General features: G+C 31.9%; 56 protein-coding genes, 5 tRNA genes, 1 pseudogene and 1 riboswitch (1 of these 63 only partly in view). Of the genes and pseudogenes, 30 read left to right on the plus strand and 32 right to left on the minus strand.

Going from position 1 to position 57,246, the window contains the following annotated elements:
- Positions 1–77 precede the first annotated feature (77 nt).
- The 5 genes and pseudogenes from QHG34_RS15845 to QHG34_RS05155 all read left to right on the plus strand — a co-directional run.
- Positions 78–185 (plus strand): annotated as a pseudogene (locus QHG34_RS15845) (hypothetical protein); the annotation flags it as partial.
- 57 nt (positions 186–242) lie between these two features.
- Positions 243–413 (plus strand): toxin-antitoxin system YwqK family antitoxin, encoded by a 171-nt coding sequence (locus QHG34_RS05140; RefSeq protein ID WP_282629131.1) that lies wholly within the window; start codon positions 243–245, stop codon positions 411–413.
- The gene (locus QHG34_RS05145; RefSeq protein ID WP_282629132.1) at positions 410–727 is read left to right on the plus strand and encodes a hypothetical protein; all 318 of its coding nucleotides are present in this window, start codon (positions 410–412) and stop codon (positions 725–727) included. Before QHG34_RS05140 ends, QHG34_RS05145 begins: the two co-directional genes overlap by 4 nt.
- A gap of 303 nt (positions 728–1,030) precedes the next feature.
- Positions 1,031–1,735 (plus strand): DUF6261 family protein, encoded by a 705-nt coding sequence (locus QHG34_RS05150; RefSeq protein ID WP_282629133.1) that lies wholly within the window; start codon positions 1,031–1,033, stop codon positions 1,733–1,735.
- 18 nt (positions 1,736–1,753) lie between these two features.
- A complete protein-coding gene (locus tag QHG34_RS05155) occupies positions 1,754–2,239 on the plus strand; it encodes a hypothetical protein (RefSeq protein WP_282629134.1) in 486 nt (161 codons plus the stop codon).
- Positions 2,240–2,338: 99 nt separating this feature from the next.
- On the opposite strand, the gene QHG34_RS05160 is transcribed toward QHG34_RS05155, so the two are convergent.
- From QHG34_RS05160 to QHG34_RS05175, 4 genes are read right to left on the minus strand one after another with little or no spacing between them, the layout of a single operon-like run.
- Positions 2,339–3,910 carry a DHA2 family efflux MFS transporter permease subunit gene (locus QHG34_RS05160; RefSeq protein ID WP_282629135.1) on the minus strand — a complete coding sequence of 524 codons (1,572 nt, stop codon included), beginning with the start codon at positions 3,908–3,910 and terminating at the stop codon, positions 2,339–2,341.
- A gap of 21 nt (positions 3,911–3,931) precedes the next feature.
- Positions 3,932–5,125, minus strand: a complete 1,194-nt coding sequence (locus QHG34_RS05165) for an HlyD family secretion protein (protein WP_282629136.1) — start codon at positions 5,123–5,125, stop codon at positions 3,932–3,934.
- 12 nt (positions 5,126–5,137) lie between these two features.
- Positions 5,138–6,436 carry a TolC family protein gene (locus tag QHG34_RS05170; RefSeq protein ID WP_282629137.1) on the minus strand — a complete coding sequence of 433 codons (1,299 nt, stop codon included), beginning with the start codon at positions 6,434–6,436 and terminating at the stop codon, positions 5,138–5,140.
- Positions 6,426–7,055, minus strand: coding sequence for a TetR/AcrR family transcriptional regulator (locus QHG34_RS05175; RefSeq protein WP_282629138.1), 630 nt, complete (start codon positions 7,053–7,055; stop codon positions 6,426–6,428). Before QHG34_RS05175 ends, QHG34_RS05170 begins: the two co-directional genes overlap by 11 nt.
- Positions 7,056–7,159: 104 nt before the next feature.
- On the opposite strand from QHG34_RS05175, the gene QHG34_RS05180 reads away from it, so the two are divergent.
- From QHG34_RS05180 to QHG34_RS05190, 3 genes are all read left to right on the plus strand, one after another.
- On the plus strand, positions 7,160–8,431 hold the full coding sequence (locus QHG34_RS05180) for a DUF2851 family protein (protein ID WP_282629139.1): 1,272 nt from the start codon (positions 7,160–7,162) through the stop codon (positions 8,429–8,431).
- On the plus strand, positions 8,432–8,653 hold the full coding sequence (locus tag QHG34_RS05185) for a PspC family transcriptional regulator (RefSeq protein ID WP_282629140.1): 222 nt from the start codon (positions 8,432–8,434) through the stop codon (positions 8,651–8,653).
- A 140-nt stretch (positions 8,654–8,793) separates the two neighbouring features.
- Positions 8,794–9,972, plus strand: coding sequence for a helix-hairpin-helix domain-containing protein (locus QHG34_RS05190; RefSeq protein ID WP_282629141.1), 1,179 nt, complete (start codon positions 8,794–8,796; stop codon positions 9,970–9,972).
- Between the two features lie 81 nt (positions 9,973–10,053).
- Here the strand turns inward: QHG34_RS05190 and QHG34_RS05195 are convergent, their stop codons facing one another.
- The 4 genes from QHG34_RS05195 to QHG34_RS05210 all read right to left on the minus strand — a co-directional run bounded on the left by QHG34_RS05195 (position 10,054) and on the right by QHG34_RS05210 (position 15,264).
- Positions 10,054–12,966 carry a M16 family metallopeptidase gene (locus tag QHG34_RS05195; protein ID WP_282629142.1) on the minus strand — a complete coding sequence of 971 codons (2,913 nt, stop codon included), beginning with the start codon at positions 12,964–12,966 and terminating at the stop codon, positions 10,054–10,056.
- Positions 12,967–13,041: 75 nt separating this feature from the next.
- Positions 13,042–13,419, minus strand: coding sequence for a fluoride efflux transporter CrcB (gene crcB, locus QHG34_RS05200; RefSeq protein WP_282629143.1), 378 nt, complete (start codon positions 13,417–13,419; stop codon positions 13,042–13,044).
- A complete protein-coding gene (locus QHG34_RS05205; protein WP_282629145.1) occupies positions 13,419–13,625 on the minus strand; it encodes a hypothetical protein in 207 nt (68 codons plus the stop codon). Before QHG34_RS05205 ends, crcB begins: the two co-directional genes overlap by 1 nt.
- 70 nt (positions 13,626–13,695) lie before the next feature.
- Positions 13,696–15,264 carry an NAD(P)/FAD-dependent oxidoreductase gene (locus QHG34_RS05210; protein WP_282629146.1) on the minus strand — a complete coding sequence of 523 codons (1,569 nt, stop codon included), beginning with the start codon at positions 15,262–15,264 and terminating at the stop codon, positions 13,696–13,698.
- A gap of 100 nt (positions 15,265–15,364) precedes the next feature.
- On the opposite strand from QHG34_RS05210, the gene QHG34_RS05215 reads away from it, so the two are divergent.
- On the plus strand, positions 15,365–15,760 hold the full coding sequence (locus QHG34_RS05215; protein WP_282629147.1) for a protease inhibitor I42 family protein: 396 nt from the start codon (positions 15,365–15,367) through the stop codon (positions 15,758–15,760).
- 50 nt (positions 15,761–15,810) lie between these two features.
- Here the strand turns inward: QHG34_RS05215 and QHG34_RS05220 are convergent, their stop codons facing one another.
- Positions 15,811–17,004: a C1 family peptidase gene (locus tag QHG34_RS05220; protein ID WP_282629148.1), complete on the minus strand. Its 1,194-nt coding sequence runs from the start codon at positions 17,002–17,004 to the stop codon at positions 15,811–15,813.
- A 475-nt stretch (positions 17,005–17,479) separates the two neighbouring features.
- Here QHG34_RS05220 and QHG34_RS05225 point away from each other — a divergent pair, with 475 nt between their 5' ends.
- Positions 17,480–18,172, plus strand: a complete 693-nt coding sequence (locus tag QHG34_RS05225; protein WP_282629149.1) for a hypothetical protein — start codon at positions 17,480–17,482, stop codon at positions 18,170–18,172.
- Here QHG34_RS05225 and QHG34_RS05230 read toward each other — a convergent pair.
- Positions 18,138–19,766: a BamA/TamA family outer membrane protein gene (locus QHG34_RS05230; protein WP_282629150.1), complete on the minus strand. Its 1,629-nt coding sequence runs from the start codon at positions 19,764–19,766 to the stop codon at positions 18,138–18,140. The two genes, QHG34_RS05225 and QHG34_RS05230, sit on opposite strands and share 35 nt — an antisense overlap.
- A gap of 109 nt (positions 19,767–19,875) precedes the next feature.
- On the opposite strand from QHG34_RS05230, the gene QHG34_RS05235 reads away from it, so the two are divergent.
- Both QHG34_RS05235 and QHG34_RS05240 read left to right on the plus strand, forming a co-directional pair.
- Positions 19,876–20,190 (plus strand): DUF3817 domain-containing protein, encoded by a 315-nt coding sequence (locus QHG34_RS05235; protein ID WP_282629151.1) that lies wholly within the window; start codon positions 19,876–19,878, stop codon positions 20,188–20,190.
- A 43-nt stretch (positions 20,191–20,233) separates the two neighbouring features.
- A complete protein-coding gene (locus QHG34_RS05240) occupies positions 20,234–20,848 on the plus strand; it encodes a hypothetical protein (protein WP_282629152.1) in 615 nt (204 codons plus the stop codon).
- Between the two features lie 89 nt (positions 20,849–20,937).
- On the opposite strand, the gene QHG34_RS05245 is transcribed toward QHG34_RS05240, so the two are convergent.
- A tRNA-Gly gene (locus QHG34_RS05245) sits at positions 20,938–21,010 on the minus strand.
- A gap of 294 nt (positions 21,011–21,304) precedes the next feature.
- Between QHG34_RS05245 and QHG34_RS05250 the strand changes: the two genes are divergently transcribed.
- Positions 21,305–22,021 (plus strand): DUF2071 domain-containing protein, encoded by a 717-nt coding sequence (locus QHG34_RS05250; RefSeq protein WP_282629153.1) that lies wholly within the window; start codon positions 21,305–21,307, stop codon positions 22,019–22,021.
- Position 22,022: 1 nt separating this feature from the next.
- Here QHG34_RS05250 and cobC read toward each other — a convergent pair whose 3' ends face one another.
- From cobC to tamL, 11 genes are all read right to left on the minus strand, one after another.
- Positions 22,023–22,583 (minus strand): alpha-ribazole phosphatase, encoded by a 561-nt coding sequence (cobC, locus tag QHG34_RS05255; protein ID WP_282629155.1) that lies wholly within the window; start codon positions 22,581–22,583, stop codon positions 22,023–22,025.
- A complete protein-coding gene (locus tag QHG34_RS05260) occupies positions 22,568–23,344 on the minus strand; it encodes an adenosylcobinamide-GDP ribazoletransferase (RefSeq protein WP_282629156.1) in 777 nt (258 codons plus the stop codon). The genes cobC and QHG34_RS05260 overlap by 16 nt, the downstream gene beginning before the upstream one ends.
- Positions 23,338–24,357, minus strand: coding sequence for a nicotinate-nucleotide--dimethylbenzimidazole phosphoribosyltransferase (gene cobT, locus QHG34_RS05265; RefSeq protein ID WP_282629157.1), 1,020 nt, complete (start codon positions 24,355–24,357; stop codon positions 23,338–23,340). Before cobT ends, QHG34_RS05260 begins: the two co-directional genes overlap by 7 nt.
- A gap of 98 nt (positions 24,358–24,455) precedes the next feature.
- Positions 24,456–24,575: riboswitch (cobalamin riboswitch) on the minus strand.
- A gap of 10 nt (positions 24,576–24,585) precedes the next feature.
- Positions 24,586–25,227, minus strand: coding sequence for a hypothetical protein (locus tag QHG34_RS05270; RefSeq protein WP_282629158.1), 642 nt, complete (start codon positions 25,225–25,227; stop codon positions 24,586–24,588).
- Between the two features lie 99 nt (positions 25,228–25,326).
- A tRNA-Leu gene (locus QHG34_RS05275) sits at positions 25,327–25,410 on the minus strand.
- 20 nt (positions 25,411–25,430) lie between these two features.
- Positions 25,431–25,503: transfer RNA gene (locus QHG34_RS05280), tRNA-Gly, on the minus strand.
- Between the two features lie 28 nt (positions 25,504–25,531).
- Positions 25,532–25,615 (minus strand) — tRNA-Leu (locus QHG34_RS05285).
- Between the two features lie 32 nt (positions 25,616–25,647).
- A tRNA-Gly gene (locus tag QHG34_RS05290) sits at positions 25,648–25,720 on the minus strand.
- An 88-nt stretch (positions 25,721–25,808) separates the two neighbouring features.
- Complete coding sequence (gene accD / locus QHG34_RS05295; protein WP_282629159.1) at positions 25,809–26,657, minus strand: acetyl-CoA carboxylase, carboxyltransferase subunit beta; 849 nt, start codon at positions 26,655–26,657, stop codon at positions 25,809–25,811.
- Positions 26,658–26,692: 35 nt separating this feature from the next.
- A complete protein-coding gene (fbaA, locus tag QHG34_RS05300) occupies positions 26,693–27,760 on the minus strand; it encodes a class II fructose-bisphosphate aldolase (protein WP_282629160.1) in 1,068 nt (355 codons plus the stop codon).
- Between the two features lie 37 nt (positions 27,761–27,797).
- The gene (gene tamL, locus QHG34_RS05305; RefSeq protein ID WP_282629161.1) at positions 27,798–30,407 is read right to left on the minus strand and encodes a translocation and assembly module lipoprotein TamL; all 2,610 of its coding nucleotides are present in this window, start codon (positions 30,405–30,407) and stop codon (positions 27,798–27,800) included.
- 4 nt (positions 30,408–30,411) lie between these two features.
- On the opposite strand from tamL, the gene QHG34_RS05310 reads away from it, so the two are divergent.
- The 3 genes from QHG34_RS05310 (at position 30,412) to QHG34_RS05320 (ending at position 33,040) form a co-directional block, all read left to right on the plus strand.
- Positions 30,412–31,155: a TrmH family RNA methyltransferase gene (locus QHG34_RS05310; RefSeq protein ID WP_282629162.1), complete on the plus strand. Its 744-nt coding sequence runs from the start codon at positions 30,412–30,414 to the stop codon at positions 31,153–31,155.
- 87 nt (positions 31,156–31,242) lie between these two features.
- Positions 31,243–32,511, plus strand: coding sequence for a serine hydrolase domain-containing protein (locus QHG34_RS05315; protein ID WP_282629163.1), 1,269 nt, complete (start codon positions 31,243–31,245; stop codon positions 32,509–32,511).
- A 145-nt stretch (positions 32,512–32,656) separates the two neighbouring features.
- Positions 32,657–33,040: an HU family DNA-binding protein gene (locus tag QHG34_RS05320; protein ID WP_282629164.1), complete on the plus strand. Its 384-nt coding sequence runs from the start codon at positions 32,657–32,659 to the stop codon at positions 33,038–33,040.
- Between the two features lie 207 nt (positions 33,041–33,247).
- Here the strand turns inward: QHG34_RS05320 and QHG34_RS05325 are convergent, their stop codons facing one another.
- Both QHG34_RS05325 and QHG34_RS05330 read right to left on the minus strand, forming a co-directional pair.
- The gene (locus tag QHG34_RS05325; protein WP_282629165.1) at positions 33,248–34,360 is read right to left on the minus strand and encodes an ABC transporter permease; all 1,113 of its coding nucleotides are present in this window, start codon (positions 34,358–34,360) and stop codon (positions 33,248–33,250) included.
- On the minus strand, positions 34,360–36,432 hold the full coding sequence (locus QHG34_RS05330; RefSeq protein WP_282629167.1) for a carboxy terminal-processing peptidase: 2,073 nt from the start codon (positions 36,430–36,432) through the stop codon (positions 34,360–34,362). Before QHG34_RS05330 ends, QHG34_RS05325 begins: the two co-directional genes overlap by 1 nt.
- Before the next feature lie 194 nt (positions 36,433–36,626).
- On the opposite strand from QHG34_RS05330, the gene surE reads away from it, so the two are divergent.
- Complete coding sequence (gene surE, locus QHG34_RS05335; protein ID WP_282629168.1) at positions 36,627–37,391, plus strand: 5'/3'-nucleotidase SurE; 765 nt, start codon at positions 36,627–36,629, stop codon at positions 37,389–37,391.
- A gap of 166 nt (positions 37,392–37,557) precedes the next feature.
- Here the strand turns inward: surE and QHG34_RS05340 are convergent, their stop codons facing one another.
- Positions 37,558–38,754, minus strand: a complete 1,197-nt coding sequence (locus QHG34_RS05340) for a tetratricopeptide repeat protein (protein ID WP_282629169.1) — start codon at positions 38,752–38,754, stop codon at positions 37,558–37,560.
- A 4-nt stretch (positions 38,755–38,758) separates the two neighbouring features.
- Positions 38,759–41,332, minus strand: a complete 2,574-nt coding sequence (gene gyrA, locus QHG34_RS05345; protein WP_282629170.1) for a DNA gyrase subunit A — start codon at positions 41,330–41,332, stop codon at positions 38,759–38,761.
- Positions 41,333–41,694: 362 nt separating this feature from the next.
- Here gyrA and rpmH point away from each other — a divergent pair, with 362 nt between their 5' ends.
- The 4 genes from rpmH to QHG34_RS05365 all read left to right on the plus strand — a co-directional run bounded on the left by rpmH (position 41,695) and on the right by QHG34_RS05365 (position 44,659).
- Complete coding sequence (gene rpmH / locus QHG34_RS05350) at positions 41,695–41,853, plus strand: 50S ribosomal protein L34 (RefSeq protein WP_282629171.1); 159 nt, start codon at positions 41,695–41,697, stop codon at positions 41,851–41,853.
- An 83-nt stretch (positions 41,854–41,936) separates the two neighbouring features.
- The gene (locus QHG34_RS05355) at positions 41,937–42,629 is read left to right on the plus strand and encodes a cell division ATP-binding protein FtsE (RefSeq protein ID WP_282629172.1); all 693 of its coding nucleotides are present in this window, start codon (positions 41,937–41,939) and stop codon (positions 42,627–42,629) included.
- A gap of 110 nt (positions 42,630–42,739) precedes the next feature.
- Positions 42,740–43,822, plus strand: coding sequence for a hypothetical protein (locus tag QHG34_RS05360; protein ID WP_282629173.1), 1,083 nt, complete (start codon positions 42,740–42,742; stop codon positions 43,820–43,822).
- A gap of 9 nt (positions 43,823–43,831) precedes the next feature.
- Positions 43,832–44,659, plus strand: coding sequence for a 2OG-Fe(II) oxygenase (locus tag QHG34_RS05365; RefSeq protein ID WP_282629174.1), 828 nt, complete (start codon positions 43,832–43,834; stop codon positions 44,657–44,659).
- A 3-nt stretch (positions 44,660–44,662) separates the two neighbouring features.
- Here QHG34_RS05365 and QHG34_RS05370 read toward each other — a convergent pair whose 3' ends face one another.
- Entirely contained in the window at positions 44,663–45,787 is a 1,125-nt protein-coding gene (locus tag QHG34_RS05370; protein ID WP_282629175.1) for a glycosyltransferase, read from the minus strand.
- 15 nt (positions 45,788–45,802) lie between these two features.
- Complete coding sequence (locus QHG34_RS05375) at positions 45,803–46,036, minus strand: uroporphyrinogen decarboxylase (protein WP_282629176.1); 234 nt, start codon at positions 46,034–46,036, stop codon at positions 45,803–45,805.
- A 76-nt stretch (positions 46,037–46,112) separates the two neighbouring features.
- Between QHG34_RS05375 and kdsA the strand changes: the two genes are divergently transcribed.
- The 4 genes from kdsA to QHG34_RS05395 all read left to right on the plus strand — a co-directional run bounded on the left by kdsA (position 46,113) and on the right by QHG34_RS05395 (position 49,538).
- Entirely contained in the window at positions 46,113–46,922 is an 810-nt protein-coding gene (gene kdsA, locus QHG34_RS05380) for a 3-deoxy-8-phosphooctulonate synthase (protein ID WP_282629178.1), read from the plus strand.
- A 71-nt stretch (positions 46,923–46,993) separates the two neighbouring features.
- On the plus strand, positions 46,994–48,355 hold the full coding sequence (gene hemN, locus QHG34_RS05385) for an oxygen-independent coproporphyrinogen III oxidase (protein WP_282629179.1): 1,362 nt from the start codon (positions 46,994–46,996) through the stop codon (positions 48,353–48,355).
- A 60-nt stretch (positions 48,356–48,415) separates the two neighbouring features.
- Complete coding sequence (hpt, locus tag QHG34_RS05390) at positions 48,416–48,952, plus strand: hypoxanthine phosphoribosyltransferase (protein WP_282629180.1); 537 nt, start codon at positions 48,416–48,418, stop codon at positions 48,950–48,952.
- Positions 48,953–48,959: 7 nt separating this feature from the next.
- Positions 48,960–49,538, plus strand: a complete 579-nt coding sequence (locus tag QHG34_RS05395) for an adenylate kinase (protein ID WP_282629181.1) — start codon at positions 48,960–48,962, stop codon at positions 49,536–49,538.
- A gap of 134 nt (positions 49,539–49,672) precedes the next feature.
- Here the strand turns inward: QHG34_RS05395 and QHG34_RS05400 are convergent, their stop codons facing one another.
- The gene (locus QHG34_RS05400) at positions 49,673–50,707 is read right to left on the minus strand and encodes a quinone-dependent dihydroorotate dehydrogenase (protein WP_282629182.1); all 1,035 of its coding nucleotides are present in this window, start codon (positions 50,705–50,707) and stop codon (positions 49,673–49,675) included.
- Positions 50,708–50,844: 137 nt separating this feature from the next.
- On the opposite strand from QHG34_RS05400, the gene obgE reads away from it, so the two are divergent.
- From obgE to QHG34_RS05415, 3 genes are all read left to right on the plus strand, one after another.
- Positions 50,845–51,831 carry a GTPase ObgE gene (gene obgE, locus QHG34_RS05405; protein ID WP_282629183.1) on the plus strand — a complete coding sequence of 329 codons (987 nt, stop codon included), beginning with the start codon at positions 50,845–50,847 and terminating at the stop codon, positions 51,829–51,831.
- Positions 51,832–51,854: 23 nt separating this feature from the next.
- A complete protein-coding gene (locus QHG34_RS05410; RefSeq protein ID WP_282629184.1) occupies positions 51,855–52,175 on the plus strand; it encodes a YbaB/EbfC family nucleoid-associated protein in 321 nt (106 codons plus the stop codon).
- 77 nt (positions 52,176–52,252) lie between these two features.
- On the plus strand, positions 52,253–52,684 hold the full coding sequence (locus QHG34_RS05415) for a hypothetical protein (protein WP_282629185.1): 432 nt from the start codon (positions 52,253–52,255) through the stop codon (positions 52,682–52,684).
- Here the strand turns inward: QHG34_RS05415 and QHG34_RS05420 are convergent.
- From QHG34_RS05420 to QHG34_RS05430, 3 genes are all read right to left on the minus strand, one after another.
- Complete coding sequence (locus tag QHG34_RS05420; RefSeq protein WP_282629186.1) at positions 52,645–53,418, minus strand: rhomboid family intramembrane serine protease; 774 nt, start codon at positions 53,416–53,418, stop codon at positions 52,645–52,647. The genes QHG34_RS05415 and QHG34_RS05420 overlap by 40 nt on opposite strands.
- A gap of 67 nt (positions 53,419–53,485) precedes the next feature.
- Entirely contained in the window at positions 53,486–54,472 is a 987-nt protein-coding gene (locus tag QHG34_RS05425; protein ID WP_282629187.1) for an ATP-grasp domain-containing protein, read from the minus strand.
- A complete protein-coding gene (locus tag QHG34_RS05430) occupies positions 54,469–54,966 on the minus strand; it encodes a hypothetical protein (protein ID WP_282629189.1) in 498 nt (165 codons plus the stop codon). Before QHG34_RS05430 ends, QHG34_RS05425 begins: the two co-directional genes overlap by 4 nt.
- Before the next feature lie 50 nt (positions 54,967–55,016).
- On the opposite strand from QHG34_RS05430, the gene QHG34_RS05435 reads away from it, so the two are divergent.
- A complete protein-coding gene (locus QHG34_RS05435; protein ID WP_282629190.1) occupies positions 55,017–55,667 on the plus strand; it encodes an NRDE family protein in 651 nt (216 codons plus the stop codon).
- A 116-nt stretch (positions 55,668–55,783) separates the two neighbouring features.
- Positions 55,784–57,246, plus strand: the 5' portion of a protein-coding gene (locus QHG34_RS05440; protein WP_282629191.1) for an ATP-dependent Clp protease ATP-binding subunit. It continues 1,060 nt past the right edge of the window; 1,463 of the gene's 2,523 nt are visible here — the first part of the coding sequence; its start codon is at positions 55,784–55,786; its stop codon lies beyond the right edge, outside the window.

Below are 57,246 nucleotides of genomic sequence, written 5' to 3' on the forward strand. Positions count from 1 at the left end.
TAAAATTGCTCTGTTTCATAATTATCCCTAAGTTAATAAACTATATTTTTAAACGGTCCGGTTTTTAGGGAAGATTAAAATTTTATGAAAATGGTAATGTAAAAGAACAAGGTCAATTTGATAATAATGGATTACGGGATGGAATATGGGAAGCCTATTATGAAAATGGTATACTATGGGGTGTCGGGAAATTTCATAAGGGAAAACAAACTGGTAAATGGAAATATTATCATAAAAATGCTATGTTACGAAGTATAGGAAAATATGATAATGATAAAGAAATCGGAATATGGAAATTTTATCACAAAAATGGTATATTAAAAGAAATTGGGAGAACAAAAAATGGCGAACAAATAAGTAAATGGAAATATTATGATGAGAAAGGTAATTTAATAAATATAATGGAATATTGATAAAAGAAAATAGGATAATAGGTTTTTCTTCAAGTATTGTTATTAGCATAACAGCTTTACCAAATGGTAAAACAGATATTTCTCTTACAAATAAAATAAATAATAATGATTGTTTAAATAACATTAATTATTATTTTGATGGTCATAAAATTTTGTCTGCATTTAAGAAATTAAGTTCGAATAATAGAAATGAAATAATTACATTAATAGGAACATTATCCTCAAATAAAAAAAGCATTTTATTTTATTTAAAGAATAAAACAGAATCTATTGCCTTAAAAAATCTTAACGAAAAAGAACTAGATTGTTTTTAGTATTTCTCTTAGATATTAGATTATTTTTTAAACTAATCTGTTTTATCTTAATCAGAAACTCGGTTAATTACAAACATAGTTGTTTTACTTTACCTGAGTACTCAGTTTATTATAAGCAAGTCCGTTTTACTTTTCTCGAGCCTTCAGTTTATTACAAACAAGTCTGTTTATAATGTTTGCCAAGAAGATTTAATTGTAAACAAGTGTGTTTGTAATGTTTTCTCAATATTAATTTTAAGATTTATTGATTATATTTATAAAACATTAAAATTAAATGAATTACAAATACTTAATCTACCTATTATGAAAGTAAATTTATCAAAATTATCTACAAAAAATCTGGCGACATTGGCGCAGCGAATTATTAACTCTTCTCAAACCGGAAATTATACCATTGTAGAGAACCATCCTTTATTGTTATCGCTTATTGCGAGTTATCAAAACTACGACACGGTATACACAAAGTTGACCTACAGTGGAAAAGGGAAAGAGGTGGCGACAGCTGATAAAGAGCGAGATGTTGCATTTAGTAACATGAAGGCTTTCCTGAATGGTTACCGTAAATTAACTTCTGTTGCAAACTATCAAGATGCGGAAGCTTTGTACAAAGTTTTCCAAACGTTTGGATTAGATTTGGACAGATTGAGTTATTCTGCCGAAACAGCGCAATTGAAGAAACTTATCGAAGAATTAGAAAAGGCTGAGAATACACAACGCATTACAAATTTAGCGCTTGCAACAGCTTTTGATGAATTGAAAACAAAGCATACAGATTTCGAGATTTTATTTGCGCAACAGGCAGAGGCGAACGGAGAGCTTCGCCAGATTGCAAGTGCAAGCTCTACAAGAAAAGAATTGGAACAAGTGTTGCGTGCTTACCTCAATCTAATTACTGCAATGAAAGATGTACCTGATTGGACAAAATTGTACCATGATTTGAACGAAATTGTGAAAGCTGCAAAGAATAGTTCTCTGTCTACGAATGGAACAAGCGAACCGACATTATAAAATTATTAAATAGTTTCTGTGCTTAAAAAAACATTCATAATTCTTTGTTCTATTATAATTCTAATCGGTTTATTTTGGATAATTTCAAAAAGGTTTGATGCTTACAATTTTGAAAAAGCAAGTACATCTTGTGATACAATAACAGTCATTAATGAAGAAATAATCTTATATTTTAAAGATTTTAAACATGATGATATCGAAAAAATAAATTTAAGAATTCGTAGAGATGGAAAGTTTGTAAAAGATACAACCTTGCTAAATAATGTTTCATGCAATTCTGTAGAAAGTTCATATTGCTCTTTCTATTTAAATCAAACAAAAATATACAGAAAAGACACCATTTATCTCACAACAGCTAATCAAAAAACGTATACAATTAATGGTTTTGATTATTTTGTGAGTGAACATTATGGAATGTTTGGTTCACTTGGTGATTATTATTGTAATTTTTTTGATGAATTTATAATAAATGGAAAAAGAACGAATCAAATTATCAATAAATAAAGACACTTTATTTATTGATTCAACAAAAAATCCATCTCAGTTCTTGAGATGGATTTTACATTTATAAAAAACCTGAAATACTAAAAGTAATTATTCTGATTAATGTCCTGCACTGATTACTTTACCTGCTCCTTTTTTGATAAAGAACAAAATAAACGGAATACAGATAAGGAAAACAACTCCCAAATACAAAAAGATATCCATATAGGTAAGTACTGTAGCTTGTTTGGTAACTTGTAAATCCAACAAATTATAGGCTTTGTTCAATGCTTCGTTTGGTGCAAAACCTTTACTTATAAAACTCATTTGTAAGTTTTGTAAATGTTTCTGCACATCAAAATCGGATGTATCCAAATGAGACACTAAATCTCCTCGATGTCCCATCGTTAAACGAGAAATAAACGTTGTAATAATTGCAATACCAAACGAACCTCCTAATTGTCGCATCATTCCTGTAAAGGCAGCTCCTTCACCAATTTGTTGCCCTTTCAGACTCGAAAGTGAAAGTGTTGTAACAGGTACAAATAATAGGCCCAATCCTACTCCACGTACAATTAATGGCCAAAAGAAATGTTCTGATCCTGTGTCTGGTGTTAAGATTTTGTATGACCAAAAACTATAACAGAAAAAGATAAAGAATCCTCCTGCAACCATATATTTGGGTGGAACACCTTTTTGTAACATTGTTGCGATGATTGGCATCATAAATGCGGTCATCAATGATGAAGGAATTAATAATAAACCTGCATCAGTCGCTGTCCATCCTAAAATTGATTGCGTATAGATTGGTATAATAAACGTTGATCCATATAATCCAAATCCTAAAATAAAAGATAAAATAGTACCAACTGCTAAGTTGCTATCTTTTAGTACACGTAAGTTTACAATTGGATGATCGAATACTAATTCTCTCCAAACAAATAAAATGAATCCGAAGAAACTCGCTAAACTTAAAGTTACAATCGTTGTGTTTTCAAACCAATCATCTTGTTGTCCGTGTTCTAATACATATTGTAACGATCCAACCGCAATAGCTAACAAAATAATTCCTAAGAAATCGACTTGACTTAGTTTAGATTTCTCAGCATATTTTGGACTGCGAACAAATGACAACGTTAACAATACAGCAATAATCCCAATTGGAATATTGATGTAAAATATATAGGGCCAAGACCAATTATCAATAATATAACCTCCTAAAGGTGGACCAAGTGTAGGACCAACGATAACTCCCATTCCGTAAATAGCTTGTGCTAAACCACGCTTTTCGGGTGGATAACTTTCGGTAATAATGGTTTGCGAAGTTACCAACAGCGCTCCACCACCAAGTCCTTGAATAAATCGGAACAAGATAATTTCCCACAATGTTGTTGCATTTCCACAAAGAAATGAGGCAACTGTAAATATGATAATCGAAGCCGCAAAATAATTGCGTCGTCCAAATTGTTGCGACAACCAGCTGGTCATCGGTACTACAATTACGTTGGCAATTGCGTAAGCGGTAACCACCCACGCAATATCAGTTAAAGAGACACCCAAACTACCTTTCATGTCATTCATTGCAACGTTAACAATTGTGGTATCAACAATCTCTAACAAAGCACACATGATGGCAGTAATGGTGATGATTACACGTCTTGCACCATATTCAACTAAATTATTTTCTTCCATAATTTTTCTGAATATCGATGATTATTTTGCAGAAGTTGATGATTTTAAAAGAATATCAGCTTCCACGTTCATACCTGGACGAATCAATTTCAACATTTCGTCTTTTTGATCAATAAATTCGATTTTAATCGGAACACGTTGAACAGTTTTCACGAAGTTACCAGATGCATTATCTGGAGGTAATAACGCAAATTTAGCACCAGTAGCTGGCGATAAAGATGTTACTTTCGCTTTAAATTCGTGATTTGGATAAGCATCAACTTTGATGATCGCTTCTTGTCCTTCTCTAATTTTTTCTAACTGCGTTTCTTTGTAATTTGCAACAACCCAAAGATTATTTGATTTTACAATATTAAACAAAGATTGACCTGCTTGTACCAATTGTCCTGGTTGTAAATTAATCTTCGAAACTTGTCCATCTTCCGCAGCAATTACATACGTATAAGACAAATATAGTTTTGCGTTTTCGATGTTCGTTCTGCTTTGACCAATTGCTGCTTCTGCTACTTTTATTTGTGCTTTTGATGCATCAGCTTGTGCTCTCGAAGTATTGACTTGTTTTGCTGTCGCTTGTGCTTGCTTCGCTGTAGAAGCCATTTGCGCACGAGATACACCTAATTGTTCTTGTACAACACGCAATTGTTTTTCTGCCGTTTCTTTTGCAGCCAAAGCTTGCTCGTATTGTTGTTTTGTGATTGATTGATTTTGATATAATTTATTGTATCGATCAAAATCATTTTTCGTTCTCCAAACTTGTACTTTTGCTGCTTCTACATTTGCTTGAGCTGTATTAACACTTGCTTGAGCCGTTTCGATTGTAGTATTCGCCGCAACAGCACCAGCTTCTGTTACTCCGATTGCTGCACCAGCTTGAGAAACGCCTGCGTGCGCAACACCTAATTGACCCTCTGCTTGTAATAAAGCATCATTCGATTGTTGTAATTTCAAAGCAAACTCAGATCCGTCTAAAACAACCAAAGTATCACCTTTGTGAACCATTTGATTATCTTCTACTAAAATCTTTTGAATGTAACCTGAAACTTTTGGAATTACTGGCGTAATACGTGCTTCTACTTGCGCATCATCTGTAATTTCGTGCGCTTGTCCGTGCATATATTTATAAACTCCGTATCCACCTCCTAAAAGGATTAAAGCTCCTAAAACGATGATAAATTTTGAGTTTATTTTTTTCTTTTCTTGATTATTTTCTTCCATAATAGTGTAATTCTATTGTATGTTTTCAGTTAAAATTCCGGTTGTGTAATAATATTCGTAGATCGCTAATTGTTCGTCAGCATCTCCTACTACTTGATTAATTTTTGCTTGTAATTGTTGTACATCAGCTTCTAACAAATCATCTGTATCAGCCAATCCATTATCATTTTTATCTTTTACAATTCTGTAGTTTTCGTTCGCTTGTTCTACTGCTTCTTTATAAACAAGATTTTTCTTTTTCGCTAATTCAAATTTCTGTAAAGCTTCACTTATTTCAACTTTCGCTTTATCAATTGTCGTCTCTTTTTGTAGCTCATTTTCAAGTTTCTGAGCTTTTGCAATTTCAACTTCCGTTTTGTTTTTATACAAAGACGATAAATCATATTTTAATCCGACACCAACATTTGTTGCATTAGTAATAGAAGCAACTTTGTTAATATCCATTGCAACATATCCAGCAGAAACTGCAATCTGTGGATAATAAGCTGCTTTTGCTATTTTGATTTGATTTTCTGCCATTTGTTCTTTCAACTCATAGCTTTTTACATCTGTACGATGAGAAAAGTCTTGTGAAGCCTCCAATGTTGATAAACCTTCTACATCTTGTACATGTATAACTGTATTCTCCGTTTGTCCAGTTAAAATATTCAGTCTATAATTGATGTTTTTGTATTGCGTTTCGGCTTCATCAATTGCAACTTGTACATTAGATGCTTGTAATTTTGCTCTTAATAAATCATTTCTTGCAATGATTCCGTTATCCAAAAAGTTCTGAAAATCTTTGACACGTTGGTTTGCTCTCACCAAGTTTTCATTCAAAACATCGATAGAACGTTGTGTTTTGTACAATCCGAAGTATAAATTGATTGCTTGCCAAACTGTATTTTCTTTTGTTGCTTCGATTTGTAAGTTTGATAAATCAACCATCAATTCACTTTGCTTGATTCCATTCTTAATCTTGAAACCTGCAAAAATTGGAAGCGAAGCATTTGCTTGTCCTAATAATAATTGATTAGGCTCTACTCCCATTCCTCCTCCATTTCCGGCAGCTGCCATCGGAAGTTTAATATCTACGTTTGTTGTCGTAAACAAATGCATGTATTGCCCGCTAAGCGTAACATCTGGTAAACGATTGTTTTTTGCGCTTTGCACTTTATACTCACTCGTATTTTTAGCAGCTTCGGCAACTTTTACAGCTTTACTGTTCTGTAAACTTTGTTGAATAATCTCCTGTAACGACACATTATTTTCTTGTGCCTGAGCTAAAGTTGCAATCACTAAACAAATTGGTAAGAAAAATTTATTTTTCATCGTATAGTATAATTGCTTTTAAAGAATCTATTAAGTAAGGATAATATTCTGCATGAATACGTTCTGAAAACTCTTCATGAGAAGACAATCCCCATTGTTTTAAATATGTTTTTTCGTTCAAAATTAAATACGAAGTCCCTCCGATAACGACCATTACAACAGCTTCTGCGGGCGCTTTACGTTTAAAAACACCTTTATTAAAACCTTCTTCGATAATGGTAGAGATATACGTTAAATTCTTAATCTTTAAGTCATTTACTTTTTGATCAACTTCCAATATAGAATCTCTCTTAGAATATTCTCTCGCCATAATGCGATGAAATTCAGGATTATCCAAAATTCGATTCAAATAAGATCTTAGAACTTCTTTCAATTTTTCAAATGATGTAAGCGAATCATCCATTGCAATTTTTTCTAATGAAGCATTAAAAGTTTCAATTCTCCATCCAAATAACTGTTCAACCAATTTATCCTTAGAACCAAAATAATAACTGATCATCGCAATATTAATATTCGCTTCTTTTGCTATTTCGCGCACACTTGCCGCATCAATTCCACGACGACCAAATACGCTTTCAGCAGCTTTTAAAATCTCAATTTGTTTTTCGCTTAAACTCATTTATAAAATTTGAACGCGCAAAGTTAAACAAACGTTTAATTAATTTTAAAAATTTAAGTATTTATTTTAATAATTTTTACTAATACATTGATTAACTTTTATCTATGAAAGAAATTTTTCTACATTACATATGGAAATTGAAGTTATTTACAACTCAAAACATGCAAACTTTTCATGGAGATTTTGTAGAAATAATCAATGTAGGAAAGTTAAACTATGATGCAGGACCAGATTTTTTGGAAGCAGAAATCGTAATTGGAGACAAATTATGGGCTGGATCAGTTGAAATGCATGTTAATTCGTCGGACTGGAATTTACATCAACATACAAATGATTTAGCTTATCAAAATGTAATTTTACATGTCGTCTGGAATCATGATTGTGAGATTAACGAATTGCGCCAACGTAATGTACAAACCTTGATTTTACAAGATTTTGTAAAACCTGAAATTGTTTACAATTATCAAAATATCGTCAATTCTACATTAGATAAAATTTATTGCAAAGATTTTATTAATCAACTTGATTTATCTGAATTTAATTTTTGGTTTGAAGGTTTATTAATTGAGCGTTTTGAAGAAAAAACACTTTCTATCATTGAAGAATTTGAAAAAAATAACCAGAATTGGGAAGAAACGTTATTCAAAAGTTTAGCGATCAACTTTGGATTAAAAGTGAATGTAAATGCTTTTGAAATTTGGGCAAATTCATTTCCGTTTAATGTTTTACAAAAAATACAATTTGAGCCAAAAAAAGTAGAAGCTTTGTTTTTTGGACAAGCCGGCTTTTTGAATGATTATAATGAGAATGAATATTATAATCAATTAAAAACCGAATATCATTTTCTAAAAAATAAATATCAATTACACCCAGTAGAAAATAGTTTGTTCAAATTCTCAAAAATGCGTCCAATCGGTTTTCCTACGATTCGATTAGCGCAATTAGCCTCAATATATGTGGTTTACAAAAGCTTGTTTTCAGAGATTATTCAACCAAAAAACTTAAAAGAGTTTTATAAAATATTTGACAAAATAAAAATCAATCAATTTTGGGAAACACATTATACATTCAAAAACGAATCAAAGTTTCAACTGAAAAACCTTTCAAAAGATAAGTTAAACAATTTATTGATTAATACAATTATTCCGATTCGATACGCGCACGAACGACAAAAAGATGAGGTAGAAATTGATTTTTACTTAGATTTATTAAATGAAATTGATGCAGAGAACAATTCTGTTTTAGATGAATACGAACAAATTGGATTCAGAAATAAAACTGCAAAAGATTCGCAAATTTTAATTCATCTCAAAAAAAGATATTGCTCCGAGAAAAAATGTTTAAATTGCGCTATCGGACATCATATTTTACGATAAATGAAAGAGCAAATTAGAAATTTTACTGAAAATGAATGGTTTAATGTTATCTCGCGTTTTGCGGATAAATTAGGAATTCGCGTTTCTAAATTGCGTCTTATTTTCATCTATTTATCGTTTGCTACGTTTGGTTTAGCCTTTATTGGTTACTTTATGATGTTATTTTTCTTTTGGGTAAAAGATTGTTTTATCATCAAAAGAAGATCTGTTTTTGATTTGTAAGCTCACTTTATTTAATTACAAATAGTTAAAACCTATTATTTATTTTCTAATTTATAACTTTCTGTATTCTTGAAGGTTATATTGCTTATGCAATAAAGTGCGTGTTTTTGATTTATTTTTTCATCTAAAATCCTAAACCGATGAAATATTTAAAAAAATCTACTTTTTACTTAAACAAATCGCAACGATTTGGCTTATACTTACTTTTCATATTAATCTTGTTGTTTGAAATTTTTCAGAATTTCTCATTTCAACATGAAACCTATGTTTTAACCGACTCGGATAAAGCATTGTTAGAATCGTATAAAACACAAGTTGAAACATCAAAATCATCGTTCAAATCTACATATGTAAAAGATTCGTTGAAACCATTTAATCCAAATGATTTTTCGCAAGAAGATTGGATGAAAATTGGTTTTTCTGAGCGTCAAGCAGAAGTTATTCTCAAATACAAAGGAATTGTAGGCGGCGAATTTACATCAAAAGAACAAATCAAGAAATGTTATGTAATTGATGAAGAAAAATATAAGGAGTTAGAACCTTTTATTCTGTTACCTGAAAAATCTACATCTACTTTTGAAACCAAATATCCTGAAAAACAGATTGCGTACAGTAATTTCAATCCGAATGATTTGCCACAACAAGGTTGGGAAAGAGTTGGTTTTACACCAAAACAGGCTGAAGTAATCATGAAATACAAACAAATAGTTGGTGGAAAATTTACAAGTAAAGAGCAAATCAAAAAGTGTTTTGTTATTTCTGATGAAAAATACAATGAAATGCAACGCTACATTTTGTTGCCAGAGCGTACAAAACAAGATGATAAACTAACTAAACAACAAACGGGTAAACACATTAATTATGTAAGGTTTAATCCAAATAATTATGCTGAAAATGATTGGCAAAAAATAGGTTTTTCGAGTAAGCAAGCTGAATCTATTTTAAAATATAAACGAATTTTAGGTGGCGAGTTTAAATCAAAAGAGCAAATCAAGAAGTGTTACATGATTTCGGATGAAAAATACAACGAAATACAAGCTTTTATTGATTTACCAGAAACAGTAGAATACAAACCTGAAAAACCTAAAGTAGAAGAAAAATCTATTGAGAAGGTTAATATTCAAGGTAAATTTAATCCAAATGATTTGAGCTTAGAAGATTGGATAAAACTGGGATTTACAGAAAAACAAGCTACAACAATACTCAACTATAAGCGTTCTTTAGGTGGAAAATTTAAAGATGCCAAAACATTAAAAAAAGCATATTCTATTAGCGAAGAAAAATATAAAGAAATAGAACCTCATCTCATTTTTGAGTAGGCGGTTTTCATAGGTTGGTTTTAAAAAATAAACGCGTCAAAGAAATTTCTGAGACGCGTTTATTAATTTATTTAAAAAGGATTAATAGTTAAATAACTCTTCTAAAGTTAATTCTTTTACTTCTCCTAATTTTTGTACTGCATTCCAATCTAAATTGGTTTTATTCCCAATCAATCCAACATTGTATTTTTGTCCTTTAATGTGTTTATTAAAGAAATCATTTAACTGATCTAATGTTAATGTTGAAGTTTGCGCATAAATATCTTTGTTGATATCATAGTTTAAACCGCGATCTTGTAACGCTAACCAATAAAAGAACACATTTGCTTTTGTATAACGCTTAGTTGCAATTTGTTTTAAGGCTGCAACTTTAGAGTTTTCGAACTGATTTGACGCTTTTGGCATATTATTCATCAACTCGTTCATCGCTTCTACAGCTTGTGGCAACTTATTTGCTTGCGTTCCGATATTCGCTCTTACATAATTGTATAAATCCTTTTTACCAGCATTAGAATAACTTGATCTTGCCGAATAAGCTAAAGATTTAGATTCTCTAATTTCTTGAAAAACAATTGAAGATAATCCTCCTCCAAAATATTCATTAAAAATACCTGATGAAGTTAACAATGTAGGATCATATTTTGTATCTCTTGCAACAAAATTAATTTCCGCTTGCACCATATCATAAGGAGCAAAATAAACCTTTCCATCTGTAACTGGTTGTGGATAATCTTTTTTAGTTGGATAATCCAATCCTTTACCAAAGTTATGATATTGCTCGATTGCTTTTTTCGTCAATTTAACATCATTCCCATAGTAGAAAACTTGATGTTTGTAATTAAAGAAATCCTTAATAATTTGCGTTAATTCTTTTGGATCAATTGCTTTCAAATCTGCTTCAGAAATAATATCTCTCGAACGATTATCAGGTCCATTCTGAGCATAAACATTTAATAAAGCAGCAATAACATTTTTATTCTTTTTAGAATTTTCTCTCGATTTCAAGATTGTTTTCACATATTCTTGGTACGAATCGTTGTTTGCTACAGCGTCACTAATCAAATGTTCAAATAATTTGATCCCTTCTGTTAAATTCTTTTGTAAACCTGTTATGTAAACAAATGTTCTGTCACTACCCGAATTTACACCGTACTCTACTCCTATTTTATAGAATTCTTTCTTTAAATTTTCAGGCGTATATTTAGATGTTCCTAAATAATTTAAGTAATTAATCGCTAAACCTAATTTCTTGTTATGATCAGAACCCATATCAGAAATGTAGTAAACCGAACTCAAATCATTTGTTTTATTGTCTATCGAAGTAAATTTTGCACTCTTTACTTTCCCTTCGTTCATCTCTTTCTTGAAGTCAACAAAAACTGGCGCAATATCTTTTGATTCAATTTTCATGAAATCTTTATAAAACTGAGATTCAGCTCCACGATTTAATTGAATTGGTGTAATTCCTGGATTAGAAACACGTACTAAATCTTTGTTTTCTCCTTGACGTTTGTAAACAATTACATAATTATTTGTATAGTTTTTCTTCGCAAAATCCATCAATTCTTGCTTCGTTACACGTCCCATTTCATCGTACTGATCAACAACTTGTGCCCAAGGCATATCATTGATATATGATTTATAAAGACTTGCAGCTAAAGAACGAGAATCATTCCAGCTTTGTAAACGAGATTTTTTCAAATCATTTACAACAGCTTCAATCATCCAATCTTCAAATTTTCCTTGTTTGATGTTTTCTAATTGTGCTAACATCAAATCGCGAACTTCGTCTAAGCTTTGTCCTTGTTTAGGTGCTCCAGAAAAAGAGTGCATTCCGTAGTCACGGAAAAAAGAAGCTCCACTTCCTGCTCCTAAAGCTTTCTGTTGTTGATTAATGTTCAAATCAATTAATCCTGCAGTAGAATTACTTAAAATATAATCGATTAACGTAACATATTTGGCATCAGAACTTTTAGCTCCATTAAAACGATAAGCAAATTGCACACGCTCAGAAGACGGGCTAAAAACTTCACTTGTCACAATCTTTTTTACAGGCTCTTCTTTCGCTACATATTGTGTTGGTGCTGGTTTTGCAGCATAACTACCAAAATATTTATCAATCATTGGTACAGCTGTATCAAAATCAAAATCTCCGATTAACATCACAGCCATATTATTTGGCACATAATATTTATCAAAGTAATTATGAATTGCAACCATCGAAGGATTCTTTAAATGTTCAGAAGTACCAATCGTAGTTTGTGTTCCGTAGTGAGACTTTGGAAATAATGTTTCCATCAATTTATAATAAACTAAACGTCCATCATTATCCTGAGAACGGTTAAATTCCTCATAAACTGCTTCTAACTCTGTATGAAAAAGACGTAAAGTTAATTCACTAAAACGCTCAGACTCTACTTTCAAAAATTTTTCTAATTCGTTATTCGGAATATTATTATGATAAATTGTTTCCTCTAAAGATGTATGCGCGTTAGTTCCTGATGCTCCCAAAGAAGAAATTAATTTATCATACTCATTTGCAACAGCGTATTTTGAAGCTTCTTGCGAAACCTCATCAATTTTCTTGTAAAGTGCTATCTTTTTAGCAGGATCTTTTTCAGCTTTGTGCTGCTCGTATAAATCAGAAATCTGTTTAATTAAAGGTTTCTCAACAGCCCAATTTTGTGTTCCTATTTTTGAAGTTCCTTTAAAAACCATGTGTTCTAAGTAGTGAGCCAAACCTGTATTATCTTCTGGATCGTTGTTAGAACCTGTTTTTACCGCAATATGTGTCTGAATTCTTGGTTCATCTTTTAATTGAGCCAAATAAATTTTCAAACCATTTTTAAGCGTATAAATTCGTGTATTTGAAGGATCATTTTCTACAATTTCGTAGTTATATCCTTTGTTGTCAGTTTTTTTCACAGTCTTTAATTGTGCATAAGTTAAAACGGAAGTAAACATAATTCCGCAAAATAGAAACGATTTCCTCATGTTGTAATTTTAATTTCTTAAAAATAAGAAATTTTTATTAGTCATTCAGAGAAAATATAAAATATTGAGAATGATTTATTTTACTAATTTAAAACCGATTACTGTAAAAATCAATCCAATAATTACACTCGAAAGAATATAAATAATTGGTGTGATGTAATTTTGTTGTTGAATTAGATTAAAATTTTCATACGAAAAACTCGAAAATGTTGTGAAACCTCCACAAAATCCTGTTATCAGTAAAAAATTGAAATAACTATTTCCTAAATCATTTTTGATTGAATATCCATACAAAGCGCCAATCAAAAAACAACCGATACTATTTGTCAAAAACGTAGCAAATGGAAAAGGTTGCGCGTAATACTTTCCGATTCCGTATGATATTAAAAATCTTGCAACACTACCAAAAGCGCCGCCTAAACCAACAAATAGTATAGATTTTAAGAGATTCATTAAATTCTGTTAACAATTTTAATCAAAACTAAAAATAACAAAATGATAAATGAAATAATTCCTAAAAAGAATAAACCTAATCCAAAATAAATAATTGTAATTGTTCCAATATTCCAACCGATTAAGTTGATTGAATAACCAATCAAAATCAGTACTACTGAAATCAATAAAAATTTGAAATTATTTACTTTTTTTAGATTCATCATTTCTAAAGATGCGAAGCTGAAACAAGTTCAGCTTGACATCTGTATATTATTTTGAGTATTAAATATAAAACTATTTTTCGATAAAATTCTTCACAGCAATCGCAACTTTTGCTCCGTCCATAGCAGCAGAAATAATTCCACCAGCGTAACCTGCCCCTTCGGCGCAAGGAAATAAACCAGCAATTTGTGTATGTTCTAAAGTTTCTTCATTTCTCGGAATACGAACAGGCGAAGAAGTTCTGGATTCTGTTGCGACAATATTTGCGTTTTCGGTATAGTAACCATTCATTTTTTTACCAAATGTTTGAAAACCTAATTTCAAAGATTGATGAACTTCTTTTGGTAAAATATCACTCAATAGACCTGATGTTAAACCTGGTAAATAAGAACAATCATTCAATGAATTAGATAATTTCCCTGAAACAAAATCAGTCATTCGTTGCCCAGGCGCTTTTAATTTACCTCCACCAACTTGCCACGCTTTTTGCTCGACCATTTGTTGAAACTTCATTCCAGCTAAAGGTCCAGTAAAACCATATTTAGCAAAATCTTTTTCATCAACTGTTACAACCATTCCCGAGTTTGCAAAAAATCCGTCACGTTTGGAAGGAGACCAACCATTTACAACCAATTCTCCTTCGTCTGTAGATGCAGGAGCAATAATTCCACCAGGACACATACAAAAAGAGAAAACGCCGCGACCAGCTTCTTGAGAAACTAACGAATAAGATGCGGGAGGAAGAAACTCGTTTCGTTCTGACCCAATTGGACAATGATATTGAGCAGAATCAATCAAACTTTGGTGATGTTCTACACGAACGCCCAATGCAAAAGGTTTTGCTTCGATTAAAACATTCTTTTCATCTAACATTCTAAAAATATCACGAGCCGAATGTCCCGTTGCTAAGATCAAAGAAGAAGTTTTAATTTTTTTATCATGATTGATTTCAATTCCTTTGATTTGATTATTCTCGATGATAATATCTGTTAGTTTTGTATCAAACCAAACTTCACCACCGCATTCGATAATCGCTTCGCGCATGTTAGCAATAATCCCAGGCAATTTATTCGTTCCGATATGTGGATGCGCTTCTTGCAAAATACGTTCTGTCGCACCGAAATGTACAAACCATTGCAAGGATTTCAGGATATTTCCACGTTTTGTAGAGCGCGTATATAATTTTCCGTCCGAATAAGTTCCAGCACCACCTTCGCCATAACAATAGTTCGATTCAGGATTTACTTTTCCTTCTTTGTTCATCGCCGCTAAATCACGACGACGGTCACGAACATTTTTACCACGCTCGATGATAATTGGTTTCAGACCTTGTTCTATTAATTCTAACGCAGCAAATAATCCAGCAGGACCAGCACCAGCAATATAAACTTCGTGTTTATTTTCTACATTTTGAAGATTTGGATGAAACTCAAAAGCATCAGAAAATTCTTCGTTAATAAAAACATTGACTTGTAATTGTGCGATGATATTTCGGCTTCGCGCATCTAAAGATCGACGAATAATTTGGTAAGCATTGATGTTCTCCGGTTTTGTTTTAACAGCAGATGCTAAACGTTGTTTCAAAATTTTCTCGTTTGCAGCTTCTGTAGGAGAAATTCGTATCGTTACATTTTGAGGCATAATTATTGACTAAAAAATAAAGTACAAAATTAGTTGAAAAAGCACTTAGTTGAATAGCTTTTAGAACTGTTTTTATAAAAAATATCCAAAAAAATAAATTATGATTAAAAAAACTTTCTTAACAATTAGCGGAAGTGCATTACTATTTTCTTGTGCTACAAACGGAAGCAAAGACAAAACGATTAATTTAGATACTGTAGAAACTGAAAAAACAATTACACTAAATGCTGGTGATCAAGTTAAATTAGAACTTACCACAAATCCTACAACAGGATATGATTGGGTAACAGACGAACCAGAAGATTGTAGTGTAAAAATTATAGATAAATCTAATGTAAAAACAACTGCTGAAGGCGTGATGGGCGCTCCGAGTAAAAATGTATATGTTATAAAAGCAAACCAAAAAGGTGAATGTACAATACGTTTTGATTACAAAAGAAGTTGGGAAAAAGAAGAACCAACGAATTCTAAAGAAATTACTTTCATTGTAAAATAAAACCAAAAAAGCTCTCGAAATCGAGAGCTTTTTTATAATTATTTCAGAAATTAGATTCCTAATTTTTTCAACGTTTGTTTTTGAACACCGTTTTTGTGAACTAAAATATTTGTTGTTTTGTACTGAACAAAAGCTTTTGTTACATAAAGATATCCTTCGTAATCGTTCGTTAAACCCCAAGAGTTTTTCACGATGTAGTAATCTTTACCATTTTGATCTTTTGCAATACCAACAATGTGCATTCCGTGATCATCAGTCGTTTGGTAATCATCAAAAGCAGCTTGACGCATATCTTCTGTAATCACTTTTTCTGGTTTTGGACCTTTGAACATATCTGCTTTTTGTTGTGCATTCATATCTGCAAAATCAACTTCTGGTACATACGCTACACCATTTTTCCAGCTAAATCCTTTTTCAGAAACGTCTGTTGCCCAAGCAACTGTAAACCCATTTTTCAAAGCATAATCAATGTTATCAGTCATCTCTGTCATCGGAACATTGTAGAAAGATTCGTACGCCCAGTTATCAGGAATCGCTAATACAAACGGTTTGTAATATGTATGATCTTTGAAAGATGTAATTGCAACATAATCGTTTGGATTAATTCCTACTACTTGATCAGCAAATGTACGTGGTGTATATTTTTTTCCGTTGTATGTGAATTCTTTTGGATATTCTCCTAAATAGCTATCCAAAACAGCTGTATAGGCTTTCTCCCAGTTTGTTGTTAATTTACCATTTGGATTTGCAACAACCGCTTTCAAAACTCCTTCTTGAATTGCAGCCATTTCACCAAATTGGTTTGTTTTTGTTCCGTAATTCAAACCTGTGTAAGTTTCAGTCGGTACAGCACCGTATTTTTTGATTGTATTTAAAACATCATAAAAAGAACCTCCGTCACCTAAAGTTGTTGCACCGTGCATGCGAACATATTGTTTTCCTTTCTCAACATATGTGTTTCTTGCATTGAAAATTGGAGACAATTGAATAGGTTGTTTTCCCATTCTTATCATTTCTGATTCGAAGAAAGAATTTCCTGAATATGACCAACAAGTTCCTGATGAACCTTGGTTTTCTACTGGAGTTTTAGCTAAATTGATAACGTCAGTAAATTTGAAAGCTTCTTTACTATTTTCACTAACATTTTTGTTCAAAGAATTAACTAAATTGTCTTGTGCAGACGCCAATTGAGCTGAAGCTAAAAATAAAGCTGAAGCTAAAACTGGATAAAAAATTTTACGCATTTTTAAATTTATTTTGTGTGAGTATTTTATAAGTAGCTAATTTCACGAAAATGTTAACAATAAACCTATAAAAATTTAAAGTTTTTTTAATAAAACTTCTTAGTATTCATTTACACAATACATTTGGTAAGCTAAAACAGACTTGTTTGTGATAACCGAGTCCTCGGGAAAGGTAAAACAACCTTGTTTGTAATAAACCGAGTCTTCGGGCAAGGTAAAACATACCTGTTTGTAATTAAATTTTCTTTACGGACATTACAAACATACTTGTTTATAATAAACTTAGTGCTCGGGTAAGGTGAAACAACCTTGTTTGTAATCAAATCTTCTTTACGAATATTACAAACAGATATGATTGAGATAAATGTAACTTTATAAATAATTATATTAGTGGATAATTTAACGAAACAAAGTTATATTTTGCTTTGTGAAAAAATAATGTAACAGAAGATTTAAAAGTAAAATCGCAAAATATATGACTGAAATAAAAATTGATGATAGAATTCTAATTTTGGAAAAATTTGAAGACGAAAAGGTCTCTTATTCAGATTCATACTTTAGTAATCATGCAGAAAATATTAATATAAATTATTCAACAAAAGTGAAAATTTCACTTTATAGCCTTGATAAAGAGTTTATAAAGTCAATAAAAATTTTCGGAATATTTTTCGATTCTGAAACCTATATTTTATTGGAGAATTTTAAAATTTTTGGAAACTCAATAATTTTTTCATTTGATGGCGTTTTACTTTCATTTGATAAAAAGAACTTTATGCTTAATTGGCAAAAGACAGATTTTGCAGATATCATTTCATTTAAATTATATGAAAATGACTTAATAATCTACGACGAACTTGCAATTGTAAGAATTGATATAAATGGAAATGAAAAATGGAGATTCAGTGGAATGGATCATTTTATTTCTTATCAAGGAACTGACAATTTTATTTTTTGTGATAAGTATATTAAAATGGTTGATTCAAATGAAGTTGAGTATCAAATAAGTTATGACGGAAAGGATATTAATAATATTAACACAAATTATTTTCAAGAAATAAGACCTTCAAAAGAAAATTTTTTAAAACGAATAAAAAAAAAATCGCTAACATTACGTTACCTAAACAATATTTTTTTTAAAACTGACTTAATATCCCAAAATGGATTTTAGATTCTTTGAAGTCGAAAGAAGTTTCGTCTGTTTTACCAACTGCATAACTCAAATTGAAAATTCCCATCTTCGTTAAAAAAGAAATTCCTGTTCCTAAACTTAGCAAAGAAGTGTTCAGATTTGCGCGTTTGTTATCAATAAAACCATAATCGGCGAAAAGTCCAATATAAAAAGCTTCGCTTGGAACAAAACGATAATCCATACTTAGGAATCCGTACATATTTGCGGTAATACTTTCTTCGTTAAAACCTCTAAAACTTCCGAAACCACCTATTCTGTACAATTCGTTTTCGGAAAAATCATCATCTTTTGTGAGTAAACCTCTAAACTCTGCACCAGCTTTTAAGAAATGTTTTTTGGATAATTCGAATAAACGAAACGTTTTTAGACCAACTTCAACTTGATTGACGGTTTTATTTTCTAAATCTTCTGTCCACGAGAAATTCTTTTCTTTTTTACGAATCGAATTTACCGTAACATTCAACATCGATTTTCCTTCCATCAAACGAAAAGGATGTTTCAAGAAATAGTGATAACTCAAACCAAAACCAATTTTAGAATAATCGTCGAAACTCGATTTTAGATAAGAATCATCTTCCAACAAAAAGTTAGACGATTGTATAATTCCGCTCACACCAATATTCGAGTTGAGGTTGAGTTGATAAAATAAACGCTCCGAAAAATCTAAATTCACAAAAACAGAATCTTGCTTGAAAAGCTTGAAATTCGTTTCCGAACCAATCGCAGATTTGAACAAATAAGGCACCTTAACACCAATGTTCAACGATGTATTCTTATTGGCTGTTCCAATCCAATTTAACCTGATTTCTTCAAAATTATTGAACACATTATTCAACGAAAGTTGAACATTTCCGTTCAATCTAAAATCGCCATTATCATCAGTCCCGAAACCTAAAACACCATCAAAATAATTTGAATTCACTTTGCGAGGATACAAATATAAAATCGTCGAATCTTTACGGAAAAGCGTTTGCGGAGATTGCGCCTCTGTGATATAATTAGTTTGTTGCATTAAGGTCGAAATCGTTGCCAACTTCTGTTCATTGTAGACTTCGCCCGTTTTTATATTAAGTCCATGACGCAAATAACCTTTTGATAATTTTTCGTAATCAACCAATTTTACACCATCAATTTTGCGCTGATTTCCTTTGTCTAAAACCAATTCAATTTTCTGTTCATTTTGTTCGAATCCATTCGGGACAAGTTTTATTTGCGCAAACGGATAACCTTGATTAGTGTTGATTGTGGCGATTTTATTTAGAATAGAATCTAAATTATTTGTTGGGAAATAATTATTTTTATTTTCGAATAATTCATTGTTTTTCACCCAAATTGTTTGGTATAATTTTCCTTTATTGAGATAAACTTTTTCATTTTTTATCGAATCGACAGTCAAAGTATAATAACCTGTTTTTTGAAGCGAATCTAAAGTAGAATCAAGGTTTTTACTCTCGAAATCTTTTGTATACGATTTGTTATCATCATTATAACGATAAAAATGAAATGTTTTTTGTTGACAAAAAAGCCAAACCGATTGTGTAAAAAATAAAACTATGTAGAATAAAAATCGCATAACTGCTTGTAATAACGTATAAAAACGATGTTAAGTATTTGTTTTACTGATAAGTATTAGTTAATGTGTTAAAATTAAAATCTATTTTTGTTTTTCAAATTTAAGATGAATGTTGAAATTATTTAAAATTACTGGATATTTAGAGGCACTTTCTGCAATAGTTTTATTTTTTATTGCAATGCCTATGAAATATATTTGGGAAGATCCGACTTGGGTAACTCACGCAGGGCGCATACATGGAGGTTTATTTATCGCTTACATGGTGTTAGTCTATTTATTGAAAGAAAAATACAATTGGTCTTGGAAAATTTTTATGATCTTTTTTGTAGCTGCAATTATTCCTGGAGGAACAATTTGGGCTGAAAAAAGATTGATTGAAGGTAAAAAATACAAAGAACAATTAGCTAAAAACGAAATAAAATAGTTTCAGTAACAATAATTTTCTACATTTATTAATAATTACTATTATGATAAAAACTAGAAAATTTATATTAATCCTACTGATTATCTTTATTTCATCTTGTAAAAGTGAAACAAAAGAAAAGCCAAAAGAAGAAAAGCAAACAACTCAAAATAAAGTTGATAATTCGGATGAATTAGAAGTTTTTGATGTAGATAAAATGCTTTTTAATGGGAAGTCTAAAAGATACTTTTCTTTGCAGGAGTTTGAAACAAATTTCGGTAAAATAGATAGTACCAAATTAATGTCAGAAGAGCAACCGTGTTCTTACATTTTTGAAAACAAGGATGGAAGTAAAGACATGGAAGATAAATATCTATATAAAGATGGTTCTCGTTTTGAAAATAATAAAGATCAAGTTGCAATTGATGAGTTTAGATTCAATAACAATAACTTTCTGAAATATGATACTACGATTTTAAATTCTTCAACAACAACTGATGATTTAAAATTATTGTTTCCAAATGCTGTTCGTAAAATGGATACTTTAGATGTTCTTGGAGAAGGTAAATTGCAAGTAATACAATTAAAAGAAGATGATAACAATATTTCTGATGGGCATATCAACTTATTTCTGAAAAATGGAAAATTATATTATATGCATTGGTGGTTTCCTTGCTAAACAATTTTCTTTCAGTTATAACAAAGTATAATTAGATATATTAAACAATTAAAAAAGCCGAAGATAATTCTTCGGCTTTTCTTTTGTTGAGCGGGAAACGAGACTCGAACTCGCAACATTCAGCTTGGAAGGCTGACGCTCTACCAATTGAGCTATTCCCGCGTTGTGAGGACAAATATACGTTGATATTTTCCACTTTTGCAAGAGTTTTTTCAATAATTTTTACAACTTTTTTCTAATAAATTAATTTTGAAATATTTGACTTGTTGATTTTTTTTGAGAAATTAGGGAAAAATATAATTTGGATGACATTTGAAGAGTTATTAATACTAGTTGAAAGAAATAATTTCATGTCAAAAGTAGATTTTACAATTGCAATTAAACTTTTTGATGCAGAAAATGATTGTCTGTGGAATCAATTATTAATGGATTTGTTGAAAATAATAAAATAGAATTATGAAAATCCCCTCAATTCATGGTATTATAGAACGCAGAATGTTAATCAATTTTTGTGTAGAACCGCACTATATTGAGAAGATTTTGCCTCAACCTTTCCGTCCTAAATTGTACAAAGGAAAAGCAATTGCTGGAATTTGTTTGATCCGATTGAAAGATATAAAACCAAAAGGTTTGCCTGACTTTGTAGGAGTGAATTCTGAAAATGCAGCACATCGAATTGCGGTTGAATGGGAGGAAAATGGAGTGACAAAAGAAGGTGTTTATATTCCGAGACGAGATACTTCACTAAAATTGAATGCGCTTGTTGGCGGTCGAGTTTTTCCTGGCAAACATTATTTTGCGAAGTTTAATGTGATAGAAGAAAACGATAATTATCATTTAGATTTCACGAGTTCTGACGATACGCGAATTGAAATTGATGCTAAAAAATCTACTGAATTTAATTCGAATTCGATTTTCGAAACGTTGGAAGAAGTTTCAAAATTCTTCGAGAATGGTTCTATTGGTTATTCTCCAAATGGAAAAAATTTTGAAGGTCTAAAACTCGAAACCTATAATTGGGAAGTAGAACCTTTGGAAGTTTCACATGTAAAATCAAGTTTTTTTGAAGATGAAACAATCTTTCCAAAAGGTTCTGTTCAGTTTGATAACGCCATTCTTATGACCAATATTGAGCATGAATGGAAATCGTTAGAAAAGATAAAATGTTTGTAATCTATTCTTTCCTCAAAATAAAATCTTCTTCCTGATTGTTTCCTAAATTAAACTGAAAAATTTCACCATAATTTACAGGAATTTTGAATGCGTTTTTGATCGGAATTTGCAACAAATAACACCACATCAAACGAATAATTCCTCCATGCGTAACAATCAACACTTTTTCGTGTTGAGCATTTCGTAATTCATTCATAAAATCAAAAAGTCGTTCTGACATTTCTTGCATCGATTCGCCATTTGGCGTTTTAGTTTCGACAAAATCGACGTACCAAGGTTCTATTTCTTCCGAAGGAATTTCGTCCCACGATTTCATTTCCCAATCTCCAAAATTGAATTCTTTTAATCGATCATCAAAAATAATTTCATTTGAGAAGGTTTCTGCCAATCGTTGACAACGACTTAATGAACTTGAAAAAATTACCTCAAAATCGTTTTCAATTTTAGTATGAATTTGTACAACTTCTTGATGAAAAGTATCAGCTAATTCCACATCAGTTTGTCCGTAACAAACCGATGAAGGAACATTAACTTTTGTATGTCGAATTACAGAAACTTGCATAGAATTAAAACGCCAAGGTAAAACAAAACTTCGGTAACTTGTTGCACAGTTCCCAAGCAATCGCCTGTGTATCCGCCAATATATTTTTTGAAATACCAGCCCAAATAAACTTTTCCGATGTAACAAAGTGGTAAAATCAACAAAAATTTCCATTCGCCAAAAACAATAAAAGGTACAAGACAGAAAAGAAAACTAATGACAAGATTTTTTATCGGAAGTGCTTTGTTTGCCATCGGTTTCGATTTACTTTTGTCAATATCTGTCACATATTCGTGTGTGTAAATCATCATTCCAGAAAAAAAGCGACTAACCGAATGTGCTGAAATTAAAGTAAAAATCATCAACCAAAAATTATTTTCGGCAATATGTTGAAGTGATGTAAATTTTAATAACAACAATAAGATAACGCCAATTACGCCATAAGCTCCAATTCGGCTATCTTTCATAATTGTCAAGATTTTTTCTTTGCCATAACCGCCTCCAAAACTATCGCAAACATCGGTGAAACCATCTTCGTGAAAGGCTCCTGTTAGTAAAACACTTGTAATCATCGTGATAATAATAGCGATATCAATTGGTAAAATAAATTGACAAATTGTATAAATTAACGCGTTGAAAGCACCAACTAATAAACCAATCGCTGCGTAATATTTTTGTGATTGATTCATAATTTCGTTGCTGTATGGAATTTTGAACGGAATTGGAATTCGTGTAAAAAACATCAATGCGGTTAAAAAATAAGTGATTTCTTTTTTTAGCATTCTACTTCAGTTTCTTTGTTACTCACGCCTGCAGATTCGAAACTTGCCATATCATTGTAAAAATTCACTGCACTTTTGATAATTGGATAAGCCAATGCGCAACCTGTTCCTTCGCCAACGCGCAAATTAATGTTTAGAATTGGTTCTTCGTTGAAATAATTCAACAAATATTGGTGTCCAGATTCATCGCTTTGATGACAGAAAATAGCGTTATTTAGAATTTCTGGTTTCAATTTAGACGCAACCAAAATCGCCGCCGAAGCAATATAACCATCAATCATCAATAACATATTATGTTCGTAAGCAGATAACATTGCAGCTGTCATTTGAGCAACTTCAAAACCTCCAAAAGTGGCTAGAATTTGTTTTGGATCATTAATTTTTCCATGTGTATTCTTCGCTTCATTTAGAATATTGATTTTATTCAGTAATTGCTCATCATTCAAACCTGTTCCTCGTCCTACACATTGCTCCAAAGGTAAATCGGTCAAATAATGTACAAGCATCGACGCAGAAGAAGTGTTCCCTATTCCCATTTCGCCAAAACCAATAATATTTGTTCCGTTTTGAGCGATTTCGTCTACAGTTTTCTTCGAATAATCAAAACATTCTTCCAATTGATCCAATGTCATTGCAGGTTCGTGTAAGAAATTTTTGGTTGATTTGGCTACTTTACAATTTTTCAAAACCGAATAATCCTCGAAATCATAATTCACACCAGCATCAACAATGGTTAAATCAATCTCATTTTGATTACAAAAAACATTAATTGCGGCTCCATTATTCAAAAAATTAAAAACCATTTGAGGCGTAACTTCTGCAGGATACGCACTAACACCAGATTGTGCAATTCCATGATCGCTCGCGAAAACAATTAGATGAGGTTTTGTTAATTCTAACTGTTTATTTTGTTGAACCAAACCAATTTTAAGTGCGATTTTTTCTAATAAACCCAAAGCTCCAAGCGGTTTTGTTTTAAGATCAATAATGTGTTGAATTTCTTCTTTTTGCATTTTATACTAAACTAAATTTTAATAAAAATGCTTTCGAAATCAAGTGCAATCAATTCAACAAATAAAATAATAAATGTAGTTTTGATTGAGCTTCAATCGCGAAAGCATCATCTAAAAAGTGGTCTGGCTTATAGTTTTTACTACTTACAGTTGCGCGACAGCTCGAGATTTACACTCGATTCCCTTTTGTGTTAGCAAGGTAAGAAAATAATCATAAAAGCAAAAAAACTATTCTTTTATAGCAATTATTCCTTGTATTGTTGGTTCTATTGAAATATCTCCTTTAATCATCGGTTCCATTATAAAATCATTCGAATTTATCTTCACCTTTTTTGGCAAGCTCTTTTTTGTATAATTTTTAGTAATTTCTACATTGTTTTCATTTGAAGCTAATCTGATGTCTATTGGCAAACCTTTCTGTACATCACATTTTATCGTATACTCCTCTCCTACTTTTAAAGTTTGCTCTATCAATTCACCATTAATCAATAATCTGAAAGTAGAAAATTGATCTACTTTTGAATCAGAAGTTTTACTAACAATCAATTTAAACGCAATTTTTTCGTATTGAACAGAATCGTTTTTAGGAGCTATAGGCTCTGCACAAATCGTTTTATCTTGTGCATTTACAGAAGAAGTTATCAATCCTAAAGCAGAAAAAATCATGACATTAGAAATTGTTTTCTGAATTAAATTTTTCCCTAACTGAGATGGATGAAAAATTCCGCAATAAACTTCTTCCTTTTGCATCGATTCAACCAAATCATTTTCACTTAAATTAGAAAAATCATTGATTTTATGTTGACATTTTGCACAAAAATTATCGTCTTGTAATTTTTCTTTACACGGTGTTGGTATTGTTACTTTCATCTTAATAAAGTTTAGATTTATAAAGAAGATGCAAAAAACTAAAAAAAGGTTGGGTATAAAATAAAAAAAGCCCAAGAAAATAAATTCTTGAGCTTTTAGTACCTCAGGCGGGACTTGAACCCGCACGTCCTAATGGACACAGGATTTTAAGTCCTGCGTGTCTACCAATTCCACCACCAAGGCATCCATTACCGAAGTAATAGAGCGGGAAACGAGACTCGAACTCGCAACATTCAGCTTGGAAGGCTGACGCTCTACCAATTGAGCTATTCCCGCGTGTAAATTGCAAAAATCAAATAAAAAGTACCTCAGGCGGGACTTGAACCCGCACGTCCTAATGGACACAGGATTTTAAGTCCTGCGTGTCTACCAATTCCACCACCAAGGCAAAATTTGATTTTTGAATCTAATATTTCAAAGAGCGGGAAACGGGGCTCGAACCCGCGACCTCAACCTTGGCAAGGTTGCGCTCTACCAGCTGAGCTATTCTCGCGATTGGAGTGCAAATATATAAAATCAATTTCTAATAATCCAAATCAAATTTGAATAAAATTTTAAAAATATATTTGCACTTATTTTAATTAGTTGATAGGCATTAACATATCAGCTACTTCTTTTATTTTATCTTTCATCTTTTTACGATGAACGATCATATCTACGAAACCTTTTTCTAATAAAAACTCAGAAGTTTGGAATCCTTCAGGTAAATCTCTACCTATCGTTTCTTTGATAACACGTGGTCCTGCGAAACCAATTAAGGCTCCTGGCTCTGCCATGATAATATCTCCGATAGATCCGAAAGATGCAGTAATTCCTCCAAAAGAAGGATTCGTTAAAATTGTGATGTATGGGATATTGTTGTCTGCTAACTGAATTAATTTGGCTTCTACTTTTGCTAATTGCATTAACGAAATAGCAGCTTCCATCATACGAGCTCCACCAGACTGTGTAATGATAATGTATGGTGTTTTGTGTTTGATAGAATAATCAATTGCACGAGCAATTTTTTCTCCCATTACAGACCCTAAAGAACCTCCAATAAATTTGAAATCCATACAAGAAATTGTAATGTCGCGACCATGGATTTTTCCAGTTGCATTACGTACAGAATCTGTTAACCCTGTTTTCTTTTTGATTTCTTTTAGACGATCTTTGTATGGCTTTGTATCAGTCCAGTTTAATGGATCTTTACTTTCTACATTTTTATCTAATTCAGTAAAAGTACCTTCGTCAAATAAAATATCAAAGTATTCTTGCGAACCAATTTGTACGTGATGATCGTCTTCTGGACTTACATACGCGTTTGCTTTTAGTTCTTCAGTTTCAATGATTTTTCCTGAAGGTGTTTTGTACCACAACCCTTTTTTTACGTCTTTTTTAGACTCTGTAGGTGTAGTAATATTTTTCTTGCTTCTAATAAACCAAGGCATATATTCTTGTTTTTATATCGAGGATAATTAAGAAATTATCCTAATGTATTAATATTATTTAAATCTTGACAAGCTTGGATTAATCGTTCTTTGAAAGAAACTTCTCCTGCTCTTAACCAAACGCGTGGATCGTAGTATTTTTTGTTTGGAGATTCTGCTCCATCTGGATTACCAATTTGTCCTTGTAAATAAGCCGCATTAGCATCAAAATATTTACGAACACCTTCCATAAATGCATATTGTAAATCAGTGTCAATATTCATTTTGATAACTCCGTAGCTAATTGCTTCGCGAATTTCTTCTAATGTAGATCCTGATCCTCCGTGGAATACGAAGTTAACGTCATTGTGAACACCAAATTTTTCGTCGATGAATTTTTGAGAGTTATCTAAAATTTTAGGCGTTAATACTACATTTCCTGGTTTGTAAACTCCGTGTACATTACCAAATGCTGCAGCAATCCAAAAATTGTCAGAAACCGATTTTAAGTTCTCATAAACATAGGCAACTTCTTCTGGTTGTGTATATAATAATGAGTTGTCTACATTAGAGTTGTCTACACCATCTTCTTCACCACCTGTGATACCTAATTCCATCTCCAAAGTCATTCCAACTTTAGACATTCTTTCTAAGTATCTTTTGCAGGTTTCTACGTTTTCTTCTAATGGTTCTTCAGATAAATCTAACATATGAGAACTAAACAACGTTTTTCCAAACTTGTTGTAGTGTTCTTCGTTAGCATCCATAATACCATCAATCCAAGGTAATAATTTTTTAGCGCAATGATCTGTATGTAAGATAACTGTTGCACCATATGATTCTGCTAATGTGTGTATATGTTTTGCACCTGCAATTGCACCTTTGATAGCAGATAATTGATTTTCACCTTTTAATCCTTTTCCTGCATTAAAAGCAGCACCTCCATTAGAAAATTGAATAATAATAGGAGAATTAACTTCTACGGCAGCTTCCATTGCTGCGTTAATCGTGTCAGAACCAATAACATTACATGCTGGTAAAGCATATTGATTTGCTTTTGCATCTTTAATAATGTCTTGAACTAATGAACCGGTTGCAACACCGGCAGGAAATTTTCTGCTCATTATGTTAGTATTTTGTGAAACAAATATAGCTGTTTTTTTAGAAAGGATAATTAATTCCGAAGTGGATTCTTGGTTTTAATAAATTAAAACTATCAAATTGCCATCGATCTCCTTGCGCATAAGATGGGTCGTAGATTTTGTAACCCAAATCAAATCTTACAATTGCGAATGTACCGACGTGATAACGGAAACCTAAACCAGAACCAATACCAAATTCTTTATAGAAATCTTTGAATTTAAATAAAGTTTCTGGACGATTTTTGTTAACTCCCCAAATATTTCCAGCATCAATAAAATAAGCTCCTTCTAAGCTTCCAAATAAATTGAAACGAAACTCTGTGTTGAATAATAATTTTAAACTCTCAAATTCTAAACTCTGATTTTTAGAATTAATACGTGGCTTACTTCCTGGTCCTAATGTTAATGGAGCCCAACCACGAACGTCATTTGCTCCACCAGCAGAATAGCTTCGGGCAAATGGTGCGCTTGATGAGTTTCCGTAAGGCTGAACAATTCCGAATAAGAAACGTCCTGCAACACTAGAGTTTGGATTTAACTTCCATTTACGGCGAACATCGAGATCAAATTTTACAAACTGAGAATATGGAATTCCGAAAATTAATCCCGTTTTTTCGTTGTTAATATCTTCTGAATGATTAAATCCGAAAACCTTGTCTAAACCTCTCAATACATTTCCGGCTAATTCTATGCGAGCTTGTATATACCAAGGATTATTCTTAGGTCGGAAAGAGTTTTCTTGATTAAATGTAAATTGATAAATAAACGAATTGATTAAAACATTTTGAGAGATATTGGCTTTTCTATAAAGCATATTTTCAAACTCTACGTACAATCTTGCATCATCTCCTGATAAAGAGTTTTGGAAGTTTGTATCTGCAGAAATAGCGTCTGTTAATTCGTCATCCGTTACATAAATCGGAGCATTTGGATTGTATAAATAATAAAGATCTTTAACCGAATTTTTGGTTTTATTATCTGTTGTAAAAACATCATAATAACGATCTTTTTTACGGTTATTTACAAATTCTGTATTGAATAATGAAACTTTGTGTTGAAACTCGGAACTTGAGATATCCATGTCAAAGCCAAAACCATACGTTGTTTTGTCTAAACCTACATTTTTTTGTGTACTTACATTTGTACGAATTGCAGACTCGGCAACAAAACGTTTTGGTAGTATTTTATCAATATTAACAGGTGTTAATAAATATGGAAACTTCAGTTTTGTTTCTAATGAAATTTCGTAGGCATTAAGAAAAGCTTTGTTTAACGAAAAATCTTTATCAACAGAACCTAACGTTCCTTTTAATGTAGTTTCTAAATTTTCTCCACCTCTAAATAGATTACGAGATGTTAGCGTCATACCGGGAGATATCGCAAAGTTCATAAATCGAGAAGCGTAACTCTCTACAAAGACGTTAAGATCGTATTTCTTTTTAGGCGTAAAGTAAACATTTACATCAAGAATAGAGTCGTGCGGCGTGATATCAAATCGATGAACATTAATATTATCTTTCTTATAAATATTACGTTTTGTTTGAATCTCTTGTCTTTGACGATATAATTGTCCTGGCGTAATTACGAAAGCATCTGTATAATATCTCGGACGATAAGACGGCTCTTTCGTGTAAATAACATTATAGTTTTTGTATTCTCTTGTTATTAAATTATCTTTTGCTTTATTTACATCATCTTCGGTTCTGGCATCTGCATAGATATTTACTTTACCAAATCTGTATTGTGTAAAAGGCGTAATACTATCTGTTTTTAATGAATCTTGAATGTATTTATCAATAAACATTGTAACATCTAATCGTTTATTACTTTTAGTTGTATCAGCTTCAAAATATAAATCTTCGCCCGAGTTATTGAAATCATAATAACCTCTGTTTTTTAAGAAATCAACCACACGATCACGTTCTCCTTCAAACTTATCAAAATCATATTGATCACCATCATGAATAGTAGCTTGTTTTCCTAACGGAGAATTTAAATACTCTTCAACTTTACTGTCAGATATTTTTTGAGTATACGTTTCTACATAAGAAGGTTCGCCTAATTTTAAATCATAAATCGTAGTGGCTTTTTTTGCAACCGAATCTTTCTCGTACGAAACATGTACTTTAGAGTCAAAATAACCCTTGTCATGAAACAAACGATTTAAGTTTCTTGCCGAAAACTCTGATTGTTTTTCATCTAACAAAACTGGTGCTTCTCCTTGATGATAATACAAACGTTCTTTCCATAAACTATTGCCAACATACTCTGGTAAATTGTTTTTAACCAATAAGCTATCTAATAATTTTTGGTTACGAACAGAAGCGTCTTGTCTATAATATTCAAGAAAAGTATTGTCAAATTTAGCAGGCGACCAATTATAAACCCATTGCCATAACGGAAAAAAACCTAAGAATTTACCAGCAGGCTTTTGTTTTACGTAATCGCTTAAGTCTTTCCCAATAAAAGAAGTCTTTTTCTTGATGTCTGGATCTTCCTTATCGTAAACAAATTTGTTCTTTACAAACAAATATTCTCCCTCAGGAACTTTCTTAGTTGTGCTACAACTATAAAAAACTAATCCTAAGCAAGAGATAAGTGCTATATTTGTTGTAATTTTTTTATGCATAAATATGTTATCAAATAACGTTATTAAAATAATAACTTCTTTAGGTTCTAAAAAATATAGACAAAAATATAATTTGTTTGTCGTAGAAGGTGTTAAAAATATTGGTGAAGTTATAAAAAGTTCAATAAATATTAAAGAATTATTTATAACAGAAGATTTTTGGCCAGAAGAGAAACAGATTAAAAAGACATTTTTAGACGAGAAAGATCTTAAGAAAATAAGTTATCTAACTACTCCAAACGTAGGTTTAGCTCTGTGCGAATTACCGCTTTACGATGAAAAACTATCGTTAAATGGATTGACAATTGCCTTAGATGATATTCGCGATCCAGGTAATTTAGGTACAATTATACGATTAGCCGATTGGTTTGGTGTAGAGAATATTTTGTGTACCAAAGAGTCTGTTGATCTATACAATCCGAAGGTTGTGATGTCTACAATGGGATCTTTTACTCGTGTAAAGGTACATTACATTGATCTTGAAAATTATTTGAAAGAATATAAAGGAAACATTTTCGGAACTTTTATGGAAGGAGACTCTATTTACGAGCAAACTCTTCCGCAAGAAGGTATTTTGGTGATGGGAAATGAAGCAAATGGAATTTCGAAACCGATTGAAGATTTAACCACAAACAAACTGAGTATTCCTTTCTTTGGTAAAAACGGCTCTACCGAAAGTCTTAATGTAGCAGTTGCAACAAGCGTTATTTTAGGAGAATTTAAATCGCAAATTTCGCACAAATCATAAAAAAAACTTAATATTCATCAACCTTTCCTCTTTTTTTATAAAAACGTTTAAATTAGTATTTCAATACTAAAAGATAAGAAAAATCACATGAAATATGTAGCAGTTGTTCTTGCTTCTGCGGCTCTTTTTTTGGGTAGTTGTAGCAAGAAAAACGAACAGAAAGAGGAACTTAGAAAGAAAGATCCACATGCACTTCGATATGATTCATTAGATTGGAAAGCAGATTTCAAACCAATGAAATATACACAAGCCGAGTTAAATGATTACCGTACTAAGATAGACAAGTTTTACAAAGACTTTTGGGTAGACGGAAAAGTAAGCGGTGGTTTGTTGGTTGTAAAGAATGGGCAAGTTGTTTTCGAAGAATATCAAGGTATGGCAGATGAAAGGCATCAGCGTCCAATTACTGCAAATACTCCAGTACATATTGCTTCTATCTCCAAAGTTTTTACCTCTATGGCAATACTAAAGTTGGTAGAAAAAGGTAAATTAAAGTTAGATCAAAAGGTAAATACAATATTAGAAGGTTTTCCGTACGATGATGTAACAGTTCGTATGTTGCTAAACCACCGCAGTGGATTACCAAATTATGCCAACGTTTTGTGGAATAATAAAAAGGTAATGGAAGGTCGTCAGAAACCAATCTCTAATCAAGACGTTTTTAATATCTTCAAAGAACATGACGTTAAACAAATTCGTCCAGCTGATAAAGGTTTCTATTACTCGAATACCAACTTCGCTTTTCTTGCTTTGATCATAGAAAAGATCATGAAAATGGATTATCCAAAAGCGATGAAGTACATGATTTTTGATCCTCTTGAGATGAAAAATACTTTTGTTTTTGAATATGATCGCGATAAAGATACTGTTGCACGTTCGTACAAATACAATGGTTACGAGTGGGCTTGGGACGATTTTGACCGTACATATGGAGATAAAAACATTTATTCTACACCAAGGGATATGTACAAGTTGGATGTAGCAATGTATTCGGATGATTTTTTACCTAAGAATTTAAAGAAAGAAGCTTTTCAGGGATATAGTTACGAGCAAAAAGGTTTCAAGAATTATGGACTAGGAATGCGTTTGTTAGAATATGATAATGGTAAAAAACTGTTGTATCACAATGGTTGGTGGCACGGTAATAATACCGTTTTTGTACACGATATCAATAATCAACTTACTATAATAGCCTTAGGAAATAAACAGAATCGTAATGTTTATAGTGCATTTAGATTAGCAGGATTAACAGGGACTTATCCGCTAAAAGTACCTAATAAAGACTCGTTGAAGTTGCATCAACCTCAACTAATGCCAAAAGATACATCTAAAATTGCTCCTAAAGTAAAAAGATAATTACAAAGCCTTCTTATTTATTAAGAAGGCTTTTTTTATACAAAACATTTGTATTCTATTGATAATCAGTAAATAAATTTTGATAATATAAATTATTGTGTTAAATTGAGTTAACTAACAAATTAACTTTTAAAACCTATTTTTTATGTCAGTAAAATACAATGTTATTGAAAAAGGCAATCCTGCGGATCCTGCAGCGCCTAAAAAATTTTATGCAAGTTCTGTTGCAGATGGCGAAATTACATTACGTAATTTAAGTAAAGAAATTGCGCAGACTTCTTCGGTTAGCGAAAGCGATGTACATGCAACTTTAATAGATTTGGCTAAAATGTTATCGAAACATTTGGCTGATGGTCGTATTGTGAGATTAGGCGATTTTGGATCTTTTCAGATTAGTCTTAGTAGCGAAGGAGTGGATGCAGCAAACAAAGTAAATGCATCTTTAATTAAAGGTTCTAAAATTCTTTTCAGACCAGGATTAGATTTACGAGATACTTTAGCTACTCTAAAATATGAAAAAAAGAAGTAAGCGTTGAATGATAAATTAAGTTATACTTAAAGCAAATAAAAAACGTCAAGTGATTTTACCTAAAATCACTTGACGTTTTGTTTGAAATCACCTGACGTTTTAATTAAAATGTCTTGATAATTTATTTACAATTAAGAGAAAGTTTCTGAAACAAGTTCAGAATGACACTGTGTGTTTATTTAACAATCATCTTAATAAATAAGCTTCCTATTGTTTAATATCCATAATATCTCGCAAAACATTTCCGAAGATATTAAATCCAAGAACTAGTAACATAATAGCTAAACCTGGTAAAATTGCCAAATGTTGTTTGCCTAAAATGATATGACTATAATGTTCTTTGATGATGTTTCCCCAAGACGGAGTAGGAGGTTGTGCTCCAATTCCTAAGAAACTAAGACCACTTTCTACTAAGATTGCCGAAGCAAAGTTGGCAGCAGAAATAACAATAACTGGAGCAACTACATTAGGAAGAATTTGATTGAATATAATTCGCATATCCGAAAAACCTAATGCTTTTGCAGCTTCCACAAATTCTTTTTCTCTGTAAGATAAGAATTGTCCACGTACAACACGTGCAACTTCTACCCACATTGTTAGTCCGACCGCAATAAATATCTGCCAAAAACCTTTACCAATTGCTAAGGTAATCGCTATAACCAAAAGAAGTGTTGGGATAGACCATATAACATTTATTAACCACATTATAAAGTCATCAACTCTTCCCTTGTAATATCCTGCGATAGCACCCAATGTAACACCTACAAGTAGTGAAATAAAAACTGCGATAAAACCAATTAAAAACGAGATTCTTGTACCAATAATTAATCTAGAATAAAAGTCGCGTCCATAGGAATCTGTGCCAAGAAGATATGTTTTTGTGAAGATAAATTCTTTCTCAATATCTGATGGTTTGATGTTATACTTTGTCCAAGCTGAGGTATTTATATTAACAGCCTCTCCGTTTAGTCCGTTGCCTATATATGGAATGTAAGTAAGTGTATCACCATTTATTTTGTATGATGAAATACTTATTTGCTCCGAATCGATTTCTTTGCCAAATAAATAATCTGAAAATGTCATTTTACCTGTGTAATTAGGTAAAGGAATTTCGATTGTTTGTTGCTTGTAACCTATAGGTGCGTATGCAATGGTTAGGTCTTGTCGGTTAGCATTCTCGGTTTTATCGGACGCAAAGAAATAGGAAAAGATAGAAATGATTCCAGCTAATACTATTACACTAAAAGAAAGAACACCAAGGGTGTTCTTTCTTAATTTATTGAATACGATTTGTGAAAATGAACCGTTGTCTTGTGTCATTATTTAATATCTTTTAGGACATTAACAGCTTCGTTTAAATAAAAGTCTTTTTGCATTCCTTTGAACCAATTGTTACGTTTAGCTTTCAAGACTGTATCGTTTTTAACAGCTGTAAGGTCGTTTTGATTCATCGTAAACTTAAAGTTGTTCTTGTATTTATCTAAAGTTTCGAATTTCTTTATTTTGTCTTCGCGTGTTTTGCGGTAAACTTTGTAATCTTCTATGCTTAATGGAATCTCTTTTACATCTTCCATCGACTTAATAAACTTGAAGCTTTCGTTCAGTAAATTTAAGTGAGCATTGTTTGCTAAACGTGTTTTACTGTTAGCTTTTATTTTATCTAAGTTAATCGCAGTTGGCCATTTTGCAATAACCAATGGTTTGATTTGATCCCAGTTTAATGCTTCTGGACGAGAACCTTCGTTAATATCTTCGTAAGTGTATTGATCAACTAAAGAAATATCTGATTGAACTCCTTTTAATTGTGTTGAACCTCCGTTTACTCGGTAGAATTTCTGAATAGTTAATTTTATAGCACCTAACTCATCACTTCCTGTGTTACGATCTAAAGGCAAGATAGTTTGTACAGTACCTTTACCAAACGTTTGTGGCGAACCAACAATAACAGCACGGCCATAGTCTTGCATTGCTGCAGCAAAAATCTCTGATGCAGAAGCAGAAAGTTCGTTAACCATTACAACTAAAGGACCGTCATAAGCAATCGTTGCATCTTTGTCTTCGTGAATTTTTAACATTCCGTCCGAACGTCTAACTTGTACAATTGGACCTTGATTAATGAATAATCCAGAGATTTTTACAACCTCTTCTAAAGAACCACCACCATTGTTACGAACATCGAAAATAAGACCTTTGATGTTTTCTTTTTTCAAAACTTCAATTTCTTTTTTGATGTCATCAGAAGGGTAACGACCTTCGTCTTTCCCCATCGGTGTATAAAACTCTGGTAAATAAATGATTCCGTATTTATCACCTTTCTCGTCTGTAATTACAGAAGAGCGAGCAAATACTTCTTCAGCTTGAATGATATCTCTTATCAAAGAAATTTGTTGTTGAGAACCATCTTTTTTCTGAATAGTTAAAACAACTTCAGTTCCTTTTTTACCTTTTATTAAACGAATTGCATCGCTCAAAATCATTCCAACAATGTTTTTAGCTTCACCGTTTTTACCTTGTGCAACTTTGATGATTTTGTCACCAACTTCAATTTTTCCGTTTTTCCAAGCTGGTCCACCAATAATTAATTCTGCAATTGTAGCGTAACCTTTCTTGTCTTGTATTTTAGCACCAATTCCTTCCATTTGTCCAGACATTTCGAAGTCGAAATCTTCTTTACTTGTTGGTGAGAAATAAGTTGTGTGCGGATCGTATTGCTCTGTAAAAGAGTTAATATAAATAGAGAAATAGTTTTCTTTCTTTGTTTGCTTAATACGACGGAAATAGTCAGAAATTAATTCTTTTACTTCTTCGCGAGCCATTTTTTCTACTTCAGCAAAAGGTGTGTCTTTTGTGATTTTCTTTTTCTCGTCAGCCAAAGGATCTTTTACAGGTTTTATAGTAGCTGGTTTACCTAATGTGTCTTTCTTTTCACCTTTTAATTCATCTTGCATAGAGATAATCTCTAACATTACATTGTACTTAATGTATTTTCGCCATAAGTCTTTTGCTTCTGTTTTATCTTTTGCGTATTTAGATGTTTTGTAATCAATATTAAAGTTTTCTTTTTTATTGAAATCAATTGGTTTTGATAAAGCATCCATTGAGTATTTCTCTGCATCAGCAATACGTTTGTAGATTGTATCTGCAGTAGAATTATAGAATGATAAATTCTCATTTTTGTAAAAATCATCTAAATTGTGATAATCTTTCTTGAATAAATCATAATCAGATTGTAATAAAAAACGTTTTGCAGGATCGATGTATTCTAAGTATTTATTAAATACATTTTCAGAAAATTTATCATCAATATTTGCAGGTTTGTAATGTAAATAAGTTAATGTATTACGTGTATTTTTTACGATTAACTTTTCTTTGTCTCCGTCAGAGTCTAACATAGGTTTGCAGAAGCAGAAAGCCAACAAACTCATTGATAAAAACGATAGTAAAACATACGTTTTTTTAATTAACATATAGCGTTGTTCTTATTATAAATTAATAATTTTCGAGTCCTTCAAATATAAAACAAAAAAGAAATTAGAAGGAAGTTTTTTACATTTGTATAAATAAGAAATAAAAGTAACAATAAAATATGGAAAGACCGCTAATTTTAGTGACAAATGATGACGGAGTTACGGCTCCTGGTATCAGAGCTTTGGTCGAAATGGCGAAAGAATTTGGAGAAGTTTATGTCGTTGCACCAGATAGTCCGCAAAGTGGAATGGGGCATGCTGTAACTTTAAATTCAACTTTATTTTGTGACGAAATAGAAGTAGATGAAGAAGTGAAAGAATATGCTTGCTCGGGAACACCAGTAGATTGTGTGAAGTTGGCTGTTTCGCAAATATTACCACGTAAACCAGATTTATGTATTTCGGGAATTAATCACGGATCAAATTCGTCGGTGAATGTGATTTATTCGGGAACGATGTCTGCAGCTGTAGAAGCTGGAATAGAAGGTATTCCTGCGATCGGGTTTTCTTTGTGTGATTTTGCATACAATGCAGACTTTAAGGCTGGAGAAAAATTTATCAAGAAAGTAATAGCTGAGGTTTTGAAAAATAAATTACCAAAAGGTGTTGTCTTGAATGTGAATATTCCGAAGTTGAAAGAACATGAAATTAAAGGAATAAAAGTTTGCCGTCAAGCTGATGCTAAATGGGAGGAGAAATTTGATAAACGCGAAGATCCTCGTGGAAGAACATATTATTGGATGAGTGGTGAATTCAAAAACTTAGACAAAGGCGATGATACAGACGAACGTGCTTTAGAAGAAGGTTATGTTTCTGTTGTTCCTGTTAGATATGATTTGACTGCGCATCACTTTTTAGGTGATTTACGCAATTGGGAATTGTAGATTTGTTCTAAGTTCTAAGTTCTAAGTTCTAAGTTCTAAGTTCTAAGTTCTAAGTTCTAAGTTCTAAGTTCGTTGTCATTCTGAGCTTGTCGAAGAATCTCAAAAAGAAAATCAAAACATAAAAAAAAGGACTTCATATGAAGTCCTTTTTTAGTATTTCTTAAAATTATTTAGATAATTTTTTCTCAGCATCACGATAAAAAGTTTCTTTTTGATCGTTTCCTAAAGTTTTATATGCCTGAATTAAGTTACGAATCACTTGACGATTCTGAGGCTCAATTTCATACATTTTTTCTAAATAAGGAACGGCTTCTGTAAATATTGCTTTACGTTTAGTTTCGTTCGCATTATAAATTTCTTTTTCTTTTTTAGACGTTCCTAAATTGTTGTTCATTGTTTCAACAATTTCTTTGTCAGATTTAAGAACAGCTAAAACTAAGTTGTTGTATGATTCAAAATGTTTAGGATTTAATTCAATCGCTTTTTTGAACATGTTTTTAGCTTCTTCTGTTTTATCAGCTTCATCTAAAAGTAAAACACCTAAGTTGTAGTAATTTTGTCCGTTGTTTGGGTCAAGTTTAATACTTTCTTCGATGCGTTGACGCATTTTATCACTGTTTCCAGAAACTTGATAAATACCAGCTGCAAGATTGTTGATGTCATTATCTTTTGGGTATTTAGCAACAGCTTCGTCTACAATAGCATCATATTTTTTAGCATTGTATAAACCATTCAAAGCTAACACGTACATATCACGGTTGTAGTCTTTTGTTTGGTTTGCAGATTTACCTGTAAATCCTTTTGCAGCTAATTCTTTGATGATAGTTAATGATTTGTCATAATCAGTAGCGTTGTAATAACAAATAGCTGCTTGGTATTTGTAGATTTCTTCTTTTGTTCCTAAAGCTTCAACAAGGTTGTAAACATTTAAAAATTTAACTGCAGCTTCAGGAAATTGCTTAGCATCCATAGCTTTATTTGCAGCGTCCAATTCTTTGTTTGCTAAATTAGAAACCTCAGATTGCAATAAGAAGCCGTATTTTGGTTGTAAAATAACTTCTTTTGCTTTTGCATAATTTTTTCCAGCTGTAGCTTTGTCTAAATCTGCCTGAGAATAATAAAATTCATCTTTCTTAGTATCCTTGTTTTTAACCTGCCAAGCTTTACCATTTTCGTATTTTGATAATTTTGCTAAATCTTGACTTGCTTTTGTAACATCTCCTTTTGCTAAGTTTTCTTTTGCAGATTTGTTATATTTTTCTGCTAAAACTGTAGGTTCTGTTGTTAGTTCTTCTGTATTTGTTTGAGCAAATGTTGTAGACATTGCTAAAACTAAACCTAAGCTAAATAATAATTTCTTCATTTGATTATTCATTATTTGGATCCTCAGCAGGCTTTTCTTCTGCTTGAGTTTCGTTTGTGTTGTCAGAGTTTTCTACTACAATTGGATTTCCATCTTCGTCAAGTTCTACTTCATCTTCTAACTCTTCTTCAACTTCAACTTTTGCAATTGCAGCAATTTCGTCGTTCTTCTTCAAGTTAATTAATCGAACACCTTGCGTTGCACGACCCATTACTCTAATTTCATCTAAACCAGTTCTAATTGCAACACCAGATTTGTTGATAATCATCAAATCATCTTCATCTGTTACAGCTTCTATGGCGATTAATTTTCCTGTTTTTTCAGTAATATTTAAAGTTGTAACACCTTTACCACCACGATTTGTTTCACGATAATCTTCGATTGACGAACGTTTACCATAACCTTGTTCAGAAACAACTAAAACGGTTTGTTTTTCCATATCAGAAACAACAACCATACCGATAACTTCGTTATCTGGTTCGTCTCCTAAGTTGATACCGCGAACTCCAGATGCTGTACGTCCCATTGGGCGAACTTTTTCGTCTTCAAAACGAATAGCTTTACCATAACGAGAAGCGATCATAATTTGAGATTTACCATCTGTTAATAATGCTTCTAATAATGTATCACCTTCGCGAACTGTAATTGCATTAATTCCGTTTGCACGTGGGCGAGAGTATGCTTCTAAAGATGTTTTCTTGATGATACCATTTTTAGTAACCATAATGACGTAATTATTATTTACGTATTCTTCGTCCATTAAATCGTGTGTACGGATGTAAGCTTTTACTTTATCATCTGGTTCGATATTAATTAAGTTCTGAATTGCTCTACCTTTCGAAGTTTTTGATCCTTCAGGAATTTCGAAAACTCGCATCCAGAAACATTTTCCTTTCTCAGTGAAGAATAACATGTATTGGTGGTTAGACGCAGAAACCATGTATTCTAAGAAATCTTCGTCTCGTGTAGTAGCGGCTCTGTTACCAACACCACCACGAGATTGTTTACGGTATTCAGAAAGTGGAGTACGTTTGATGTAACCCATGTGAGAAATAGTTAAAACTACTTTTTCATCAGGGATTAAATCTTCCATATTTAAGTCACCTCCAGCGTAATCAATATCTGTACGACGTTCGTCACCATATTTTTTACGAACTTCAATTAACTCGTCTTTGATAATTTGCATACGTAAATCTTCGTTTGCTAAAATATCTTTCAAGTGATTAATCATTTTCATGATTTCTTCGTATTCATCACGAATTTTGTCAATCTCAAGACCAGTTAAAGTACGTAAACGTAAATCTAGAATTGCACGCGCCTGAATTTCTGATAAATCAAAAGCAGCCATTAATTCAGTTCTAGCTTCTTCAGGTGTTGCAGCTCCACGAATAATTTTGATAGCACGATCTAAGTCATCTTGTGTTCCGATTACTTTCATGTAACCTTCTAAGATGTGAGCTCTTTCTTGTGCTTTTCTCAATTCATATTCAGCACGACGAATAACAACTTCATGTCTGTGTTCTACGAAATGATGAATTAAATCTTTTAGATTTAATTGCTCAGGTCTTCCGTTTACTAACGCAATGTTGTTAACACTAAATGATGATTGTAATTGAGTATATTTATATAATTTATTTAAAACTACATTAGGTACAGCGTCCATTTTAAGTACATAAACGATACGCATACCTTTACGGTCAGATTCGTCACGAATTTCAGAAATACCATCTAATTTACCATCTTTTACCAACTCTGCCGTTTTTGCAATCATGTCGGCTTTGTTTACTTGGTAAGGAATTTCTGTAGCGATGATACAATCACGACCGTGTACTTCTTCAAAGTTTGTTTTAGCGCGTAAAACTACTCGTCCACGTCCAGTTTCAAAAGCCTGTTTTACACCATCAAAACCATAAATAGTACCTCCTGTTGGGAAATCTGGTGCTTTGATGTGTTGCATTAATTCATCAATCGTAATATCACGATTGTCTACATAGGCAATTGTACCATCAATAACCTCAGTTAAGTTGTGTGGCGCCATATTTGTAGCCATACCAACTGCAATACCAGAAGCTCCGTTTACTAATAAAGTAGGAATTTTTGTAGGTAAAACTTTTGGCTCTTGAATAGTATCGTCAAAGTTTAATTGGAAATCAACAGTTTCTTTATCTAAATCAGCTAATAATTCGTCTGAAATTTTTTGAAGTTTTGCTTCAGTATAACGCATTGCTGCAGGTGGATCACCATCTACAGATCCGTAGTTACCTTGCCCGTCAACTAGCATATAACGTAAAGACCAAGGTTGCGCCATACGCACCATTGCGTCGTAAACTGAGCTATCACCGTGAGGGTGGAATTTACCTAAAACTTCCCCTACGATACGAGCAGATTTTTTATATGAACGGTTAGAAAATACTCCTAATTCATACATTCCGAATAACACTCTACGGTGTACAGGCTTTAAACCATCGCGCACATCTGGAAGTGCACGAGATACGATTACCGACATCGAATAATCGATATACGCGGATTTCATTTCATCCTCAATGTTAATTGGGATTAGTCTTTCTCCTTCAGTCATATTGTTTTGTTATATAAGGTGGCTAATATACGAATTTTAAGCCAAATATTGTCCCTTAAAAACAAGTTATTTGATGTTTTATGAAAGTTTTAAGGAAAAAATTTCGTTTAAGTAATGTATCTTGAAAAAAATGATTTAAAATCACAATTGTTAATAAAATTTCTATGTTATTGTTTTAATTTTCTATTGCTAAACAAAAAAATGTTTTTATATTTGCACTTCGAAAATTACAAATTGTAGAACGGACGCGGTTTACTATTAATTCATATTTTTTGTAATTTTCAATCAATTTGATTTTTGAATTAATAATAATAACTGTATATTTGCAACCCATTCGAGTAATGGATTAGAACTTAGTAAAGATGAGTAAAAGAACATTTCAACCAAGTAACAGAAAGAAAAGAAACAAACACGGTTTCCGTGAGCGTATGGCTTCTAAAAACGGACGCAAAGTATTAGCGGCTCGTAGAAAAAAAGGAAGAGCATCAGTATCTATTAGCGATGTAAGAGCTAAAAGATAATCGTTACAAATCATAAAAAATAAGCTTGAGGGTTCTTCTTTCAAGCTTTTTTTTTACATTTGTTTTTTAAGACTGTAAAAAGTATGGAAGCTAAAAATGTAATTGAGTTATCTCAATCATCTATATATCAAAGAAGTCATTTAGTATTATCTGACGTTAATTTTACCTTAAACGAAGGCGAATTTGTTTATTTAATTGGTAAAACTGGAAGTGGGAAAAGTAGTTTGTTAAAAGTGCTTTATGGAGATTTACCTCTACAAACAGGACAAGGATCTGTGGTAGGTATGGATCTTAAAACATTGAAAACAAGTAAAATTCCTGATCTAAGAAGACATTTAGGAATTGTTTTTCAGGATTTCCAGTTGTTAACAGATCGTACAGTAGAGCAAAATTTATCTTTCGTGTTAAAAGCGACAGGATGGAAAGATAAAGAGACGATTGATAAACGTATTGATGAAGTTTTGGACGCTGTAGGTATGCTATCTAAAAAGAAAATGATGCCTTTCCGTCTTTCTGGTGGTGAGCAACAACGTGTGTCTATTGCGCGTGCATTATTAAATCATCCAGAATTGATTTTAGCAGATGAGCCAACAGGAAACTTAGATCCAGAAACATCAAATGATATTATGGATTTGTTGTTATCAGTGTCTAAGCAAAATAATTGTGCAGTTTTAATGGCTACACATGATTACGAAATTATTCGTCGTTATCCAGCGCGTAAAGTGCGTTGCGAAGACGGGAAATTATTTGAAGTTACAGAAGCAATTACTGAATAAGAATTGTCTAAAAACAATATATTTTAAAAGAAAGAGTTTACATTTGAGTAAACTCTTTTTTTATTTGTAATAACGTTATGTATCAAGATAAAAAGTTACATTTTATTAGTATGGATGTGCCTTTTCCTCCAAATTATGGAGGAATAATTGATGTGTTTTATAAACTGAAAGCGTTTCATCAATTAGGTGTGAAAATTTATTTGCATGTTTTTGGATTTAAGAACGATGATTTAAAAGACTTGAAGCTCTATGCGGAAGAAGTTTACTTTTATCCAATTAATCAAAATCCGTTTTATATTTTTAATCAAAGTCCAATTTCTGTTCAATCTCGTAATGGTAAATTGATTTTTGAGAATTTACAAAAAAAATACGCGCCAATTTTTTTTGAAAGTCTGAAAACAACTTCCGTTTTAAACGATTTTCAGCTCGATAATTATCCCAAATTTCTACGATTACATAATATAGAACAAAACTATTTTGGAGGTTTAGCAAAGAGTGAATCTAATTTTTTTAAGAAAATTCTTTTTAATCAAGAAGCAAAAAAGTATAGTCGATACGAACAGATATTAAATCAATTTGATCAAGTATTTACACTTTCTAAGGCAGAACAAAAGTATATTCATACAAAGTATCTTAAAGGTAAGTTTGTACCTGTTTTTCATGGGAATGAGGGTTTTAAAAATTTAAAAGGAAAAGGTAAGTATGCTCTTTATCATGGAGATTTACGAGCTGCTGATAATTGTAAAGTTGTAGAATTTTTAATTGAAGTGTTCAAAGAGATTGATTTTCCATTAGTCATTGCTTCAAGTACAAAAGAAAAGTGGGTGAAATCTAAAATAGGAGAAGTTAAACATATAAAATTTATTCATTTAATCGATTTTAAGCATTTACAAGAGTTATTTATGGATGCTCATATTAATATTGCGTGGTCGTTTCAAGAGTCTGGAACAAAGTTAAAAGTTGTAAATGCGTTATTTAATAGTCGTTTTTCGGTGATAAATGATAATGTAATAGATGATGAAAAAATTAGTGATTTGTGTATCAAAGTTAAGACTAAAAATGAGTTGATTTTAGCAATAAATCAACTAAAAGAGCAATGTTTTAACGCTTCAGAGTCATATAAATCAATGTTAGAGAATTATTTGAATGATAAATTGAATGCTGAAATTATTTTGAATGAGATATTTAATTAATTTTAAGTTATGAACAGGAACGAACTTGCTGATTTTATTCTTCAAAAAATTGAATTGAATAAAAATGTAATCAAAGAACAATTTGATGCAACTAAAGCGCAAATTGGTCATTTTTGGATTGATGATTTATTACCTACAGAAATTGTTTGCAAAATAAGTAATGAATTTCCTGAGAAAGAAGAAATGGTCTTGAAAAAAAGTCTGAAAGAAGATAAGTATATTGCTGTTCAGATGAATCAATATCATCCAATTTTAGAAGAAATTATTTATGCTTTTCAAGATGAACGAATCGTCAATTTGATTGCAGAAATCTGTGAAATTAAACAACCAATTCCTGATTCTTCTTTGTATGCTGGTGGTTTATCTATGATGGGAAATCGTCAATTTTTACAACCTCATTTAGATAATTCTCATGATGCGAAAAGAGAATTATGGCGAGTGTTGAATTTGTTATATTATGTAACGCCAGATTGGAAAGAAGAATATGGTGGTAATTTAGAAGTTTGGCCAAATGGATTGAAGAATGACCAAATTACCATTTTTAGTAAGTTCAATCGTTTGGTTGTAATGGCAACGCACAACGATTCTTTGCATTCGGTTTCACCTGTCAAGTTTGAAGGTTTTAGAAAGTGTGTTTCTAATTATTATTTTTCTAAAGAGCCGTTAAGAGAAACAGATTCGTTTCATGTAACATCGTTTAGAGGTCGTCTAGATCAGAAGGTTTTAGATCATGTTTTACAGGTAGATAATGCGCTAAGAATGGGTGTTAGAAAAATATTTAAAAATGGTGTGGTAGAAAATCCGCATATTTATAAGAAAGATGAAGAAGTAGATTAAGTTTTAATCTACTTTTTTTATTTGATCAAAAATTTCTTTCAACTTATATTCTTCATTTTCCCAACAAAGTTCGTTTGCAGCATTCGCAAGGTTTTCTTGGTAGCTATTTTTTCCTTCGTTTAAAATTTCTTGTAGTTTTTCAGCCAAATGTTTTGGCTCGTGGTTGTCAATCACTTTTCCAACATTATATTCTTCGACCATTTTTTTGATTTCTGGCAAATTTGTTGCTAAAATTGGTACTCTGGCTTGAATAAAGTCAAATAATTTATTCGGTAGAGCGTAGCGATAGCTTAATCCTAAATCTTCTTCCATACTCATTCCTACATCAGCTAAAGGTGTTATAGTTTTTAAAGTTTTTGGGGGAATATTTCCTAAAAAATGAATGCGATTAGTCAAATTTAAATCTTTTGCTAATTGTTCGTATTCAGTTTTTTTAGGTCCTTCGCCAGCAATCCAAAATTGACAATTATTAATGTACTTGAATGCTTCAATCATTTTGTCAATTCCTCGACTCATGTTAATTGCACCTTGATACAATAATATTTTATCGTTTGTTGGATTTTCGGGTAAGCGAAAGAAAATTAAATCTTGTTTATCGTTAAGTTTTGTTCGGTTGGGAACATTTCTAATCACAGCCGGATTAGCGCCATATTCAGTGCGAAACCAATTGGCATATCCATCACTTACTGTATAAAAATACTTTATTCTTGGAACAAGAAGACGTTCTAAAGTTTTCCAAACTTTTTTTGTTTTTGGACGATTGTGTAATGATGGAAGTTCAGAAAAAATCTCGTGACTATCAAAAACTAAAGGTAATTTTTTGATTTTACTAACCAAGTAAAATGGAAGTAAACTATCCAAATCATTCGCTAATAAAATAGTCTGTTTATCAGATTTTTTAAGTAAGGTGAAAAATAGTTTATAATTAAATTCTGTATACTTTTTCATAGTTGATTGATGTTTTTGTTCAATCAAAAATGTCTTGTATGGTTTATTTAAAACGGGTTTTCCATTTATTGTAGCTCCAATCAATTCTACATCGTATCCAAATTTCATCAAAGAACGGCAAACTTTATCAAGCCTTTGATCTGTTTCAATATTGTTTAATACAGCAGAGAGGATTTTCAATTTTTGGACGTTTTATTATTTTCCTGGTTTGAAAGCAATGTAATATGCTTGTACTAAAAATAATATCGCGTTCGGAATCAGAACTGGCCAAGCTTCTGTCATTGCAGCATAAATCACAAAACATACACATCCAATTGCATTGATAATACGAATTGTGGTAATTTTTGAGAAAAAGAATGCTAAGACAATAAAAACTGAAGCTAAGTAACCGAAAATATCAGCTACACTGATGTTAGATAAAAAATCCATAAAACGATAAATAAGAATGATAAAGTATAGGCAAAATTATGAAAAATAAGTCGATAACTTTGCGTAAATTTGCACAATGATAGAAACTTTATCAAACATAAAACACAAAGATTCGCCAAACTTCTTTTTGCTAGCTGGTCCATGTGCCATCGAGAGCGAAGATATGGCTTTGAGAATTGCTGAAAAAGTAGTAACAATTACTGATAAATTGGAGATTCCTTATATTTTTAAAGGTTCTTTCAAAAAAGCAAATCGTTCTCGTATTGATAGTTTTACAGGAATTGGAGATGAAAAAGCATTGAAAATTATCCAAAAAGTTGGAGAAACTTTTGATGTGCCAACAACTACAGATATCCACGAGCCTTTTCATGCAGAAATGGCAGCGGCTTATGTAGATGTGTTACAAATTCCTGCTTTCTTGGTTCGCCAAACGGACTTAGTTGTTGCAGCTGCACAAACTGGTAAACATGTTACATTGAAAAAAGGTCAATTTCTTTCGCCAGAAGCAATGAAATTTCCTGTAGAAAAAGTAACAGATTCTGGTAATAATAATGTTGCAATTATAGAGCGGGGAACAATGTTAGGTTACGGAGATTTAGTGGTAGATTATCGTGGAATTCCTGTGATGCAAAATTATGCACCAGTTATTTTAGATATCACACATTCTTTACAACAACCAAATCAAGCTTCAGGTGTAACAGGAGGAAAACCAGAGTTAATCGAAACTGTAGCGAAAGCTGGTATAGCTGTTGGTGCTAATGGTATTTTTATCGAAACGCATCCAGATCCTAAAAACGCTAAAAGTGACGGAGCAAACATGTTACAATTAGATTTGTTAGAAGACTTATTGACTAAATTAGTAAGAGTTCGTCAAGCAATTCTATAAAAATAATTTTTAAAGAAAATTTATTAAATAATACTTAGTCAAGTTGATTAAGTATTTTTAATTTTTTAGATATGAATAATTTAATTCAAAAATATAATATTCCAGGACCTCGTTATACAAGTTACCCAACTGTTCCGTTTTGGGACAATGATGGTTTCACAAAACAAGGTTGGATAGAGACTTTTCAACGATCTTTCGATGAAAGTAATGCAGAAGAAGGAATATCAATTTACATTCATTTACCTTATTGCGAGGCTTTGTGTACATTTTGTGCGTGTAACAAACGTATTACGAAACAGCATTCGGTAGAAATTCCGTACATCGATACGGTTTTAAAAGAATGGAAATTATATGTGGATTTATTTTCATCTCGACCAAAAATTAAAGAAATTCATTTAGGAGGAGGAACGCCAACGTTTTTCTCTCCAGAGAATTTGAAGAAATTAATTGATGGTATTTTTGAGTATGCGGATGTTGCCGAAGGACACGAATTTAGTTTAGAAGGTCATCCAAATAACACAACAAGAGAGCATTTGCAAGCTTTATATGATTTAGGTTTTAGACGTATTTCGTATGGTGTGCAAGATTATGATCTAAAAGTACAGAAAGCGATTAATCGTGTTCAACCTTTTGAGAATGTGAAAAGAGCAACAGACGAAGCTCGCGAAATTGGTTTTACATCAGTTTCTCACGATTTGATTTTTGGTCTTCCGCATCAAACAATGGAAGGAATGACAGAAACGATTAATTTGACGAAAGAGTTAAATCCAGATCGTATTTCGTTTTACAGTTACGCGCATGTGCCGTGGATAAAAGGTGTTGGACAACGTGGTTTTCATGACGAAGATTTGCCATCACCAGAATTGAAACGTGCTTTGTATGAAGAAGGAAAGAAAATGTTCGAAGAAATGGGTTATTTCGAAGTTGGAATGGATCACTTTGCCTTAGAACAAGATTCGATGTATCAATCGATGAAAAACCATACATTACATCGTAATTTTATGGGTTATTCTTCTTCTAAAACACAACTAATGGTAGGTCTGGGAGTTTCTTCTATCAGTGATTCTTGGTATAGTTTTGCACAAAACGAGAAGACGGTAGAAGAATACGAAAAATCAATCAACAACGGAGAATTATCTGTTTTCAAAGGTCACATTTTGTCAGAAGAAGATTTGATTATGCGTCGTCATATTCTAAATTTAATGTGTAATTTAGAAACTTCTTGGGCTGATGAAAACATGAAATTTGATGATGTAGATCGTATCAAAACTATGTTGCAAGGCATGGTTGACGATAATTTGATTGAATTTGTAGAAGCTGGTTTGATTGTAAAAGAAGAAGGTCGTCCTTTTGTTCGAAACGTTTGTATGACATTCGATAAGAGAATGATAGATAACGAGCCAGAAACGCGTATTTTCTCAATGACCATCTAATAAAATAGATAAATGTTTTAAACTTTATCAAAAAAAGTATATATTTGAATATCTCAAACAATGAAAGAAATAGAAATTCACGGTAAAAAATTTATTCCGTACATCGCTTTTGAAGAAATAGAACACGCCATCAAAAATATGGCAAACGAAGTTTATGAAGAATACAAAGACGAAAGACCGATTTTTGTTGGTGTATTAAACGGAGTTGTAATGTTCTTCAGCGATTTCTTAAAACAATATCAAGGAGAATGTGAGATTTCTTTCTTGAAATTAAAATCTTACGAAGGAACAGAATCAACAGGAAACATTACAATTGAGATGGATATTCCGATGAATGTTGAAGGACGTCACGTAATTATTTTAGAAGATATTGTAGATACAGGAAATACATTAGTAGAATTACACCGTATTTTAAAAGAGAAAAAAGTAAAATCTCTTAAAGTTGCAACATTGTTGTTTAAACCAGATGCTTACAAAAAAGATTTAAAAGTAGATTTAGTTGGAATTTCTATTCCAGATAAATTTGTAGTAGGTTATGGATTAGATTTCGATGGTTTAGGAAGAAATTTACCAGATATTTATCAAATAAAACATTAAAAATAAAATGCTAAACATTGTATTGTTCGGACCTCCTGGCAGTGGTAAAGGAACGCAAGCTAAATTCTTAGAAGAAAAATATCAAACTCCTCAAATTTCGACTGGAGATTTATTTCGTTACAATTTGAAAAACGAAACAGAGTTAGGAGCTTTGGTGAAATCTTATATGGACAAAGGGCAATTGGTTCCTGATGAGGTAACAACAAATATGCTTGTTGATCATTTAGAAAACAATCCAAATCCGCAAGGTTATATCTTTGATGGGTATCCTCGTACAACTTCTCAGGCAGTTGCTTTAGACGGAATTTTGACTGACAAATATGAAAGAGAAGTTTCAATTACATTAGCTTTAGTAGTAGATGACGAAATTTTAGTTCAACGTTTATTAGAGCGTGGAAAAACTTCTGGTCGTGCTGATGATGTGGACGAAAAAATTATCCGTGATCGTATTACAGAATATTACGAAAAAACTGCAATTGTAGCAGAACACTACAAAGCGCAAGGAAAATGGGTTGAGATTGATGGAGTAGGTTCTATTGAAGATATTACTGAAAAATTAAACGCAGCAATTAAAGAGGTTTTATAAGAACTACTTTTATATTATACTAAAAATGCTCCTTTTAATTAAAGGAGCATTTTTTTATTATTGTTGTCAAGCTGAATTTATTTCATCTTCGCATCAATTTATTCCATAACATCTGAAACAAGTTAAGAATGACTTTATTTTTTATCTTCAACCAAGCCTATACAAATGTTTTTTACAACAGCAGGACCTTCATAAATAAAACCAGTATAAACTTGTAACAAACTTGCACCAGCTTCCAGTTTTTCTTTAGCATCTTCGGCGGTATGAATTCCTCCAACTCCAATGATAGGAAATGCTTTGTTCGATTTTTCAGAAAGATAACGAATCACTTCTGTCGAACGATTTTTAAGTGGTTTTCCCGAAACACCACCAGTTTCTTTTACAATTTCTGGATCAGATTTTAAACCTTCTCTAGAAATAGTAGTGTTTGTTGCAATCACTCCAGCTATTTTAGACTCAGTCACAATATCTATAATATCGTCCAATTGCGAATCTGTCAAATCTGGTGCTATTTTAAGTAAAATTGGTTTCGGTTTTTCGTTTTGATTATTGTATTGTTGCAAATAATTCAGAATGTACAATAAAGGTTCTTTTTCTTGCAAATCACGTAATCCAGGCGTGTTTGGAGAACTCACGTTAACTACAAAATAATCTACATAATCAAACAACGCATTGAAACATTTAATATAATCATCAACAGCATCTTCATTTGGCGTCAGTTTATTTTTACCAATATTTCCACCAATAATATAGTTTTCACGATTTTTTAATTCTCTAATTTTCGAAACAGCAAAATCAACACCTTTGTTATTAAATCCCATTCGGTTGATAATCGCTTCATCTTCTACCAAACGAAACATACGCGGCGCATCATTCCCTGGTTGAGGTTTTGGTGTAACGGTTCCAATTTCGATAAAGCCAAATCCGAAGTGGTCCAATTCTTCAATATATTCAGCATTTTTATCAAAACCAGCAGCTAAACCAATTGGATTTTTGAATTTAATTCCAAAAACTTCTCGTTCTAAACTTGGATGATTGTATTGATAAAATTTATCTAATAATTTTCCAACTCCAGGAAATGCAGCATAATTTTTTAGATTTCTCGTTACGAAATGATGTGCTTCTTCGGGCTGTAATTGAAATAAAATGTTTTTGAATTGTTTGTACATGCTGCAAAATTAAGCATATCCGATAAATATTTCGACTTACTACTCATCAGTTTTACAATATTTTGAAACTTAGCAATTAGATTTTAATAAACAAATTAGAAATCGTACTTTTGCAGACTAATTAAAAGAGAAAAATTATGCAATCAAATTTTGTTGACTACGTAAAGATAAATTGTAGAGCCGGTCACGGTGGCGCTGGTTCAGCAAGTTTGCATCGCGAAAAATATATTGACAAAGGAGGACCAGATGGTGGTGATGGTGGACGTGGAGGAAACATCACACTTGTAGGGAATTCTAACTTTTGGACTTTATTAGAGTTTCGTTTTAAAAAACATTTCCGCGCAAAAAACGGTGGTCGTGGTGGTAAATCGCGTTCTACTGGTGCAGACGGAGAAGATATTATTTTAGATGTTCCGATTGGTGTTATAGCCAAAGATGAAGAAGGAAATATAATTGGAGAAATTACTGAAGATGGTCAAGAATTGATTATCGCAAAAGGAGGAAAAGGAGGTTTAGGAAACTGGAATTTCCGTTCTGCAACTCGTCAAACTCCTCGTTATGCTCAACCAGGACTTGATGGAGATGAATTACAAGTAACTTTAGAATTAAAAATATTAGCAGATGTTGGTTTGGTAGGTTTCCCGAATGCGGGTAAATCAACTTTATTGTCTGCGGTTTCTGCAGCAAAACCAAAAATTGCGGATTATGCGTTTACAACGCTTACACCAAACTTAGGTATTGTAGAATATCGTAATCATCAATCATTTGTAATGGCAGATATTCCTGGAATCATAGAAGGAGCTGCTGAAGGAAAAGGACTTGGACATCGATTTTTGCGACACATCGAGCGTAATTCAACTTTATTATTCTTAATTCCTGCAGATGCTGAGGATTACGGAAAAGAATATGATATTTTGTTGAATGAATTGACAAAATTTAATCCTGAATTATTGGATAAAGATCGTGTTTTAGCTATTTCTAAATCAGATATGTTAGATGACGAACTGAAAGCTGAAATATTAGAACAATTACCAACAGATATTACAACAACCTTTATTTCTTCTATTACTGGTGAAGGAATTACAGAGTTAAAAGATATTTTGTGGAATAAATTACACGAATAATTAATTATTAAAGATAAAGACAAATGTTTGGAAATTTTGGAGACATCATGGGAATGATGGGAAAAATTAATTCATTTAAAGATAAATTCTCTGACTTAAAAAATGAATTAGATGGAGAAATTTTTACAACAACATCTAATGATAGAAAAGTGAAAATTACAATGTCTAAATTAGCAACAGTAAAAGATATTGAACTTGCTGAAGGAATGGAAAAGGAAGAAATTGAAGATTTATTAGTGATGACGTTAAACAAAGCGTTAGAACAAGTAAAAGAAGAGGCAATAGATAGAGCGAAAAAAACAGCTCAAGAAAATTTGCCAAATATTCCTGGAATGCCTTTCTAAGTACAGAAAAAAAATAAACGCTCCGAAATTTCTTCGGAGCGTTTTTTGTATATTGAATTTGAATTAAAATTTTAGATATGACAAAGTATTCAGTTGCATTATTATTTATAGGTTTTTTAATGAGTTGTACAACAAATAATAACGTTTCGATGACGGAAAATAATGATTTAGAGGTTGTTCGTAATCAATTTCAACGCGGCAGAGTAGAATATCAAATTATTACTTCTACAAAAACGCTTACAATATTAAATAATGATACCATCGAAAAACCAACAACAAAGGCTAATTGGGAAAAAGTGAACAATTTGGTTGAAAAGATACATCTATCAGATTTACAAGACTTAACCATTTCTCAAGATGCTAAAACACATCAGTTCGATGCCTCTTCGGCTGCAAATATTAAGATTAGTTGTAATCAGAGCGAGTATAACACGCCTACATACGACAAAGGTAAAGCACCAAAAGAAATTTATGAGTTGGATAAATTTTTAGAATCATTATCTAAATAATCATTTTCATCTTCAAGAGATTTGAAGTATTCAGCTTTTTCACGTTCTTGCTCTTGGTAAATATCCCATAAACGTTCTGCTTGTGGATCATAATAATTTTCTTGATCCCATTTCGGAACTTCTTTCTGTGGACCAATTTTTCGGAACAAATAGGCAAAGAATGCACCTGAAATGAATCCACTCAAATGTCCTTCCCAAGAAATGGAATTATTACCTACATCTGATTTTAGCTGTGGTAAAATCTCTTGTGGTACCATTCCCCAAATCATTCCACCATATAATAAAATAATGATTAATGAAATCGCCATCAAACCACGTTCTTTACGAATAATACCACTAAAGAAGATGAACGAAGCTAATAAATAAACAACAGAACTTGCTCCAATGTGGCAACTTACATTTTCGTCTAAAAAAGGAGGATTTCCAATTATCCACAAAATAATTCCAGATAAAATCCAACCAAAGAAAATGACGTAATAAGCCAATCTATCGTACATTAATAAAGCCAGAAAACTAAGGAATGCTAGAGGAAAAGTATTGCTAATAATGTGTTTCCAACCCGAATGGAAAAGTGGTGATAGAAAAATTCCCTTCAATCCAACAAAAGTTCTTGGAATAACGCCATAGCAACTCTCAAAATTATATCCATTTTGTTGAAACAAAAAGATAATCCACATCGGAATTAATAGTAAGAGCGGAATTATAATGGTTTTCTTTGGAAAAGGATAACTCATAAAATTGATTTTGTAAAGCTCTTTCAATCTTTATTCCTTTCCATAAAAGCTGACAAAATTGGTCAAATTAAGCTTTTCGTCGCTTTAATAATTCACGCGCAAGCAATTTCCAATCCGTCCATTTTACACCTAATTGATGATTTTTAACCGAAATTTTATGTTGATAATTTAAGTGTCGAATCACTTCTTTATACGCTTTTATAAGATTAAAACTTGGATCGTAAATATGTGTAGCTTCCGAATTTGCACCATTAATTTCGAGTATGACAAAATTACCATTCTGTAAATCTTCTATACTTTTCGCTTTCAAATCAATTCGTCCGTAATAAAAACCATCAATTTTTTTAGCAATTTGATCTATTTTATCTTCTAATTTAGATGTTTTTAAGTAAGATCCGTCCAAAAAAGTTGTTCCGCGACTATGATTTCCAATTGGCTCAACCAATAATTTTTCATCTTTTTGCAGAACTGAATTTAGTTCGTTTTGAAAACGTTGAAACAAATAATCTTTTCGGTAAAAAGCTCTTAAATTTTGTTCGATTAATTCTTTCAACGTTGATTTTCCATCACCTGTAAACGTCAAAAAATCTTTTGCTGTGATCGATAATATTTTACCATTTTTTTCCTTTGGTAATCGAACATAAAAAACACCAAACTCATAATCAGATTGAATATATTCTTGTAAAATTAAATCGCGATTATTTTGTTTCAAATAATTTTTCCAATCCATTTCATTTCTGATTAATTCTACACCAATTCCACGTTCGCCAAGATTTGGTTTTGCGATGAAAGGAAAATTAAACGGAATTTCTTGAGTTGTAAATTCTTCAAAAAAAGTAGTTTTCGGTTTATAATTTTCATCAATTTGATTGAGTAAATCAATTTTAGAATAATCAATAAATCCGCCCCATTTCATTGTTGGATTTGCCGAACAAAAGTAAGCTGGAGCGCCAGATTGAAAAATTTTATAAATGTACCAAGGCGTTAATGGTGCATAGAACAACCAGAATGGCCAAAATTCGTATCGTGTCCACTTCGTTATTTTTGGATTCATTTCTCTTGATTTTGAAAAGCAATTGTTGATGAAGCAATTCCAAAATTTTGAGGAATTTTAATTGTCGAAAAGTGAGTTTGAATCGCAATTTTAATCAACGCAAAATGATGAACGCTGTGATCAAAACAATACATTAATTCGCGATAATTTGTAGTATTAATCGTGAAGTTTTCTCCGTAATAATTCTGTTTTAGCTGAATTGTTTTTTCTAAATCTAAAAGCTCTATTTGTGATTTTAAATGATTCAACGTATTCAAACTTTCGACTACCGAATTTTCCAACGCACGATTTCGTTTTCTATCATCATAACAAATGCAATTATTTTTTTGCGCTTGCAAAAAGCATAAATAAAACTCAATAATATGGCGAAAATGTTGACCAACAGAAGCACCAGAAATGATTTCTAATTCTTTTTGATACAATTCATCATCAAATTGTAAAAGAATCGATTTCATTTCATCAAAAGAATGCGCTATAGTTTTCTGAATACTCATAATTCTTTGCAAAGATAAATTTTTACATTTGAAGTAAATTGAAAAATGAGATGTGTATAGTCAGTTTTTACCGAAAAAAGGATGAATTTGTGTTAACACATAATCGGGATGAAGAAATTAACCGTGTTTCGTCTAATCAAATTATAGAAAATGAACGTTTTGGTAAGAAATTTTTTTCACCAATTGATGAACGCGCAAACGGAACGTGGATTTTTTATTCGGAACAATATGTTGCGTGTATTTTGAATGGAGGAATCGAAAAACCAATTCATTTTAAAGAAAAGTACAGAGAAAGTAGAGGAATTATCTTATTGGATTTATTGAAATATAATGCTGTAAGTGAGTTTGTTGAATCGGAAAATTTGGCAGATGTTGCACCTTTTACAATTTTTGTTTTTGACAGAACAATAAAAAATGCTTATCTTTTGTATTGGAACGAGCAAGATTTGTTGGTGAAAGATGTATCAGATCAAGAAATTGTGACATGGTGTTCATCAACTCTTTATTCATCGGATCGTAGAGAAGAAATTAATCAAATATTTAATCAAAATATTGCATTAAATAATGATGAAATTATTCAACTTCATGATCAATTAAAAATGAATAAAGGTGATTTGTATGATTTTTTATCGACAACATCTATCTCACAAATTATTGCGAAAGATTCAGAAATTGATATGAAATATTGTCAGTTATTTTGAAATTTTTAGTCATTATTTTGATATTTTAAGGAATCATCAAATCAATTCGGACAAAGGCACAATTTATGCTATAATAAAACAGAATAATTATATTTGTTAAAGACAGCTTAAATAGAATGAACGATAATTTCTCACAACAAGTAAAAGACGTTATTTCTTATAGTAAGGAAGAAGCGTTGAGATTAGGCCACGACCAAATTGGAACAGAACACCTTCTGTTGGGAATTATTCGCGACGGTGAAGGGAAAGCAATTTCAGTCTTAGAAGCCTTGAACATCGATTTAGACGAAATGCGTCAAAAAATCGAAAATTTAAATCCAGCTAAAGAAACAGATGGTAACCATATAAAGAACTTAAGTTTGACAAAACAAGCTGAAAGAGCGTTGAAAACAACGTTTTTGGAAGCTAAATTGTTTAAAAGTCCAACTGTAAATACCATTCATCTTTTGTTGTGTATTCTTCGTAACGAAAACGATCCAATTACCAAATTGATGAATAAACTGGATATAGATTATAATACAGTAAAAGAAGAGTTTAAATTTCAATTTCAAGATGAAGAAATTCAATCTCCTCGTGCAGAAAATCCATCTTTTGATGGAGGTGATTCTGATAACGATTTTGAGCGTGCGTCTACAAGTAAGTCTACGTCAAAAAGTAAAACGCCAGTTTTAGACAATTTCGGACGAGATTTAACAGCGATTGCGCAAGAAGGAAAATTGGATCCTGTAGTTGGACGTGAAAAAGAAATAGAACGTGTTTCTCAGATTCTTTCTCGTCGTAAAAAGAACAATCCATTGTTAATTGGAGAACCAGGTGTTGGTAAATCTGCAATTGCAGAAGGTTTAGCTTTAAGAATTGTACAACGTAAAGTTTCGCGCGTTTTGTTTAACAAACGTGTAGTAACATTAGATTTAGCGTCATTAGTTGCTGGAACTAAATATCGTGGACAATTTGAAGAACGTATGAAAGCTATTATGAATGAATTAGAGAAAAATGATGACATTATTCTTTTCATTGATGAGTTACATACAATTGTTGGGGCAGGAGGAGCTACAGGTTCTTTAGATGCTTCTAACATGTTCAAACCTGCGTTGGCACGTGGAGAATTACAATGTATTGGAGCAACAACGTTAGACGAATACCGTCAATATATTGAGAAAGATGGAGCATTAGTTCGTCGTTTTCAAAATGTGATGGTTGAGCCAACAACGCCAGAAGAAACATTACAGATTTTGCATAACATCAAAGATAAGTACGAAGCGCATCACAATGTAAATTATACAGACGAAGCGTTACAAGCTTGTGTTAATTTGACAACACGTTATATTACAGATCGTTTCTTGCCAGATAAAGCGATTGATGCTTTAGATGAAGCGGGTTCTCGTGTGCATATCAAGAATATAAAAGTTCCACAAGAAATTTTAGATCTTGAAGCAAAATTAGAAGAAGTTCGCGAAGAGAAAACGAAAGTTGTAAAGTCTCAAAAATACGAAGAAGCAGCTCGTTTACGTGATTCAGAAAAGCAAATTGAAAGCGATTTGAAGCGTGAACAAGCAAAATGGATGCAAGAATCGAAAGA

It is taken from the genome of Empedobacter sedimenti (assembly GCF_030005555.1).
GTDB lineage: Bacteria > Bacteroidota > Bacteroidia > Flavobacteriales > Weeksellaceae > Empedobacter > Empedobacter sedimenti.

What these genes read in the sequence shown, in the direction of transcription:
- QHG34_RS05140 (WP_282629131.1), top strand. Translation starts at nt 243, where the DNA reads ATGTTACGAAGTATAGGAAAATATGATAATGATAAAGAAATCGGAATA.
- QHG34_RS05150 (WP_282629133.1), top strand. Translation starts at nt 1,031, where the DNA reads ATGAAAGTAAATTTATCAAAATTATCTACAAAAAATCTGGCGACATTG.
- QHG34_RS05160 (WP_282629135.1), bottom strand. Translation starts at nt 3,910, where the DNA reads ATGGAAGAAAATAATTTAGTTGAATATGGTGCAAGACGTGTAATCATC.
- QHG34_RS05165 (WP_282629136.1), bottom strand. Translation starts at nt 5,125, where the DNA reads ATGGAAGAAAATAATCAAGAAAAGAAAAAAATAAACTCAAAATTTATC.
- QHG34_RS05170 (WP_282629137.1), bottom strand. Translation starts at nt 6,436, where the DNA reads ATGAAAAATAAATTTTTCTTACCAATTTGTTTAGTGATTGCAACTTTA.
- QHG34_RS05175 (WP_282629138.1), bottom strand. Translation starts at nt 7,055, where the DNA reads ATGAGTTTAAGCGAAAAACAAATTGAGATTTTAAAAGCTGCTGAAAGC.
- QHG34_RS05180 (WP_282629139.1), top strand. Translation starts at nt 7,160, where the DNA reads ATGAAAGAAATTTTTCTACATTACATATGGAAATTGAAGTTATTTACA.
- QHG34_RS05185 (WP_282629140.1), top strand. Translation starts at nt 8,432, where the DNA reads ATGAAAGAGCAAATTAGAAATTTTACTGAAAATGAATGGTTTAATGTT.
- QHG34_RS05190 (WP_282629141.1), top strand. Translation starts at nt 8,794, where the DNA reads ATGAAATATTTAAAAAAATCTACTTTTTACTTAAACAAATCGCAACGA.
- QHG34_RS05195 (WP_282629142.1), bottom strand. Translation starts at nt 12,966, where the DNA reads ATGAGGAAATCGTTTCTATTTTGCGGAATTATGTTTACTTCCGTTTTA.
- crcB (WP_282629143.1), bottom strand. Translation starts at nt 13,419, where the DNA reads ATGAATCTCTTAAAATCTATACTATTTGTTGGTTTAGGCGGCGCTTTT.
- QHG34_RS05205 (WP_282629145.1), bottom strand. Translation starts at nt 13,625, where the DNA reads ATGATGAATCTAAAAAAAGTAAATAATTTCAAATTTTTATTGATTTCA.
- QHG34_RS05210 (WP_282629146.1), bottom strand. Translation starts at nt 15,264, where the DNA reads ATGCCTCAAAATGTAACGATACGAATTTCTCCTACAGAAGCTGCAAAC.
- QHG34_RS05215 (WP_282629147.1), top strand. Translation starts at nt 15,365, where the DNA reads ATGATTAAAAAAACTTTCTTAACAATTAGCGGAAGTGCATTACTATTT.
- QHG34_RS05220 (WP_282629148.1), bottom strand. Translation starts at nt 17,004, where the DNA reads ATGCGTAAAATTTTTTATCCAGTTTTAGCTTCAGCTTTATTTTTAGCT.
- QHG34_RS05225 (WP_282629149.1), top strand. Translation starts at nt 17,480, where the DNA reads ATGACTGAAATAAAAATTGATGATAGAATTCTAATTTTGGAAAAATTT.
- QHG34_RS05230 (WP_282629150.1), bottom strand. Translation starts at nt 19,766, where the DNA reads ATGCGATTTTTATTCTACATAGTTTTATTTTTTACACAATCGGTTTGG.
- QHG34_RS05235 (WP_282629151.1), top strand. Translation starts at nt 19,876, where the DNA reads ATGTTGAAATTATTTAAAATTACTGGATATTTAGAGGCACTTTCTGCA.
- QHG34_RS05240 (WP_282629152.1), top strand. Translation starts at nt 20,234, where the DNA reads ATGATAAAAACTAGAAAATTTATATTAATCCTACTGATTATCTTTATT.
- QHG34_RS05250 (WP_282629153.1), top strand. Translation starts at nt 21,305, where the DNA reads ATGAAAATCCCCTCAATTCATGGTATTATAGAACGCAGAATGTTAATC.
- cobC (WP_282629155.1), bottom strand. Translation starts at nt 22,583, where the DNA reads ATGCAAGTTTCTGTAATTCGACATACAAAAGTTAATGTTCCTTCATCG.
- QHG34_RS05260 (WP_282629156.1), bottom strand. Translation starts at nt 23,344, where the DNA reads ATGCTAAAAAAAGAAATCACTTATTTTTTAACCGCATTGATGTTTTTT.
- cobT (WP_282629157.1), bottom strand. Translation starts at nt 24,357, where the DNA reads ATGCAAAAAGAAGAAATTCAACACATTATTGATCTTAAAACAAAACCG.
- QHG34_RS05270 (WP_282629158.1), bottom strand. Translation starts at nt 25,227, where the DNA reads ATGAAAGTAACAATACCAACACCGTGTAAAGAAAAATTACAAGACGAT.
- accD (WP_282629159.1), bottom strand. Translation starts at nt 26,657, where the DNA reads ATGCCTTGGTTTATTAGAAGCAAGAAAAATATTACTACACCTACAGAG.
- fbaA (WP_282629160.1), bottom strand. Translation starts at nt 27,760, where the DNA reads ATGAGCAGAAAATTTCCTGCCGGTGTTGCAACCGGTTCATTAGTTCAA.
- tamL (WP_282629161.1), bottom strand. Translation starts at nt 30,407, where the DNA reads ATGCATAAAAAAATTACAACAAATATAGCACTTATCTCTTGCTTAGGA.
- QHG34_RS05310 (WP_282629162.1), top strand. Translation starts at nt 30,412, where the DNA reads ATGTTATCAAATAACGTTATTAAAATAATAACTTCTTTAGGTTCTAAA.
- QHG34_RS05315 (WP_282629163.1), top strand. Translation starts at nt 31,243, where the DNA reads ATGAAATATGTAGCAGTTGTTCTTGCTTCTGCGGCTCTTTTTTTGGGT.
- QHG34_RS05320 (WP_282629164.1), top strand. Translation starts at nt 32,657, where the DNA reads ATGTCAGTAAAATACAATGTTATTGAAAAAGGCAATCCTGCGGATCCT.
- QHG34_RS05325 (WP_282629165.1), bottom strand. Translation starts at nt 34,360, where the DNA reads ATGACACAAGACAACGGTTCATTTTCACAAATCGTATTCAATAAATTA.
- QHG34_RS05330 (WP_282629167.1), bottom strand. Translation starts at nt 36,432, where the DNA reads ATGTTAGACTCTGACGGAGACAAAGAAAAGTTAATCGTAAAAAATACA.
- surE (WP_282629168.1), top strand. Translation starts at nt 36,627, where the DNA reads ATGGAAAGACCGCTAATTTTAGTGACAAATGATGACGGAGTTACGGCT.
- QHG34_RS05340 (WP_282629169.1), bottom strand. Translation starts at nt 38,754, where the DNA reads ATGAAGAAATTATTATTTAGCTTAGGTTTAGTTTTAGCAATGTCTACA.
- gyrA (WP_282629170.1), bottom strand. Translation starts at nt 41,332, where the DNA reads ATGACTGAAGGAGAAAGACTAATCCCAATTAACATTGAGGATGAAATG.
- rpmH (WP_282629171.1), top strand. Translation starts at nt 41,695, where the DNA reads ATGAGTAAAAGAACATTTCAACCAAGTAACAGAAAGAAAAGAAACAAA.
- QHG34_RS05355 (WP_282629172.1), top strand. Translation starts at nt 41,937, where the DNA reads ATGGAAGCTAAAAATGTAATTGAGTTATCTCAATCATCTATATATCAA.
- QHG34_RS05360 (WP_282629173.1), top strand. Translation starts at nt 42,740, where the DNA reads ATGGATGTGCCTTTTCCTCCAAATTATGGAGGAATAATTGATGTGTTT.
- QHG34_RS05365 (WP_282629174.1), top strand. Translation starts at nt 43,832, where the DNA reads ATGAACAGGAACGAACTTGCTGATTTTATTCTTCAAAAAATTGAATTG.
- QHG34_RS05375 (WP_282629176.1), bottom strand. Translation starts at nt 46,036, where the DNA reads ATGGATTTTTTATCTAACATCAGTGTAGCTGATATTTTCGGTTACTTA.
- kdsA (WP_282629178.1), top strand. Translation starts at nt 46,113, where the DNA reads ATGATAGAAACTTTATCAAACATAAAACACAAAGATTCGCCAAACTTC.
- hemN (WP_282629179.1), top strand. Translation starts at nt 46,994, where the DNA reads ATGAATAATTTAATTCAAAAATATAATATTCCAGGACCTCGTTATACA.
- hpt (WP_282629180.1), top strand. Translation starts at nt 48,416, where the DNA reads ATGAAAGAAATAGAAATTCACGGTAAAAAATTTATTCCGTACATCGCT.
- QHG34_RS05395 (WP_282629181.1), top strand. Translation starts at nt 48,960, where the DNA reads ATGCTAAACATTGTATTGTTCGGACCTCCTGGCAGTGGTAAAGGAACG.
- QHG34_RS05400 (WP_282629182.1), bottom strand. Translation starts at nt 50,707, where the DNA reads ATGTACAAACAATTCAAAAACATTTTATTTCAATTACAGCCCGAAGAA.
- obgE (WP_282629183.1), top strand. Translation starts at nt 50,845, where the DNA reads ATGCAATCAAATTTTGTTGACTACGTAAAGATAAATTGTAGAGCCGGT.
- QHG34_RS05410 (WP_282629184.1), top strand. Translation starts at nt 51,855, where the DNA reads ATGTTTGGAAATTTTGGAGACATCATGGGAATGATGGGAAAAATTAAT.
- QHG34_RS05415 (WP_282629185.1), top strand. Translation starts at nt 52,253, where the DNA reads ATGACAAAGTATTCAGTTGCATTATTATTTATAGGTTTTTTAATGAGT.
- QHG34_RS05420 (WP_282629186.1), bottom strand. Translation starts at nt 53,418, where the DNA reads ATGAGTTATCCTTTTCCAAAGAAAACCATTATAATTCCGCTCTTACTA.
- QHG34_RS05425 (WP_282629187.1), bottom strand. Translation starts at nt 54,472, where the DNA reads ATGAATCCAAAAATAACGAAGTGGACACGATACGAATTTTGGCCATTC.
- QHG34_RS05430 (WP_282629189.1), bottom strand. Translation starts at nt 54,966, where the DNA reads ATGAGTATTCAGAAAACTATAGCGCATTCTTTTGATGAAATGAAATCG.
- QHG34_RS05435 (WP_282629190.1), top strand. Translation starts at nt 55,017, where the DNA reads ATGTGTATAGTCAGTTTTTACCGAAAAAAGGATGAATTTGTGTTAACA.